42 protein-coding genes, 1 tRNA gene and 1 pseudogene (1 of these 44 only partly in view) are annotated in these 46,509 nt (G+C 73.3%); 27 read left to right on the plus strand and 17 right to left on the minus strand.

What is annotated here, in order from left to right; genetic code table 11:
• Window positions 1-877, minus strand: the 5' portion of a protein-coding gene (locus ACIQ8B_RS29245) for a phytanoyl-CoA dioxygenase family protein (protein WP_403550893.1). 299 nt of this gene lie to the left of the window's left edge; only the first 877 of its 1,176 coding nucleotides appear in the window; it begins with the start codon at window positions 875-877; its stop codon lies off the left edge, out of view.
• 109 nt (window positions 878-986) lie between these two features.
• Here ACIQ8B_RS29245 and ACIQ8B_RS29250 point away from each other — a divergent pair, with 109 nt between their 5' ends.
• Together ACIQ8B_RS29250 and ACIQ8B_RS29255 are read left to right on the plus strand one after the other, a co-directional pair.
• Window positions 987-2,021 carry a LacI family DNA-binding transcriptional regulator gene (locus tag ACIQ8B_RS29250; protein WP_106411309.1) on the plus strand — a complete coding sequence of 345 codons (1,035 nt, stop codon included), beginning with the start codon at window positions 987-989 and terminating at the stop codon, window positions 2,019-2,021.
• A 54-nt stretch (window positions 2,022-2,075) separates the two neighbouring features.
• Window positions 2,076-2,693, plus strand: a complete 618-nt coding sequence (locus ACIQ8B_RS29255; protein WP_403550895.1) for a TMEM175 family protein — start codon at window positions 2,076-2,078, stop codon at window positions 2,691-2,693.
• A gap of 28 nt (window positions 2,694-2,721) precedes the next feature.
• On the opposite strand, the gene ACIQ8B_RS29260 is transcribed toward ACIQ8B_RS29255, so the two are convergent.
• A complete protein-coding gene (locus ACIQ8B_RS29260) occupies window positions 2,722-3,879 on the minus strand; it encodes a Gfo/Idh/MocA family protein (RefSeq protein ID WP_290009516.1) in 1,158 nt (385 codons plus the stop codon).
• A gap of 180 nt (window positions 3,880-4,059) precedes the next feature.
• Here ACIQ8B_RS29260 and ACIQ8B_RS29265 point away from each other — a divergent pair.
• Together ACIQ8B_RS29265 and ACIQ8B_RS29270 are read left to right on the plus strand one after the other, a co-directional pair.
• Window positions 4,060-4,133: transfer RNA gene (locus tag ACIQ8B_RS29265), tRNA-Pro, on the plus strand.
• 91 nt (window positions 4,134-4,224) lie between these two features.
• Window positions 4,225-4,509 (plus strand): pyridoxamine 5'-phosphate oxidase family protein, encoded by a 285-nt coding sequence (locus ACIQ8B_RS29270; protein WP_403550897.1) that lies wholly within the window; start codon window positions 4,225-4,227, stop codon window positions 4,507-4,509.
• Here ACIQ8B_RS29270 and ACIQ8B_RS29275 read toward each other — a convergent pair.
• Window positions 4,487-7,093, minus strand: a complete 2,607-nt coding sequence (locus ACIQ8B_RS29275) for a CHAT domain-containing protein (RefSeq protein WP_403550900.1) — start codon at window positions 7,091-7,093, stop codon at window positions 4,487-4,489. The genes ACIQ8B_RS29270 and ACIQ8B_RS29275 overlap by 23 nt on opposite strands.
• Before the next feature lie 126 nt (window positions 7,094-7,219).
• Here ACIQ8B_RS29275 and ACIQ8B_RS29280 point away from each other — a divergent pair, with 126 nt between their 5' ends.
• From ACIQ8B_RS29280 to ACIQ8B_RS29290, 3 genes are read left to right on the plus strand one after another with little or no spacing between them, the layout of a single operon-like run.
• On the plus strand, window positions 7,220-8,653 hold the full coding sequence (locus ACIQ8B_RS29280; RefSeq protein WP_403550902.1) for a S8/S53 family peptidase: 1,434 nt from the start codon (window positions 7,220-7,222) through the stop codon (window positions 8,651-8,653).
• A gap of 59 nt (window positions 8,654-8,712) precedes the next feature.
• Window positions 8,713-9,288, plus strand: coding sequence for an RNA polymerase sigma factor (locus ACIQ8B_RS29285; RefSeq protein WP_106416139.1), 576 nt, complete (start codon window positions 8,713-8,715; stop codon window positions 9,286-9,288).
• Window positions 9,285-9,779 (plus strand): hypothetical protein, encoded by a 495-nt coding sequence (locus ACIQ8B_RS29290; RefSeq protein ID WP_403550904.1) that lies wholly within the window; start codon window positions 9,285-9,287, stop codon window positions 9,777-9,779. Before ACIQ8B_RS29285 ends, ACIQ8B_RS29290 begins: the two co-directional genes overlap by 4 nt.
• Before the next feature lie 160 nt (window positions 9,780-9,939).
• On the opposite strand, the gene ACIQ8B_RS29295 is transcribed toward ACIQ8B_RS29290, so the two are convergent.
• The 3 genes from ACIQ8B_RS29295 to ACIQ8B_RS29305 form a co-directional block, all read right to left on the minus strand.
• Complete coding sequence (locus ACIQ8B_RS29295; RefSeq protein WP_403550906.1) at window positions 9,940-10,731, minus strand: N-formylglutamate amidohydrolase; 792 nt, start codon at window positions 10,729-10,731, stop codon at window positions 9,940-9,942.
• Window positions 10,732-10,884: 153 nt separating this feature from the next.
• Window positions 10,885-13,104, minus strand: a complete 2,220-nt coding sequence (locus ACIQ8B_RS29300) for an NADP-dependent isocitrate dehydrogenase (RefSeq protein WP_106411300.1) — start codon at window positions 13,102-13,104, stop codon at window positions 10,885-10,887.
• Between the two features lie 172 nt (window positions 13,105-13,276).
• On the minus strand, window positions 13,277-14,374 hold the full coding sequence (locus ACIQ8B_RS29305; protein ID WP_403550908.1) for a mechanosensitive ion channel family protein: 1,098 nt from the start codon (window positions 14,372-14,374) through the stop codon (window positions 13,277-13,279).
• 421 nt (window positions 14,375-14,795) lie between these two features.
• On the opposite strand from ACIQ8B_RS29305, the gene ACIQ8B_RS29310 reads away from it, so the two are divergent.
• The gene (locus ACIQ8B_RS29310) at window positions 14,796-16,670 is read left to right on the plus strand and encodes an ABC transporter ATP-binding protein (RefSeq protein ID WP_403550910.1); all 1,875 of its coding nucleotides are present in this window, start codon (window positions 14,796-14,798) and stop codon (window positions 16,668-16,670) included.
• Window positions 16,671-16,852: 182 nt separating this feature from the next.
• Here ACIQ8B_RS29310 and secD read toward each other — a convergent pair whose 3' ends face one another.
• From secD to ACIQ8B_RS29330, 4 genes are all read right to left on the minus strand, one after another.
• Window positions 16,853-19,171: a protein translocase subunit SecD gene (secD, locus tag ACIQ8B_RS29315; RefSeq protein WP_403550913.1), complete on the minus strand. Its 2,319-nt coding sequence runs from the start codon at window positions 19,169-19,171 to the stop codon at window positions 16,853-16,855.
• Between the two features lie 63 nt (window positions 19,172-19,234).
• Window positions 19,235-19,666 (minus strand): hypothetical protein, encoded by a 432-nt coding sequence (locus tag ACIQ8B_RS29320; protein ID WP_403550915.1) that lies wholly within the window; start codon window positions 19,664-19,666, stop codon window positions 19,235-19,237.
• Entirely contained in the window at window positions 19,663-20,346 is a 684-nt protein-coding gene (locus tag ACIQ8B_RS29325; RefSeq protein ID WP_106411296.1) for a response regulator transcription factor, read from the minus strand. Before ACIQ8B_RS29325 ends, ACIQ8B_RS29320 begins: the two co-directional genes overlap by 4 nt.
• Window positions 20,343-21,320 (minus strand): sensor histidine kinase, encoded by a 978-nt coding sequence (locus ACIQ8B_RS29330; protein WP_106411295.1) that lies wholly within the window; start codon window positions 21,318-21,320, stop codon window positions 20,343-20,345. Before ACIQ8B_RS29330 ends, ACIQ8B_RS29325 begins: the two co-directional genes overlap by 4 nt.
• 271 nt (window positions 21,321-21,591) lie before the next feature.
• Between ACIQ8B_RS29330 and ACIQ8B_RS29335 the strand changes: the two genes are divergently transcribed.
• The 6 genes from ACIQ8B_RS29335 (at window position 21,592) to ACIQ8B_RS29360 (ending at window position 26,155) form a co-directional block, all read left to right on the plus strand.
• On the plus strand, window positions 21,592-21,918 hold the full coding sequence (locus tag ACIQ8B_RS29335) for a TraR/DksA C4-type zinc finger protein (protein ID WP_106411294.1): 327 nt from the start codon (window positions 21,592-21,594) through the stop codon (window positions 21,916-21,918).
• Window positions 21,919-21,963: 45 nt separating this feature from the next.
• Window positions 21,964-22,332, plus strand: coding sequence for a TraR/DksA C4-type zinc finger protein (locus ACIQ8B_RS29340; RefSeq protein ID WP_106411293.1), 369 nt, complete (start codon window positions 21,964-21,966; stop codon window positions 22,330-22,332).
• Window positions 22,329-23,132, plus strand: a complete 804-nt coding sequence (locus ACIQ8B_RS29345; protein WP_403550918.1) for a rod shape-determining protein — start codon at window positions 22,329-22,331, stop codon at window positions 23,130-23,132. Before ACIQ8B_RS29340 ends, ACIQ8B_RS29345 begins: the two co-directional genes overlap by 4 nt.
• Window positions 23,133-23,173: 41 nt before the next feature.
• A complete protein-coding gene (locus ACIQ8B_RS29350; protein WP_403550920.1) occupies window positions 23,174-23,797 on the plus strand; it encodes a hypothetical protein in 624 nt (207 codons plus the stop codon).
• A gap of 326 nt (window positions 23,798-24,123) precedes the next feature.
• Window positions 24,124-25,131 carry a glycoside hydrolase family 11 protein gene (locus ACIQ8B_RS29355; RefSeq protein WP_403550922.1) on the plus strand — a complete coding sequence of 336 codons (1,008 nt, stop codon included), beginning with the start codon at window positions 24,124-24,126 and terminating at the stop codon, window positions 25,129-25,131.
• A gap of 25 nt (window positions 25,132-25,156) precedes the next feature.
• On the plus strand, window positions 25,157-26,155 hold the full coding sequence (locus ACIQ8B_RS29360) for a polysaccharide deacetylase family protein (protein WP_403550924.1): 999 nt from the start codon (window positions 25,157-25,159) through the stop codon (window positions 26,153-26,155).
• A gap of 51 nt (window positions 26,156-26,206) precedes the next feature.
• Here the strand turns inward: ACIQ8B_RS29360 and ACIQ8B_RS29365 are convergent, their stop codons facing one another.
• Window positions 26,207-26,851, minus strand: a complete 645-nt coding sequence (locus tag ACIQ8B_RS29365; protein WP_106411288.1) for a dienelactone hydrolase family protein — start codon at window positions 26,849-26,851, stop codon at window positions 26,207-26,209.
• Window positions 26,852-27,067: 216 nt separating this feature from the next.
• Here ACIQ8B_RS29365 and ACIQ8B_RS29370 point away from each other — a divergent pair, with 216 nt between their 5' ends.
• Window positions 27,068-27,346 (plus strand): DUF6343 family protein, encoded by a 279-nt coding sequence (locus ACIQ8B_RS29370; RefSeq protein ID WP_403550953.1) that lies wholly within the window; start codon window positions 27,068-27,070, stop codon window positions 27,344-27,346.
• Window positions 27,347-27,359: 13 nt separating this feature from the next.
• Here ACIQ8B_RS29370 and ACIQ8B_RS29375 read toward each other — a convergent pair whose 3' ends face one another.
• On the minus strand, window positions 27,360-28,379 hold the full coding sequence (locus tag ACIQ8B_RS29375; RefSeq protein ID WP_290009548.1) for a LacI family DNA-binding transcriptional regulator: 1,020 nt from the start codon (window positions 28,377-28,379) through the stop codon (window positions 27,360-27,362).
• 138 nt (window positions 28,380-28,517) lie between these two features.
• On the opposite strand from ACIQ8B_RS29375, the gene ACIQ8B_RS29380 reads away from it, so the two are divergent.
• The 6 genes from ACIQ8B_RS29380 to ACIQ8B_RS29405 all read left to right on the plus strand — a co-directional run bounded on the left by ACIQ8B_RS29380 (window position 28,518) and on the right by ACIQ8B_RS29405 (window position 35,056).
• A complete protein-coding gene (locus tag ACIQ8B_RS29380) occupies window positions 28,518-29,822 on the plus strand; it encodes an ABC transporter substrate-binding protein (RefSeq protein WP_290009550.1) in 1,305 nt (434 codons plus the stop codon).
• 10 nt (window positions 29,823-29,832) lie between these two features.
• Window positions 29,833-30,792 (plus strand): carbohydrate ABC transporter permease, encoded by a 960-nt coding sequence (locus ACIQ8B_RS29385; protein WP_403550927.1) that lies wholly within the window; start codon window positions 29,833-29,835, stop codon window positions 30,790-30,792.
• Window positions 30,789-31,607, plus strand: coding sequence for a carbohydrate ABC transporter permease (locus ACIQ8B_RS29390; RefSeq protein WP_106411283.1), 819 nt, complete (start codon window positions 30,789-30,791; stop codon window positions 31,605-31,607). The genes ACIQ8B_RS29385 and ACIQ8B_RS29390 overlap by 4 nt, the downstream gene beginning before the upstream one ends.
• Complete coding sequence (locus tag ACIQ8B_RS29395; RefSeq protein ID WP_403550929.1) at window positions 31,604-33,970, plus strand: beta-glucosidase; 2,367 nt, start codon at window positions 31,604-31,606, stop codon at window positions 33,968-33,970. The genes ACIQ8B_RS29390 and ACIQ8B_RS29395 overlap by 4 nt, the downstream gene beginning before the upstream one ends.
• A 537-nt stretch (window positions 33,971-34,507) precedes the next feature.
• Window positions 34,508-34,744 (plus strand): hypothetical protein, encoded by a 237-nt coding sequence (locus ACIQ8B_RS29400; protein ID WP_290009556.1) that lies wholly within the window; start codon window positions 34,508-34,510, stop codon window positions 34,742-34,744.
• Window positions 34,745-34,816: 72 nt separating this feature from the next.
• Window positions 34,817-35,056, plus strand: coding sequence for a hypothetical protein (locus ACIQ8B_RS29405; protein WP_106411280.1), 240 nt, complete (start codon window positions 34,817-34,819; stop codon window positions 35,054-35,056).
• A gap of 79 nt (window positions 35,057-35,135) precedes the next feature.
• Here ACIQ8B_RS29405 and ACIQ8B_RS29410 read toward each other — a convergent pair whose 3' ends face one another.
• Window positions 35,136-35,975 (minus strand): SDR family NAD(P)-dependent oxidoreductase, encoded by an 840-nt coding sequence (locus ACIQ8B_RS29410; RefSeq protein ID WP_403550931.1) that lies wholly within the window; start codon window positions 35,973-35,975, stop codon window positions 35,136-35,138.
• Between the two features lie 157 nt (window positions 35,976-36,132).
• Between ACIQ8B_RS29410 and ACIQ8B_RS29415 the strand changes: the two are divergent.
• From ACIQ8B_RS29415 to ACIQ8B_RS29425, 3 genes and pseudogenes are all read left to right on the plus strand, one after another.
• Window positions 36,133-36,485, plus strand: a pseudogene (locus ACIQ8B_RS29415) (deoxyxylulose-5-phosphate synthase).
• 54 nt (window positions 36,486-36,539) lie between these two features.
• Entirely contained in the window at window positions 36,540-37,442 is a 903-nt protein-coding gene (locus tag ACIQ8B_RS29420) for an oxygenase MpaB family protein (protein WP_403550933.1), read from the plus strand.
• Between the two features lie 248 nt (window positions 37,443-37,690).
• Window positions 37,691-38,926: an oxygenase MpaB family protein gene (locus tag ACIQ8B_RS29425; RefSeq protein WP_403550935.1), complete on the plus strand. Its 1,236-nt coding sequence runs from the start codon at window positions 37,691-37,693 to the stop codon at window positions 38,924-38,926.
• Window positions 38,927-38,989: 63 nt separating this feature from the next.
• Here ACIQ8B_RS29425 and ACIQ8B_RS29430 read toward each other — a convergent pair whose 3' ends face one another.
• The 4 genes from ACIQ8B_RS29430 to ACIQ8B_RS29445 form a co-directional block, all read right to left on the minus strand.
• The gene (locus tag ACIQ8B_RS29430; RefSeq protein WP_403550937.1) at window positions 38,990-40,186 is read right to left on the minus strand and encodes a TetR/AcrR family transcriptional regulator; all 1,197 of its coding nucleotides are present in this window, start codon (window positions 40,184-40,186) and stop codon (window positions 38,990-38,992) included.
• Window positions 40,187-40,368: 182 nt separating this feature from the next.
• Window positions 40,369-41,460 (minus strand): NAD(P)-dependent alcohol dehydrogenase, encoded by a 1,092-nt coding sequence (locus ACIQ8B_RS29435; protein WP_403550939.1) that lies wholly within the window; start codon window positions 41,458-41,460, stop codon window positions 40,369-40,371.
• On the minus strand, window positions 41,457-42,014 hold the full coding sequence (locus ACIQ8B_RS29440) for a DUF4334 domain-containing protein (protein ID WP_403550941.1): 558 nt from the start codon (window positions 42,012-42,014) through the stop codon (window positions 41,457-41,459). The genes ACIQ8B_RS29435 and ACIQ8B_RS29440 overlap by 4 nt, the downstream gene beginning before the upstream one ends.
• Window positions 42,015-42,070: 56 nt before the next feature.
• Window positions 42,071-42,778 (minus strand): TetR/AcrR family transcriptional regulator, encoded by a 708-nt coding sequence (locus tag ACIQ8B_RS29445; protein ID WP_403550943.1) that lies wholly within the window; start codon window positions 42,776-42,778, stop codon window positions 42,071-42,073.
• A gap of 258 nt (window positions 42,779-43,036) precedes the next feature.
• On the opposite strand from ACIQ8B_RS29445, the gene ACIQ8B_RS29450 reads away from it, so the two are divergent.
• From ACIQ8B_RS29450 to ACIQ8B_RS29460, 3 genes are read left to right on the plus strand one after another with little or no spacing between them, the layout of a single operon-like run.
• The gene (locus ACIQ8B_RS29450; protein ID WP_403550945.1) at window positions 43,037-44,191 is read left to right on the plus strand and encodes a CaiB/BaiF CoA transferase family protein; all 1,155 of its coding nucleotides are present in this window, start codon (window positions 43,037-43,039) and stop codon (window positions 44,189-44,191) included.
• Complete coding sequence (locus ACIQ8B_RS29455; protein ID WP_403550947.1) at window positions 44,191-45,216, plus strand: LLM class F420-dependent oxidoreductase; 1,026 nt, start codon at window positions 44,191-44,193, stop codon at window positions 45,214-45,216. Before ACIQ8B_RS29450 ends, ACIQ8B_RS29455 begins: the two co-directional genes overlap by 1 nt.
• A complete protein-coding gene (locus ACIQ8B_RS29460; protein ID WP_403550949.1) occupies window positions 45,213-46,364 on the plus strand; it encodes an acyl-CoA dehydrogenase family protein in 1,152 nt (383 codons plus the stop codon). Before ACIQ8B_RS29455 ends, ACIQ8B_RS29460 begins: the two co-directional genes overlap by 4 nt.
• Window positions 46,365-46,509: the final 145 nt, after the last annotated feature.

The following is a 46,509-nucleotide window of genomic DNA, read 5'->3' on the forward strand; positions in this document are numbered from 1 at the left end:
CCTGGAGCAGGTTGGCCGCGCGCCGGATGTCCGCCGAGCGGTTGGCGCCGGCGGCGTGGAACAGCGCCGGGTTGAAGAACACGGCGTCGCCCTTGGCCAGCGGGAGCTGGACGTGGTGCTCCTCGAAGTACGCGTGGAACTCGGGCCGCCGCCACGCGAGATAGCCGGCCTCGAACTTCTGCGAGTGCGGCAGGTACATCGTCGGCCCGGACTCCACGGGCATGTCGCAGTGCGCGACGGCGCCCTGGAGGGTGAGCACGGGGGAGAGGCGGTGCACGTGCGCCGGGTAGGCGGCCGCGGCCGCGTCGGAGAGGAAGCCCAGGTGGTAGTCGCGGTGCACGGTCTGCGCCGCGCCGCCCGGGTTGACCACGTTGACCTGCGAGGTCACCTGGTAGCCGGGGCCCAGCCAGGCCGTGGACACCAGGGCGATCATGTCGTTCGCGTAGTAGTCGGCGAACGCCTCCGGGTCGTGCAGCGCGGCCTTCTCCAGGGCGTTCCACACCCGGTCGTTGGCGCCCGGCGCGGCGAAGTGGTCGCCCGCGGCGGCGCCCGAGGCCCGCTGCTGGGAGATCAGGGCGTCGAACACGGCGGTGGTCCGGTCCACCACCGACGTGTCGGAGAACGCGCTGCGGATCACCACGATGCCGGGGCCGTCGGCGAGGGCGCGGACCAGCTCGGCCTGAGCGGCGCGGCGGTCGGCGAGCGCCAGCCGCTCGGCGTCGTAGAGCAGCACGTTCCGCTCGACGGCGGAGGCCAGCGGGTAGGAGGAGGCGTCGGTCGACTGCTCGACCAGGGCGCGGAAGGCGTCCAGATCGCAGTCCCGCTCCGACAGCCAGGCGGCCGGCGCGGGGGTCTGCACGGAAGACGATGCGGACATGGAATCGTCCCTTCGGGTCACGGAGCGACGCGGGTGATGTCATTCTTGTCAGAACAAACCCCTCGCACCACCATCAGGAACCCATCAAAAAACCCTCAGGAGCAGTCGCATGGGCCACCCGTTCCCGATCCGGGACATCGCACGTCAGGCCGGATTGAGCGAGGCCACGGTGGACCGGGTGCTCAACGGCCGCGGCGGGGTGCGGGAGAGCACCGCGCGTGAGGTGCACCGGGCCATCGCCGACCTGGACCGGCAGCGCACCCAGGTCCGCCTGGTCGGCCGGACGTTCATGGTGGACATCGTCATGCAGTCGCCGGAGCGCTTCTCCACGGCCGTCCGCACCGCCCTGGAGGCCGAACTGCCCTCCCTGCACCCGGCGGTGGTGCGCTCCCGCTTCCACTTCCGGGAGACCGGCCCGGCGGAGGAACTGGTCGCCGTCCTCGACCGGATCGCCCGCCGCGGCTCCCAGGGCGTCCTCCTCAAGGCCCCCGACGTCCCCGAGGTCACCGCCGCCGTCGGCCGGCTCGCGGCGGCCGGCATCCCCGTCGTGACCCTGGTGACGGACCTGCCGGTCAGCGCCCGCGTCGGCCACGTCGGCAGCGACAACCGCGCGGCCGGCGCCACCGCCGCCTACCTCATGGGCCAGTGGCTCGGCGACCGGCCCGGCAATGTGCTCACCAGCCTCTCCAGCGGCTTCTTCCGCAACGAGGAGGAGCGCGAGATGGGCTTCCGCAGCACCATGCGCGCCCGGCACCCCGGGCGCACCCTCGTCGAGATCGCCGAGGGCCAGGGCCTGGACGCCACCCAGTACGACCTGGTCCGCGCCGCCCTGGAACGCGACCCGGAGATCCGCGCGGTCTACTCGATCGGCGGCGGCAACATCGCCACCCTGCGCGCCTTCGAGGACGCCGGACGCGAGTGCGCCGTGTTCATCGCCCACGACCTCGACCACGACAACACCCGGCTGCTGCGCGAGCACCGGCTCTCCGCCGTCCTCCACCACGACCTGCGGCACGACCTGCGCGAGGCCTGCCACCTGGTGATGCGCGCCCACGGCGCGCTGCCGCCCGCCGGACCCACCCTGCCGTCCGCGATCCAGGTGGTCACCCCCTACAACATGCCCGCCCCCGCCGTGGCCGGGTGACCCGCCGGGCGTGTACCGCCCCGCGCCGGGCCCGCCGTGCCTACCGTCGTGCGCATGAGGAAACCGACCACGGAAGGCGGGCCGGACCGGCTGGTGGCGCTCTCCGACGGCGTGTTCGCCATCGCCATCACCCTGCTGGTCCTCGACCTCCGCGTGCCGCAGGGGCTGGACTCCGAGGGGTTCCACGAGGCGCTCGGCGACCTCCTGCCCAACCTGGGCGCCTACGCGATCACCCTCGCCGTGCTGGCCGGCTTCTGGCGCGACCACCGGGCCCTCTTCCGCCCGGTGCGGCAGGTGGACGCCGACGTGATCTGGCTGACCGTCCTCGGTCTGGGCCTCGCCGCGCTGCTGCCGTTCCCCACCGCCCTGGTCTCCGAGTACGGCGGCGAACGCGCCTCCGTCGTCATCTACTCGGCGGCGGTGGCCTCCCTCGGCGCCGTCCACCTCGCCCTCGCCGCCGTCATCAGCCGCCGGCCCTGGCTGCGCGGCGACGCCGGACCCGTCCGCGACGAGTTCCTCTACGCCCTCGACCTGGGGGCCACCGTGGCGGTGTTCGTGGTGTCCATTCCGCTGGCCCTGCTGGTGGGGCCCGCCGCCATGTGGTGGTGGCTGGTCCTGGTGCCGGTCAAGGTGTGGCTGGGGCGCAAGGAGGACGCACGGGCGGCGGGGTGAGCGTCAGGGCCGGGGGCCGCCGGGCGTGTCACCCGGGCACGTCCACCCACACCCCGTCCTCCGCCGACCGCACCATCGCGTCCAGCACCGTGGCGCTGTGCACCGCGTCCGCGAGGGTGGCGCCGTACGGAACGCCCTCGGCGACCGACCGCAGGAAGCGGTACGCCTCGATCACCTTCAGGTCGTCGTAGCCCATGGCGTTGGCCGCGCCCGGCTGGAACGCGCCGAACTCGCCGTCCCCCGGGCCGACGTACACGGTGCTCACCGGCTGGTCCTGGTAGCCGGTGCCGCGGCTGACGCCCAGTTCGTTCATCCGGCGGAAGTCCCAGAACACCGCCCCCTCGGTGCCGTGCACCTCGAAGCCGTAGTTGTTCTGCTCGCCCACGGAGACCCGGCAGGCCTCCAGCACGCCCCGCGCGCCCGACGCGAACCGCAGCAGGCAGCTCACGTAGTCCTCGTTCTCCACCGGCCCCGGCTCACCGCCGGCCGCACGGGAGTGGCCCGCGGTGGCGGCGGCCGGGCGGGCCCGCTCCGGGAGGAAGATCGCGGTGTCGGCGGTCAGGGACGCGATGTCGCCGAGCAGGAAGCGGGCCAGGTCGGCGCCGTGCGAGGCCAGGTCGCCCAGCACCCCGCTGCCGCCGCGCTCCCGCTCGTAGCGCCAGGTCAGCGCGCCCTCGGGGTGAGCCGCGTAGTCGCTGAACAACCGGACGCGGGCATGCGTCACCGTGCCGATCCCGCCGGAGGCGATCAGCTCGCGGGCGGCCTCCACGGCGGGCGCGTTGCGGTAGTTGAAGCCGACGGCTCCCTGGACACCGGCCTTGGCGACCGCGTCCGCGACCGCCCGGGCGTCCTTGGCCGTCAGCCCGACCGGCTTCTCGATCCAGAGGTGCTTGCCGGCCTCGGCCATGGCGACGCCGATCTCCCGGTGCAGGAAGTTCGGCGCGGTGACGCTGACCGCGCGCACGCGCGGGTCGGCGGCCACGTCACGCCAGTCGCGGGTCGTCGACGCGAACCCGAACTGCGCGGCGGCCTCCTCCGCCCGCCCCGGCACCTCCTCGGCGACGGTGACCAGCTCCGGACGCAGCGGCAGCCCGGGGAAGTGGTGCGCCACCCGCGCGTACGCCTGGGTGTGCACCCGCCCCATCCAGCCGAATCCGACGACGGCGACGCCCAGCGCATCCACCATGACTGCCTCTCTCCGGCCGGGTCCTGTCCTGCCCGCCCACCTTCGGGCCCGCCCGCCTGTCCTGTCAACCATTTGACAGGACATTGGTGAGGGCTGCCTCCGTGGGACCCCGCCCACCCTCCCCTCCGCATACGGTAGGGTTGACCTGCGAGATCACGCGGTTCGCCGCGGGAGCCGCATCGGGACGTGGCGCAGCTTGGTAGCGCACTTGACTGGGGGTCAAGGGGTCGCAGGTTCAAATCCTGTCGTCCCGACGATGCGGGAGCAGGGGGTCCGCCGGGTGTCGGCGGGCCCCCTGACGCACGCCGGGGAAGTGAACGCCGCACCACGGGTGTTCCCCGGGACGTGACCAGACGGCCGGGACCCCGCTCCCTCTGCGACGACGCCCTCTCCCAGATGCTCGCCGGCGGGCTGTTCGGCACGCTCGCCACGGTGAGACACAGCGGCCACCCGCACTTGAGCACGATGGTCCACCACTGGGACCCCGACGCCCGCGTGCTGCGGTTCTCCACGACGGCCGACCGTGTGAAGGCCGCCCACCTGCGCCGCGACCCGCCCGCGACCGAAGAACCCGCCGCCCGGCCTGTCCGTCACGCCACCGCCGTCCTCACGCCGCTCCGAACGCCGTGAAGGCCCACCCCGTGGCCCGGTGCAGGGCGTCCGGGGGGAGGGCCGCCCGGGCGTCGCGGAGGGCCTCCGGGAGGGGGAGGCCCGCGGCCAGGCCCTCGTGCAGGGCGAGCATCAGGGGGACGACCGCCGCGTCGTTGACGGGGGCGCTGCACGCCACCACGCCCGCCGTGCCCAACGGCAGCAACGCCGTGACCAGGCCGAGGAGTTCGTCCGCGCCGACCGTGGCGAAGCGGGCCGTGTCGCAGCAGGACAGGATGATGCGGTACGGACTGCGGCCGAGCCGTTCGAAGTCGTGCACGATCAGCGGGCCGTCCGCCATCCGCAGGGAGGAGAACATCGGGCCGTCCGTGCGGAACGCGCCGTGCGCCGCGATGTGCGCCAGTCCGGCCCCGTCCAGCTCCGCGAGCACCCGCGGCACCGTCGCGTCCCGGTGCTCCAGCACCGTCGCGCCGCCGTAACGGGCGGCCAGCCGGGTCACCTCCGCGCCGCCCGTGGCGAGACCCGGACCGCGCACCAGCACCTGGCGTCCGCCGCGCGGCGGACGTGTCTCCCGCGCCCGCAGCCAACTGCTCGCCGACGGCGACACGCTGACGACCCGTTCCCGCAGCGACGGCAGCAGCGCCCACGGCACCCGGTGCAGCCGCCCCGGCGGCACGATCACCACCGGCCCGTCGCCCAGGTGCGCCGCGGCGGGCCCCAGCAGCAGCTCCTCCAGCCGTCGGCCCGCCGCCTCCACCACCGGAAGCCGCGCCTGAGCCCCCGGATGGGCCAGCCGCCGCAGCCCCGCCTGCACATGCTCGGCCTCCGTCTCGGCCGCCGCCAGCGGCCCCGCCTCGAACCGGCGCACCCGGCCCTGCCCGCACAGCAGCACCTGCACCCGCCCGTCGACCACCGCCAGCTCCACCAGCCGCACGCCGTCGCCCAGACGCTCCAGCAGACGGCCGGCGTCGAAGCGGGTGTCGTCGCCGGACGCCTCGCCCCGCATGTGCAGGGTGCGGGAGCGGATCGCCCGCTCCAGACGCCGCTGCTCCCGCTCCAGGGCCGGCACCGGCCTGCCCTCCATCCGGGCCTCCTCGGCGCGGGCCGCGATCTCCCGGTACGCGGTCATGTGACTCAGCAGCTCCGGGTCGGCGGGCGGCCGCGTCGGCGGCGCGGACAGCGCGGTGGCCCGCCAGCGTTCGCTCCACACCAGCAGCCGCCGCGGCCCGCCCGACCGCAGGGCGGCCTGCTGCGCCAGCGCCGCCAGCTCCGCGCCCTGCGCGGTGGCCCGCGCCCGCAGCTCCGACGCGCCCAGCGTCATCCGGTGGTCGTCCAGCACGTCGAGCCCGCGCCGGCACGCCTCCAGCACGCCCCGCGTGGAACCGGCCGCCCGCGCGCGCAGCGCCTGCGCCGCCCAGCCCGTCATCCGCGCGAGCGGCGGCCCGCCGCGCCGGCTGCGCGCGGCCACCGCCATGTGCCGCTCCGCGTCCGCCGTCCGGCCCAGGTCCAGCGCGATGCGCCCGGCCAGCAGGAACGCCTCCGGGGCGGCCGGCGCGCCGAGTTCCGCCAGCCGCTCCGCCACGGCCGCCGCGTCCGCGACCAGCCTGCCCGACCTCTTCCCGGCCTCGTGCCGGGCCCCGGTCAGCACCAGCCGGGCGTGCGCCTCCCACCAGGTGCGCCGCTGCCCCGCGAACAGCCGCACGGCGAGTCCCGCCCGCGCCATCGCCGTCCCCGGGTCGTCGGCCTGCCGGGCGGCCCGCGCGGCCGCCAGCAGCAGCTCCGCCTTGCGCGTCGACTGCCCGCCGATGGAGTCCAGTTCGGCGATCGCCGTGTCCGCCTCGGCCAGCGCCTCCGCCGCCAGACCGGCGGCCATCAGCACCTCGCAGCGCCGGATGCTCAGCATGAACGTCGGCGTGCCCAGCTTGGCGTACCGCTCCTCCGCCTCGTCCAGCAGCCGCAGCGCCGCCGGGACGTCACCGGAGCGGAAGGCGGCCAGCCCGCGGCTCTCCACCGCGTCCGCCTTGTCGTGCTCCTGGTCCGTGACCGCCCACAGGTCCTCCGCCGACGCGAAGTCGGCCTCCGCCCGCTCCACCGCGCCCAGTGCCAGATGCACCGTCGCCCGCAGCGTCAGCGCCCGCGCCGTCCAGATCACGTCCCCGGCCTGCCGCAGCACCGGAACGGCCCGCCGTACGTCCTCCAGGGCCTCCTTGTGATGGCCCAGCACCCACCACGCGTACGCCCGCCGGAACAGCACCCGGGCACGGGTGTGGCCGGTGCCGCGCCGCACGCCCCGGCCCAGGGCGTCCAGGCCCTGCCGGGTGCGCCCCGAGTGCACCAACGCGACCCCGAGGGTGGCGAGGACGTCCGCCTCCCGGTCCGCCGAGTCCGCCCGCGCCGCCCAGTCCCGCGCCCTGCGCAGATGACGCAGGGCGAGCCGGATGTCCCCGAAGTCCCGCTGCCAGATGCCGATCACCTGGTGGGCGACGGAGGCGTGCAGGGGAGCCGGGCGGTGGCGCAGCACGGACTCGGCCCGGGTCAGCGCCTCGTTCGGGGCGGCGAACACCAGCGGAAGGAGGTCCTGCACCGCGTCGCTTCCCGCTGTCACCTCCCCGATGGTAGTGGTCCGCGCCCACGCCTCACAGGTACGGCGTTGTATCAAGGGACGGCCCGGAGACTCTTCTTCACGACAGCTCCGCGGCTCCGGCCCCCGTCGCCCAGTGGAGGACACGCCATGCCACCCCAGCGCTTCCGTGAGCAGTTCCGGCAGATCCAGCGCTCCATGCCGGACGTCCCGCTGGCCGTGGGACCCGACGACACCGGGGAGTTCCTCTACGAGAAGGGCGTCGTCCTGGCCCGGGAGGGGGAGGAGGCGCAGGTCGTCGAGGACACCGTGCGCGGTCACTTCACCACGTTCGCCGCCGGCGTGCCGGACCGCGTGCGCCGCCTGGGCCCCGCGGCCAACCGCTCGGGCGTCGTCCGCATCCGGGTGTCCGACCCCGGCGAGGGCGACGCCGGCGGCGACCCGGCCGTCCAGGGCGCGTTGCGCGCGCTCGCCGCGGTGGAGGGCCGCGCCGGACGCCGCATGGTCAGCCGCAACCACGTGGTCCACATCGCCGTCAACGCCTGCCCGGGCGACGAGCCGGTGCCCGTGGCGCGCGACGCCCTGCCCAACCCGGGCGTGGCCGGGACCGACGGCGACCCGGCCGGGGACGCCGCGCGGGTCCTGGTCGTCGACACCGGGCTGATGCACGACTACCGCTCCTACCCGCCGCTCGCCCGCACCCGGGGGGACGCCCAGGTCGCCGAGTGCGACGACGACGGGATCCTCCAGCAGTACTGCGGCCACGGCACGTTCATCGCCGGACTGGTCGCCGCTGTCGCCCCGCACACCGACATCACCGTCAGCGGCGCCCTCAACGACGCGGGGGCGGTGCTGGAGCACGAGTTCGGCGAGAAGCTCTTCGACGCCGTCGACGCGGGCGGCTGGCCGGACGTCCTCAGCCTCTCCGCCGGCACGTCGAACGGCCGCACCGACGGCCTCCTCGGCGTCGACGCCTTCATGCGCGAACTGCGCGCACGCCGCACTCTGTTGGTCGCCGCCGCGGGCAACAACGGCAGCGCCACGCCCTTCTGGCCCGCCGCCTACGCGGACCTGCCCGGCTACGAGGACGCCGTGCTGTCGGTCGGCGCGCTGCGCGCGGACGGTGAGTCCGACGCCTGCTTCAGCAACCACGGCGCCTGGGTGAGGGCGTACGCCCCCGGCGAGCGGCTGGTCAGCGCCCTCACCGGCTTCGGGTCGCCCGTGCCGTACGTGTACCAGCACTCCACCTACGACGCCTGCCGCTACGGCTTCGACTACGCCTGCACCTGCCACCACCCGCGCCACACCGGCGTGCTGAGCGAGGACGACGGGTCCGCCAAGCCGGACCAGGTGATGTTCGAGGGGCTCGCCCAGTGGAGCGGCACCTCGTTCGCCACCCCCGTCGCGGTCGGCATGATCGCCTCCCACATGACGGCGCGGGGAGAGCGTGACCCGCGCGCGGCCCGGCGGCAGCTGATGGACTGCGTCGACGCGTTCGTGGACGTGCGCGGGGCGCGCAAGCCCGCGCTGCTGCCGCCCACTTGGCGCCCCGTACGCGTCCCGGCGCCCGCCGCGCGGCCATGACGACCGGAACCATGCCCTCCACGGCGTACCATGACGTGCCGTACACGAGGGGTGGCACCGTGGAGCGTTCGGAAGTCGGCGCGTTGGTCCGGTCCGCTGTCGACGGCGACGCGGCGGCCTGGAAGGCGATTGTGGAAGGGCTCGGCCCGCTGGTCTGGTCCGTGGTGCGCGCGCACCGGCTCTCGGACGCCGACGCCCACGAGGTCTACCAGACCGTGTGGTTCCGCTTCACCCAGCACCTGGACCGCATCCGCGAGCCGGAGAAGGCGGGCTCCTGGCTGGCCAGCACCGCGCGCCACGAGTGCCTGAAGGTGCACCGCGACGCGCGGCGGCTGGTCCTGACGGACGACCCGCGGCTGCTCGACACGGTCAGCGAGGACGGGGAGCCCGAACAGGCGCTGCTGGAGACGGAGGAGGCCGCCGCGCAGGGGGAGCGGGTGCGGCGGCTGTGGCAGGCGTTCGAGGAACTGGGCGAGAGGTGCAGGCAGTTGCTGCGGGTGCTGATCGCGTCGCCGCCGCCCAGTTATCAGGAGGTGTCCGCCGCGCTCGACATCGCGGTGGGCAGCATCGGGCCGATGCGCCAGCGCTGTCTGCGCCGGCTGCGGGCCCGGCTGGAGACACGGGGGACGGCATGAGCGGCATGGGCGACGGCATGGGCTACGACGACGGCGCGGGCTTCGACGACGGCCCCGGCGCCGACGAGGAACTGCTGGAGGAGGAGCTGCGGCAGGCCGCGGCCGTCCTGGACCCGGTGCCGGCGGCGCTGCTGCAGAGCGCCGTCGACGCGTTCGCGCTGCGCGACCTGGACGCGCGGGTCGCCGAGCTGACCTTCGACTCGCTCGTCGACGCGATTCCCGTGCGGGGCGCGGCGGCCGTCCCGCGCATGCTGACGTTCGGCGCGGGCGAGGTGACGCTGGACGTCGAGCTGACCGAGGAGGGTCTCATCGGCCAGGTCCTGCCGCCGGGCCCCGCCCGCATCGAGGTCCTGGACGGCCCCCGCCCGGCCGCCACGGTCACCGCCGACGACATGGGCCGCTTCACCGCGGCCACGACCCCGTCCGGACCGTTCGCCCTCCGTCTGCACACGGCCGACGAGGTCGTCATGACGGAGTGGCTCCGCGCCTGACCGGCCTGCCGACGCGCCCCGGCCGCCTGGACGAGGCCGCCCGCGGCCTCGCGCCGTGCAGCCCGGGTCGACGGCAGCCCGGGTCGACGGGTGGCCCCGGGCGGCGGGTGTCCTCAGGCGTCCCGTCCAGCGGCGTCCCGCCACGCGGCGGGAGGCCGCCTCACACCGCGTCGATCAGTGCCGCCAGCGCCAACGCCAGGCGGGGCAGGCCCTCGTGGGCGGGGCCGCCCGGTTCCGTCATGTAGGTGTCCCGGCGGATCTCCACCATCAGGGCCGACACCTCCGCCCGTGTGCCGTAGAAGTCCAGCGGTACGTAGGTGCCGGCGAACGGGCTGTCCAGGCCCGTCTCCCCGCACGGCGCGAACGCCTCGCGGGCGGCGGTGAGGAGGGCGGGCGGGGTGTGGAAGGAGTCGGTGCCGAGGCACACCGCGGGGCGCGGCCCGTCACCGTGGAGCTCGTACGGCAGCGGGGCGCTCGGGTAGGAGTGGACGTCGACGATCACGCACCGCCCGGTCGCCGCGAGCCGGTCCGCCACCGCCTCCGTCATCGCCCGCGCGTACGGGTGGAAGTACCGCTCGACCAGTGGTTCCGCGTCGAAGCCGCCGGGGCGCAGGACGTCCTTGTGCGTGGTCCGCGTGTAGACCGCGCCCATGCCGACCGCGAGCATCTCCTCCCGCTCGTCGGGGAACCGCTCCGGGTCCACGACCAGCCGCGACAGCCGGTTGACGAACCGCCACGGCGTGACCCCGGCCGCCCGGGCCGCCTCCTCGGCGATCACCGCGGTGTGCGCGTCGGTGATGTGGTCCAGCTCCCGCTCCAGCGCGGGGTCGTCCAGGACGATCCCGGGCCGTACGTCCACCGGTATCTCCCGCGCCGAGTGCGGCACGTGGAGGATCACCGGGGAGGCGGGATCGCCGGGAAGGAGGTCGAACGAGGGTGGCACGACGGTCATGCGCTGCTCCGAAGGTGCTGTCGGTGGTGTACGGCGATCAAGGTGCCACACGCCACTGACAACGGCCCCCGGGCCCGGCCCCGGGGCAGGGGAGACGGCTCCGCCCCGGCCGGGCGGGTCGCCGGCCGGGGCGGAGCGAGGGGGGCGTCCGGGTCAGCTCAGGGACGCCAGCAGCTCGTTCCACGTGGTGGACGGGCGCATGACCGCGGAAGCCTTGGCCGGGTCGGGCTGGTAGTAGCCGCCGATCTCGGCCGGCTTGCCCTGGACGGCGTTCAGCTCCTCGACGATCTTCGCCTCGTTGGCCGCGAGGCTCTCCGCGAGCGGCGCGAACGCCTTCGCCAGGTCCGCGTCCTCGGTCTGCGCGGCCAGCTCCTGCGCCCAGTACAGGGACAGGTAGAAGTGGCTGCCGCGGTTGTCGATGCCGCCGAGACGACGGGTCGGGGACTTGTCCTCGTTGAGGAAGGTCGCCGTGGCGCGGTCGAGGGTGTCGGCGAGCACCTTGGCGCGCGCGTTGCCCGTGGTGGCCGCGTAGTGCTCCAGCGACGGCACCAGCGCGAAGAACTCACCGAGGGAGTCCCAGCGCAGGTAGTTCTCCTTGACCAGCTGCTGCACGTGCTTCGGCGCCGAGCCGCCCGCGCCCGTCTCGAACAGACCGCCGCCCGCCATCAGCGGGACCACCGACAGCATCTTGGCGCTGGTGCCCAGCTCCAGGATCGGGAACAGGTCGGTCAGGTAGTCGCGCAGCACGTTGCCGGTGACCGAGATGGTGTTCTCGCCGCGGCGGATGCGCTCCACCGACAGCTTGGTCGCCTCGACCGGGGCGAGGATCCGGATGTCCAGGCCCTCGGTGTCGTGCTCCGGCAGGTACTGCTCGACCTTGGCGATCAGGTTGGCGTCGTGCGCGCGGGTCTCGTCCAGCCAGAAGACGGCCGGGTCGCCGGTGGCGCGGGCGCGGGTGACGGCCAGCTTCACCCAGTCGCGGATCGGCGCGTCCTTGGTCTGGCAGGCGCGGAAGATGTCACCGGCGGACACGGCCTGCTCGATGAGGACGTCGCCGTTCTGGTCGACCAGGCGGACGGTGCCGGTGACGGGGATCTCGAAGGTCTTGTCGTGGCTGCCGTACTCCTCGGCCTTCTGCGCCATCAGACCGACGTTCGGGACCGAGCCCATGGTGGACGGGTCGTAGGCGCCGTTGGCGCGGCAGTCGTCGATCACGGCCTGGTAGACGCCGGCGTAGGAGGAGTCCGGGAGCACCGCGAGGGTGTCGGCCTCCTGGCCGTCGGGGCCCCACATGTGGCCGGAGGTGCGGATCATGGCCGGCATGGAGGCGTCGACGATGACGTCCGAGGGGACGTGCAGGTTGGTGATGCCCTTGTCGGAGTCGACCATCGCCAGGTCCGGGCCCTCGGCGAGCTCGGCGTCGAAGGACGCCTTGATCTCGGCGCCCTCGGGCAGGCTCTCCAGGCCCTTGTAGATGCCGCCCAGGCCGTCGTTCGGGGTGAGACCGGCGGCGGCGAGCTTGTCGCCGTACTGCGCGAAGGTCTTCGGGAAGAAGGCGCGCACCACGTGGCCGAAGATGATCGGGTCGGAGACCTTCATCATCGTGGCCTTCAGGTGCACGGAGAACAGCACGCCCTCCTGCTTGGCGCGGGCGACCTGCGCGGCGAGGAACTCGCGCAGCGCGGCGACGCGCATCACGGAGGCGTCGACGACCTCGCCCTTGAGGACGGGCACCGACTCGCGCAGCACGGTGGTGGAGCCGTCGTCGCCCTTGAGCTCGATGCGCAGCGCGCCGTCCTCGGCGATCACGACCGACTTCTCGGTGGAGCGGAAGTCGTCCTGGCCCATCGTGGCGACGTTGGTCCTGGACTCGGCCGTCCAGGCGCCCATGCGGTGCGGGTGGGCCTTGGCGTAGTTCTTCACCGAGGCGGGGGCGCGGCGGTCGGAGTTGCCCTCGCGCAGGACCGGGTTCACCGCCGAGCCCTTGACCTTGTCGTAGCGGGCCTGGATCTCCCGCTCCTCGTCGGTCTTCGGGTCGTCCGGGTAGTCGGGCAGCGCGTAGCCCTGGGCCTGCAGCTCGGCGACGGCGGCCTTGAGCTGCGGGATCGACGCCGAGATGTTCGGCAGCTTGATGATGTTGGCCGCGGGCGTCTTCGCCAGCTCACCGAGCTCGGCGAGGGCGTCCGGGATGCGCTGGTCCTCGGTGAGGTACTCCGGGAACACGGCGATGATGCGCCCGGCGAGCGAGATGTCCCGCGTCTCCACGGCGACACCCGCCTGGGAGGCGTACGCCTGGACCACCGGCAGGAAGGAATACGTCGCCAGGGCCGGGGCCTCGTCAGTGTGCGTATAGATGATGGTCGAGTCAGTCACCGGGTGCTCCGCTCCACGTCTGCAACATTGCTCGACATCAAGATATCTTGTGACGGCTTCTGGCTCGACAGGGGTCCGCGCCGAATTCCGCGGGAGCGGCCCGCCGGGCCCGCCTTCGTACCCGCGGGCCCGGCGGGCCGCAGCGCCCTACGTCCGCCGCGGCCCGCCGCCGTCAGACCGGCCGGGCGGTGGTCATGTCGTCCGGGACCGCCGATCCGTCCCGCTGGGACGGGATCAGCACCGTGCCCTGCTGGAGGGCGACCGTCCGGGCGGGGGACGGGATGCGGATGCCCTCCTCGCGGTAGCGGCGGTGCAGCCGCTTGATGAACTCGTGCTTGATCCGGTACTGGTCGCTGAACTCGGCCACGCCCAGGATCACGGTGAACCCGATGCGCGAGTCGCCGAAGGTGTGGAACCGCACCGCCGGCTCGTGCTCCGGCACCGCCCCGGTGATCTCGGTCATCACGTCGGCGACGACCTCCTTCGTCACCCGCTCCACGTGCTCCAGGTCGCTGTCGTAGGACACGCCGGCCTGGACCAGGATGGTGAGCTGCTGCTGGGGCCGCATGAAGTTGGTCATGTTCGTCTTGGCGAGCTGGCCGTTGGGGATGACCACCAGGTTGTTGGACAGCTCGCGGACGGTCGTCTGGCGCCAGTTGATGTCCTCGACGTAGCCCTCCTCGCCGCTGCTCAGGCGGATGTAGTCGCCCGGCTGCACGGTCTTGGAGGCGAGGATGTGGATGCCCGCGAAGAGGTTCGCGAGCGTGTCCTGGAGCGCCAGCGCGACCGCCAGACCGCCCACGCCGAGGGCGGTGAGCAGCGGGGCGATGGAGATGCCCAGCGTCTGCAGCCCGATCAGGAAACCGATCGAGAGGACCAGGATCCGGGTGATGTTCACGAAGATCGTCGCCGACCCGGCCACGCCGGACCGCGACTGGGTGACCGAGCGCACCAGGTCCGCCACGACCCGGGCGGCCGCCACGCTCGCGACGAGGATCACCCCCAGGGTCAGCACCTGGTTGACCGTGTGCTGCACGGCCCGGGTCAGCGGCAGCGCCGCCGCCGCGGAGGCCGCCCCGGCCGCGACGGCCGCCCACGGCGCGACCGTGCGCAGCGCGTCCACCAGGATGTCGTCGCCGCGCCAGGCGGTGCGCTCGGCGTGCCGGGCCAGCCAGCGCAGGACCATGCGGAGCAGGAACGCCGCCAGGAAGCCGGCGGCGAGGGCGATTCCGGCGTGCACCAGATCGTCCACGGTGAGGGAGCGGGTCACCGCTCACCCCCCGCGCACCCCTGGGCCGACGGCCGTGTCTCCTGGGCCGAGGGCCGTATGTGATGTCGTGTCACGTGATGTCACCTGCTCGAGGTATACGGGATCCACTGGTGCCGCACCCGCGTCGACCTGCGGTGGGCACCGTCGCTCATCCTGCCGTATGCAGAAGGGCAGTTCGTACCACGTGGCGGGTCACGAGCGGTCCTGCGGCCGGTCTCACCACCCGTCGGACGGGGTCGTGCCGGCCGGCCCGGACGCGAACCGGACCGCGCCCTCCGGACTCTCCGCCGACACCGCCGACACCGCCGACACCGCCGACGCCGCCGCCCCGTGCCGGAGTCCGGCCGCCGTCCGCGAGCCGGGGCGGCGGGGCGGCCGCGTCCTTGACCTCAATCATGGTTGAGGTTCTAGCGTCGCCGTCATGAGCATGGAGACCACCGCGTGGGCGCAGCTGCGCAGCGTCATGACCGCCGAGGACGAACGCCGGCCCGTCACCCGGGACACCCTGCGCCGGATCGGCGCCTTCGCCCGCCCGCACCGCCGCAAGCTGATCCTCTTCCTGCTGCTGGGCACGGCGACCGCGGCGCTCGCCGTGGCCACCCCCGTGCTCGCCGGGCGCGTGGTCGACACCGTCGTGTCCGGCGGGGACCCGGACACGGTGGTGCGTCTGGCGCTGCTCATCGCGCTGATCGCGGTGGTGGAGGCGGCCCTCGGCGTGCTGGGCCGACGGCTGTCGGCGGCGCTCGGCGAGGACCTCATCCTGGGGCTGCGGACGGCCGTCTTCGACCATGTGCAGCGGATGCCGGTCGCGTTCTTCACCCGTACCCGTACGGGAGCGCTCGTCTCCCGTCTCAACAACGACGTCATCGGCGCCCAGCGGGCGTTCAGCACCACCCTGTCCACCGTGGTCGCCAACGTCGTCACCCTGGTGCTGACCCTCGGCGTGATGCTGACCCTGTCCTGGCAGATCACCCTTCTGGCGCTGGTGCTGCTGCCCGTGTTCGTGGTCCCGGCCCGCCGCATGGGCCGCCGTATGGCCGGCCTCCAACGCGAGGCCGCCGCCCTCAACGCGGCCATGGGGACGCGGATGACGGAGCGGTTCTCCGCGCCCGGCGCCACCCTGGTGAAGCTGTTCGGGCGGCCGGAGGAGGAGTCCGAGGAGTTCGCGGTGCGGGCGCGGCGGGTCCGCGACATCGGCGTACGGACGGCCACCGCCCAGACGGTGTTCATCACCGCGCTCACCCTCGTCTCCGCCCTCGCCCTCGCCCTGGTCTACGGCCTCGGCGGCCGGCTCGCCCTGTCCGGCGCCCTCGACGCGGGCGCGGTGGTGGCGCTGGCGCTGCTGCTGACCCGGCTGTACGCGCCGCTGACCTCGCTGGCCGGGGCGCGGGTGGAGGCGATGAGCGCGCTGGTCAGCTTCGAGCGGGTCTTCGAGGTGCTGGACCTCGACCCGCTCATCCGGGAGAAGCCGGACGCCCGCGAGGTGCCCGAGGGGCCGGTCGCGGTGGAGTTCGACGACGTCCGCTTCGGCTATCCGTCCGCCGACAAGGTCTCCCTGGCCTCCCTGGAGGAGGTCGCCACCCTCGACACGCGCGGCGGCGAGGAGGTGCTGCACGGCATCTCCTTCCGCGCCGAACCCGGGCAGACCGTCGCCCTCGTCGGTTCCTCCGGCGCCGGCAAGTCGACCGTCGCGGCCCTGCTGCCGCGGCTGTACGACGTCGACTCGGGGGCGGTGCGGGTGGGCGGCGTCGACGTCCGCGAGCTGAGCGCGGCGTCGCTGCGGGACACGGTCGGGATGGTGACCCAGGACGGTCACCTCTTCCACGACACCGTCCGCGCCAACCTGCTGCTGGCCCGGCCGGACGCGGACGAGGCCGAGCTGTGGGACGCGTTGCGCCGGGCCCGCCTGGACACGCTGGTGCGGGCGCTGCCCGACGGGCTGGACACGGTCGTGGGCGAGCGGGGGTACCGGCTCTCCGGCGGGGAGCGGCAGCGGATGACGATCGCGCGGCTGCTGCTGGCGCGGCAGCGGGTGGTCGTCCTCGACGAGGCGACCGCTCACCTGGACAACACCTCGGAGGCGGCGGTCCAGGAGGCGCTGGGGGAGGCGCTGGAGGGGAGGACGGCGGTGGTGATCGCCCACCGCCTGTCGACCGTGCGGGCGGCCGATCTCATCCTCGTGGTCGAGGGCGGGCGCGTGGCCGAGCGCGGGACGCACGAGGAGTTGCTGGCCGCGGGTGGGCGGTACGCGGAGCTGTACCGGACGCAGTTCGAGGGGGAGGCGGCGGTTGTGTGAGGTGGCGCGTGGGCGGGAGTGTGCGGGTGGGCGGGGGCCGGTCGCGCAGTTCCCGCGCCCCTTCGGGCGTTCGCGCTGTGGGGATGGTGCGGGTGGGTGGGGGGTTGAGCGCGCAGTTCACCGCGCCCCTGGGGGCGCGGTGCCGCCGCCGGCTTTCCGGTCGGCGGCGGCACCGCGTAGGGCTACAGGCGTTCGCCCGTCGTCGCCGTGCGCTGCGGGCGCTCGGCGGTCCGGGTGGCCGCCTGCTTGCGGGAGCCGCCTGCGCGGCCCCGCTTGCGGCCGTCCTTCCCGCCGCCCGTGCGGGCGTCCAGCTCGATGGCGAGGGGAGACGCGGTCAGGACCGACGAGTACGTGCCGATGACCATGCCGATGAGCAGGGCCAGCGCGAAGTCGGTCAGCGAGTCGCCGCCCAGCAGGGCCAGCGCGGCCAGGATGAAGATCACACCGATACCGGTGTTCACCGTGCGTGGCACCGTCTGCAGGATCGCCTGGTTGGTGACCTGCGCCAGCGGTGCCTTGGCGTCCTTGCGCCACAGCTCCCGGATGCGGTCGAAGACCACCACGGAGTCGTTCACCGAGTAGCCGATCACCGTGAGCAGCGCCGCCAGGAACACGCCGTCGATCGGCTTGCCCAGCCAGGCGAACACACCGGTGAGGATCACCACGTCGTGCGCCAGCGCGGCCACCGCACCCGCGCCGAACATCCACCGGAACCGCACCGCCAGGTACAGCAGCTGCGCGGCGAGCGCGAGGCCGAGCGCGATCAGCGCGTTGCGCCGCAGCTCGTCGCCGAGGCTCGGCCCGATCAGCTCGTCACGGACCTTCTCCGCCCCGCCGCCGATCTCGGCGACGGTCTCCTCGACCTTGACCGCCTCCTCGTTGGTCAGCTCCTCGGTGCGCACCGTCAGGCCGCTGTCACCGGAGGACTGCACGACGGCCTGCGGGAAGCCGGCGTCGGCGAGGGCGGCACGGGCCCGGTCCGGGTCGACGGTCTGCTCGGTCGAGTACTCGATCAGCCGGCCGCCGGTGAACTCCACGCCGAAGTTCAGCCCGCGCACGAAGATGCCCGCGGCGGCGACGGCCAGCACCACGGCGGACATCGCCAGCCAGCGGAGGGGGCGCCGCATCAGCTGCGGGTCGCGCCGGGTGAGGTACGCGCGCACCCGGCCCACGGAGGCCAGACCCGTGATCCGGGGACGCCGGTGCACCCAGCGGCGCGCCACCGCGAACTCGGCGAGCACCCGGGTGATCACCAGGGCGCTGATCATGGACGCCAGCACACCGATGCCGAGCGTGACGCCGAAGCCCTTCACCGGGCCGGACGCCAGCACGAACAGCAGCGCCGCCGCGATCAGCGTGGTCACGTTGGAGTCGGCGATCGCGCTGAAGGCGCCCTTGAAACCGGCGGTCAGGGCCGAGCGGCCGCTGGGCCGGTTCCGTTTGGCGTACTCCTCCCGGGCGCGTTCGAAGACCAGCACGTTCGCGTCCACGGCCATGCCGATGGCCAGCACGAAACCGGCGAGGCCGGGCAGGGTCAGGGTCGCGCCGAGGGCCGCGAGACCGGCGTACGAGATCAGGCCGTAGCAGAGCAGGGCCACGATGGCGAGGAAGCCCATGAGGCGGTAGACGACCAGCACGAACAGGGCCGTGAGGGCGGTGCCGACGACGGCGGCCCAGGCGCTGGCGCGGATGGCCTCGGCGCCCAGCGTCGGGCCGACGGTCCGCTGTTCCACCGTCTCCACCGGCACCGGCAGGGCGCCGCCGTGCACGAGCAGCGCGAGCTCCTTCGCCTCGTCGGGGGTGAAGGAGCCGGTGATCTGCGTGGACCCACCGGTGATGCCCGCACCGCACGCCACCGACGGGTCGACCTGCGGCGAGGAGATGATCTTGTTGTCGAGCACGATGGCCACCCGGCGCTTCGGGTCGCCCGCCGGGTTGCAGGCGGCCTCACCGGTCAGCCGCGCCCAGCCCTTGCCGTCCTCGAAGTCGACGGTGACGTGCCAGCCGGCCCCGCTCTGCGGGTCGAAGCGGGCCTCGGCGCTCTTGACGTCCTGGCCGCTGAGCGCGGCCTTGCCGAGGTGCAGCCGCTCGCCCGCCTCGTCGGACAGCACGCGCTCGCCCTCCGGCAGCTTCTCGCCGCCCTGGACGCCCGGCCCCTCGACGGGATGGACGGAGAGCTGCGCGGTGCGGCCCAGCACCTCGGCCGCCTGCCGCGGGTCCTGCACGCCGGGCAGCTCGACGATGATCCGCTGGTCGCCGGAGCGGACGATGGTCGGTTCGGCGACGCCGAGCGCGTCGACCCGGCCGCGCAGCACCTCCAGGGTGCGGTCGGTGGCCTCGGCGTCGGCCTCGAGGGTCTCGGTGGAACGGGTCTCCAGCACGATCTGGGTGCCGCCCCGCAGGTCCAGTCCCAGACGGACCGGAACGGTGACGGCGACGAACACGGACACGGCGATCACGGCAAGCGCGAACAACGCCCTGATGCGGGCGGGACGTTTCACAGATGCCTCCAGTAAGGCGCGCGTGCCCGTCGGCGGGCACGCGGAAGGGGGGAAGGGGACGGCTCAGACGCTGGAGGCGGCGGGCGGCGCCCGTCCCAGATCCGCCGGGACGTGCGCGGCGGCCGGCGGCGCGTGACCGGCCGCGGGCGCGGGGCGCGCGGGCCGGGGCGGGACCCGCGGCGTGTGCGCGGGCGTGAACAGCAGCGGGCCGGCGGCGACGTTCCGCTCGCCGACGTCCCGTTCCGGCCGGACGAGCACGGTACGGGCGGCGACGTACCCCTCGTCGCTGTGCGGCTGCGTGCCGGAGGAGTACGTCGGCGTGCCGGGGGAAGCCGGGAAGTACGCGGGGGCGGCCGGGGCTCCCGCGACCGCCGACGCGGGGGCCGTGCCGGGGGTGAAACCGAGGGTCAGCAGAACGGCCGCGAACGCGGCCAGGACGGCCGCGGCGGCCTTCAGCGGAAGCCGGGCGGCACGGCCCGGGACGTGGACGGTCAAGGTTCCACGAGCCCCGCGCGGATGGCGTAACGGGTCAGCTCGAGCCGGTCCCGCAGCCCCAGCTTGTGCAGCAGGTTCTCCCGGTGCCGCTGCACCGTCTTGACGCTGATGAACAGCAGCTCCGCGATCTCCTTCGACGAGTGTCCCTCGGCGACCAGCTTCAGCACCTCCTCCTCGCGCGGGGTGAGCACCTGCTCGGGAGCCTCCTCACCGTGCCGTACCCGGTCCAGGTAGTTGCGGATCAGGGCCGTCACCGCCCCCGGGTACAGGAACGGCTCGTCCCGCATCGCCGCCCGGCAGGCGGCGACCAGATCACGGTCGGCGACGGACTTGAGCACGTAGCCGCCCGCTCCGGCCTTCAACGCCTGGAAAAGATACTGCTCGTTGTCGTGCATCGTCAGCATCAGGATGCGCAGGCCCGGCTTCAGCGCGGTCAGCTCCCGCGCCGCCTGCAGACCGGTCAGCCGCGGCATGGCGATGTCCAGCACCGCGAGGTCCACGTCATGGGTGCGGGCCATGGCGATCGCCTCGGCCCCGTCGCCGGCCTCGGCGACCACCTCCAGGTCCGGCTCCCGGTCGAGGATGAGCCGGACGCCGCGGCGCACCAGAGCGTGGTCGTCGGCGAGGAGGATGCGGATCGTGTCCGCGGGGCGGTCGGCGTGGATGTCCTGGTCGTTCATGACTGCTTCCTGACGGCCGGCACGGTCAGCCGGATTCGGGTACCGGTTCCTGTCCGGGAGACCACGTCCGGGCTCCGGACGTCCAGGGTGGCCCCGATCAGCAGGGCGCGTTCACGCATTCCGCGAAGTCCCGCGCCCTCCCGGGCGGCGCCGATGCCGCGCCCGTCGTCGGCCACCTCCAGCACGACACCCTCCTCGGTGCCGTGCAGCGTCACCTCCACGGACCGGGCCTCGGCGTGCCGGGCGGCGTTGGTCAGACTCTCCTGCGCCACCCGGTAGAGCACCAGCTCCGTCTCGTGGTCCAGGGCGGGCAGGTCCGGATCGAAGCGGCGCACCACGCGCAGCCCGGTGTGGGTGGAGAACTCCGTGGCCAGCGAGGTCACCGCGCTCACCAGGCCGAGATCGTCCAGCACCCCCGGGCGCAGCCGGCGCACCAGCCGCCGCACCTCGTCCAGGCTGCCGCGGGTGATCTCCTGCGCCTGCTGCAGCTCCTCGCGCAGCGGCTCCGACGCCTCGTCGGACGCCCGCTTCAGCGCCAGCAGCACGGCCGTCATGCTCTGCCCCACCTCGTCGTGCAGCTCCTGGGCGATACGGCGACGCTCACCCTCCTGGGCCAGGATGGCACGGGCGCTGCTCGCGGCGCGTTCCCCCTCGAGGCGCTCCAGCATCGCGTTGAAGGCGCTCACCAGCTCGGCCACCTCGCCGCCGCCGCGCACGGGCAGCCGCTGGCCGGGGCGCAGCAGGTCGACGGTGGTCATCAGCCGGGTCACGCGGTCCAGCGGGGCCAGACCGATGCGCAGCAGCGCCGCGTTGGCGACGAGCATCACGCCCAGACCGCCGACGAGGATCACCGCCTCCGTCAGCAGCACCGGCACGGACACGGTCACCGGAGCCCACAACAGCAGCGCCGTGGCGCTGCCGAGCACCACGGCGTTGAGACCGAAGATCCGCCAGTACAGGGACACGGAGGTCACGCCTTCCTCTTTCTCGTCTGCCTCTACTGTCGGTCACCGCGTCCCCTGATGCGGCAGCGACCCCCTGGTCCCGGCGGACACCGGCCAGCCTGCCCGGGGACCCCGGCCCGGTCGATGGGCCGCGCGCCCCATTTTCCGCCGGCCGCCGGGCCCATGCCGTACGGGGTGGGTCCTCGGACCCCGCACAGATGGGTCCCGCGCCCGATGGGAAGGCACGACGGCTCAGGTCATGGTGGAAGCGTCACCCCGTACATCCCCCAGGAGGAAACACGTGTCGCTCGACCTGCCCCGCACCGAACCCCGCACCGCGAACCCCGCCGCGGACGAGGTCCGCCGGCGTCTGGAGCACGCGCGGACCACCAGGCTCGCGCAGCTCAAGGCGCTCGACGAAACCGGGGACAGCCCCGGCGACCACCTGATGTCGAACCAGAAGGACGCGATCAAGGGGGTCCTCAAGGAGATCGACGAGGCCTTCGCGCGCGTCGAGGACGGCACCTACGGCACCTGCCTGGGCTGCTCGAAGCCGGTGCCGCCGGAGCGGCTGGAGATCCTGCCGCACACCCGGTACTGCGTCGGCTGCCAGCGCCGCGCGGCCTGAGACGCCCCCGTCCGTCCGTCCATCCCGCTCTGCCCGAGGGGTGCAGTGGTGACCCACCAGACCATCGGCGAGCACGACGAGATCCTCAGCGCCGAGGACCTCGCCGCGCTCCGTGAGAACCTGCACGAGCAGCGGCTGTTCCGCGAGGAGCAACTGCGGCAGTTCGCCACGACGAGCCGTGCCGACGACCGCCGCGTGCGCGAGGACGCCGCGCAGGTCGAGGTCGGCGTCAAGCTCGCCGCCTCGGCCCGCATGGTGCTCGCCGACGTCGAGGAGGCGCTGGCCCGGATGGACTCCGGGAGCTACGGCGTCTGTCACCTCTGCCGCCGCCCGGTCGAGCGCCACCGCCTGCTGATCGTCCCCCAGGCCCGCTACTGCGGGCGCTGCCAGCAGGTGCGGGAGGCCGGCCGGTGACCGTGGTCCGGCACCCCCGGCCGGCTCCCGTACGGCACCGGCACCGGCCGCTGTGCGGGCGCTGCCCAGGTCTCGCTCTCGACCTGGGCAGCGCCCGCACGCGCGCGTTCATCGCCGGACGGGGCACGGTCCTGGACGTGCCCACCGTGACGTTCCCCGGCTCGGGGGCCGTCCACCCCATCCAGCGCGGCACCATCGTCGACACCCCCGGCACCGCCCGCATGCTGGACCGGCTGCTCGGCCACCGGGTGCCGAGGACCGGCCGCCCGCTGGTCGTCGTCACCTCCCCGGTGTTCGACGGGCCGGCGTTCCGCACCGCGGCCCGCACGGCCGTGGAGGTGCTCCGCCCGCGCGCCGTCCTGACGGTCCCCGGCGCGCGGGCGGTCGCGCTGGCCGCGGGCGCCGACCACGTCCGGCCGCTGCTGGTGGTGGACATCGGCGCGCACCTCACCGAGGTGGTGCTGCTCGCCGACGGCGCGGTCACCGACGCCCGGCGCACCGCGCTGGGCACCGCCGACCTGTCCGACGGCACACCGCCGGAACTGATCACCGAGGCGGTGGTCGGCATGGTGACGGCGATGCTGCGGCAGGACCGCACCTCGCTGACCCGCACCGCGCTGCGCCGCGGCGTGCTGCTGGCCGGCGGGGGAGCGCTGCGCCCCGAGATCACCGGCGGTCTGCCGAGCGGCCTGAACTGCCCGGTGCAGCCCGTGCCGTCCCCGCACACCGCCGCCGTCCGCGGCGCCGCCGGCCTGCTGGCCGCCGCGCACCACCATCCGCCGGCCGACGGCGCCCTCTGACCCGACCTCTGCCTGCGACCGCTACCGGAAGGAGCCGTGACGTGGCGGGTGGGACACCCGTGGCACAGCCGCCCCCCGGTCCGCCCCCGCGCCCCCTGTTCTGGCGCTGGCGGTCCAACCCGCTGCGCCGCCGCACCGACAGGGTGCAGGCCTGGCTGGGCCTCGGGGTGCTGATCGCCGTACTGGCCGTGGCCCCCGTGGCCGCCGCCCTGGTGGGCGACGCCGCCCACCGGCACTACCAGGACCTGGCGCGCCACCAGCAGCAGACGCGCCACCTGACCGACGCGACCCTCGTCGCGGACGCCCCCCGGCACCCGGAGCCGGGCTCGGACGAGGAGAAGAAGACCCGCTACCCGGTCGAGGTCCGGGTCGTCACCCGAGAGGGACGGACCCGCGTCACCCGGGCGGAGGTCACGCCGGGGCTGACCGCCGGCAGCACCGTCCGTATCTGGATCACCGCCGAGGGCGAGGCGACCGGCGCGCCGCTGACCGGCAAGGAGGTCCGCAGCCGCACCGCGGGCTGGGCGCTGCTCGCCGCGATCGGCGTCACCCTCGCGGGGACCGCCGTGCACGCCGTGTCCAGGTTCGTGCTGCGCCGCCGCAACCTCGCCCGCTGGGACGCCGCATGGGCGGAGACGGCCCCGCGCTGGACGACGCCCACCTGACGCCGTCCCCCGGCCGTGAGCCGCCGGCACCGTCCCCGTGCCGACGGCTCACTTGTGTGCGCACGTGCTCCACGTCCACGGAAAAGTCCTACGAAAGTTTCGATCTGAAGCGGTCGGTCTTCGGAGGCGTGCCGAGCGATCATTCACTGCTTCACGGCCCGAGTGTCCGCGCTGGCGTAATGAGCTGGTTGTATGCCTCTGTGTCGCGATCCTCGGGCACTCGAAGTTTTCGAAACTATTACCGAAACTGTTGACGGTTGACGCGCTCAGATCAACACTGTCACGGCATCGACCTCCCCATCGAGCCGTAACAGGAGGCGTCACCCATGCATGTGTCCGCACCCCCCGGCGGCCGCAGACGCGGCCGACTGATCATGAGCGTGAGGAGTGCCTGGACGATCGCTCTCGCCGCGCTCACCGCGCTGCTCCTCGCCGGCACCGCGACCGCCGCCCCCGTCATCACCACCAACCAGACCGGCACCAACAACGGCTGGTGGTACTCCTTCTGGACCGACACCCAGGGCACGGTCTCCATGGACCTGGGCTCCGGGGGCAGTTACAGCACCCGGTGGAGCAACACCGGCAACTTCGTGGCCGGCAAGGGCTGGAGCACCGGCGGCCGGAAGACCGTCAACTACTCCGGCACCTTCAACCCGTCGGGCAACGCGTACCTGACGCTGTACGGCTGGACCACCGGCCCGCTGATCGAGTACTACATCGTCGACAACTGGGGCACCTACCGGCCCACCGGCGAGTACAAGGGCACCGTCACCAGCGACGGCGGCACGTACGACATCTACAAGACCACCCGGTACAACGCCCCCTCCATCGAAGGCACCCGCACCTTCGACCAGTACTGGAGCGTCCGGCAGCAGAAGCGCACCGGCGGCACCATCACCAGCGGCAACCACTTCGACGCCTGGGCGAGCAAGGGCATGAACCTGGGCAACCACAACTACATGATCATGGCCACCGAGGGCTACCAGAGCAGCGGCAGCTCCAACATCACCGTGAGCGAGGGCTCCGGCGGTGGAGGCGGTGGAGGCGGCGGCGGTGGCGGCGGCAACGGCGGCTGCACCGCCACCCTGTCGGCCGGCCAGCAGTGGGGCGACCGCTACAACCTCAACGTCTCGGTGAGCGGCTCCAGCAACTGGACCGTCACCATGCGGGTCCCGTCCCCCGCCAAGGTCTCCGCCACCTGGAACGTGACCGCTTCCTACCCCGACGGCCAGACCCTCGTCGCACGGCCCAACGGCAACGGCAACAACTGGGGCGCGACGATCCAGACCAACGGCAACTGGACCTGGCCGTCGGTGTCCTGCAGCGCAGGCTGACCCGGCACGAGGAGGACCCCCACACATGAGCACCCGAAAGCGACAGCCCGTCTCCCGGTACCTGGTCCCGGGCGTGGCCGCCGCCGCACTGACGGTGGCGGCCACCGTGAGCACGGGCGTCGGCGCCGCCCCCGCCCAGGCGGCCGCCTGCAACGGGTACGTCGCGCTCACCTTCGACGACGGCCCGTCGACCGGCAGCACCGTGAACCTGCTCAACGCGCTGAAGCAGAACGGCCTGCGGGCCACCATGTTCAACCAGGGCCAGTACGCCGCCGCCAACCCCGGTCTGGTCAAGGCCCAGGTGGACGCGGGCATGTGGGTCGCCAACCACAGCTACACCCACCCGCACATGACCCAGCTGAGCCAGGCCCAGATGGAGTCGGAGATCTCCCGCACCCAGCAGGCGATCGCGAGCGCCGGGGGCGGGACGCCGAAGCTGTTCCGCCCGCCGTACGGCGAGACCAACTCCACCCTGAGGTCGGTGGCCGCCAGGCACGGGCTCACCGAGGTCATCTGGGACGTCGACTCGCAGGACTGGAACAACGCGAGCACCGACGCGATCGTGCAGGCCGCCTCCCGGCTGAACGACGGGCAGGTCATCCTGATGCACGACTGGCCGGCGAACACCATCGCCGCCATCCCGCGCATCGCGCAGAACCTGGCCTCCCGGGGACTGTGCGCCGGCATGATCTCCCCGCAGACCGGTCGCGCGGTGGCCCCCGACGGCTCCGGCGGCGGGGGAGGGGGCGGCGGCAACGGCTCCTGCACCGCGACGCTGTCCGCCGGCAGCAGATGGGGCGACCGGTACAACCTCAACGTCTCGGTCGGCGGCTCCGCCGACTGGACCGTGACGATGAACGTGCCGTCCCCGGCGAAGGTGCTGAGCACCTGGAACGTCAGCGCCTCCTACCCCAACAGCCAGACGCTCGTCGCCCGGCCCAACGGCAGCGGGAACAACTGGGGGGTGACGATCCAGACCAACGGCAACTGGAACTGGCCGACGGTCTCCTGCACCACGAGCTGAGAACAGCGGCGAGCCGCGGAGCGTTCCGCGCCGCGGCTCGCCGCCCCGCGTTCACCCCAGATGCTCGCCGAACCACCCGGCGGCCAGCTCCGCGACCCGCTCCAGCGCGCCCGGCTCGCCGAACAGATGCCCGGCGCCGGGCACCACGTCCAGCCGGTGCGGTGCGGACAGCCGCCGCGCGGCCCCGCGGTTGAGATCCAGCACCTCCGGATCCGCGCCGCCCACCACCAGCAGCACCGGACACGCCACCAGGCCCAGCACGTCGCCCGCCAGATCCGGCCGCCCGCCCCGCGAGACGACCGCCGCCACCCGCCGCGGCCGCTCCGTCGCCGCGACCAGCGCCGCCGCCGCTCCCGTGCTGGCCCCGAACAGCCCCACCGGCAGGTCCGCCGCGTCCGGGCGGTCCTCCAGCCAGTCCACGGCGTGCGCCAGCCGGCCCGCCAGCAGACCGATGTCGAAACGGTGCCGGCCCGTCGCCGCGTCCTCGTCCTCCTCCGCACCGGTCAGCAGGTCCAGCAGCAGCGTGCCGAACCCCGCTCTCCGCAGCACCCCGGCGACGGCCCGGTTGCGCGGGCTGAGCCGTGAACTGCCGCTGCCGTGCGCGAACAGCACCACCCCGCGCGCCCCCACGGGGAGCTCCAGATCACCGCGCAGGGCCGCCGCTCCCGACGGAACCGTCACCGACGCGCTCACCATGCCCGGCCACCTCCTCCGGCCGTCTCGGTCCGGTCCCGGGTATCCGGGCGGGCGGGATCGAGACGGCGGCGGTTTGCCGCCCGCCACGGGGGCTACCCGATGCGGACCACGAGGTGAAGGAGGTGCGTGGCCGTGCCCGACAGCCGTGCCGGTTCCTCTCCCCACGAGCCCCGTACGGGCTCCGGCCGGGAGCCGGTCTCCCGTGCCCGCTCGGGGATGATCGGCAGCAGGTACCCGCGGTCCGGCACCGAGCCGGTCACCGCGCGCAGCCCGCTGAAGCTGCGGCTGCTGCTGTCCTCCGTCTTCCTGCCGCTCTTCGTCGCGGGCACGGTGCTGTTCGCGGTGTGGGCGGCGGGCTCCGACGCCGGGGACAGCCCCGGACGCGGCCCGCTGACGCTCCTCGCCGTGGTGTGCGGCGTCCTCGCCCTGACGGCCGCGCTGGACCTCGGTGTCGTTCTGCGCCGCCTGCGCCGGGAGCGCGGCTCCACGCACTGACGCCCGGGTCGCCCTAGCTGTCGAGCGGGGCCGTGCTCTGCCGTACCACCAGGTGCGTCGCCAGCTCGATGCGCTGGGCCGCCGCGCCCGGGTCGTCCGGGCGCAGCAGCATGCGGGCCGCCTCCTCGGCCATGTGCCGCAGCGGCTGGTGGACCGTGGTGAGCGGCGGGCTGGACCACTGGGCGAGCGGCACGTCGTCGTAGCCGACCACCGAGAGGTCCTCCGGGACCCGCAGCCCTTTGACGCGGGCCGCCTCCAGTACGCCGAGCGCCTGCAGATCGCTGCCCGCGAAGACCGCCGTGGGCCGGTCGGGGCCCTGAAGCAGCTCCATGGCGTGCTCGAAGCCGCCCTGCACGTGGAAGTCGCCGAAGCGGGTGAGCCGGGGGTCCGCCTCCAGGCCCGCCATCGCCATGGCCGAGCGGTAGCCGTCGAGGCGGGCCAGTGAGCAGAGCATGTCGCCCGGGCCGGTGATGATGGCGATCCGCCGGTGGTTCCGCTCGGTGAGGTGCCGGGTGGCGGCGAGACCGCCGGCCCAGTTGGCGGAGCCCACCGACGGCACGTCCGGGTCGGGGTCGCCGGCCGGGTCGATGACGACGAACGGGATGGCCGCCGCCCGCAGTTGACGCTTGATGTCCTGCGGCAGGCTGGAGAACACCAGCACCACGCCCAGCGGCCGACGCTGCAGCACGCCCGGCAGCCAGTCCGGGGCGGGGGTGTGCCGGGTGCCGCTCTCGGTGAGCACCACCGTCGCGCGGTTCTCCTTCGCGACGTTCTCCACGCCCCGGATCAGTTCCATCGCCCACACGCTCTCCAGTTCGTGGAACACGATCTCGACGAGCGGGTAGCGGGTCGCGGGCTGCACGCGCCGGCGGTAGCCGTGCAGGTCCAGCAGCTTCTCCACCTTGGCGCGCGTCGCGCGTGAGACATCCGAACGGCCGTTGAGCACCTTCGAAACTGTCGGCATCGACACCCCGGCCTCTTTCGCTACCGCAGCCAGGGTGACACGCCCGCTCGCCTCGTCGTCTTCACGCATACCCGCAGGATAGAGCACCGCCTCTCGATAACGGTTTGGCCGAGTCGTGACCCGACCGTTGACCCCAACTCCCGTCTGACCTACTGTCCCTCGGCATGGACTTTCGGCGATGACGCCGAAACTTTCGAAAGGCGAACGATGAAGACACGTGCGCGCTTGCCCAGACTGATCGCCACCGGTGCGACGCTCGCCCTCGCCCTGAGTCTGTCGGCCTGCGGTGGCGGCGACGGCGGGGCGTCGGCGGACGACGGCAAGATCCATATCCTTGTCTACGGGGACGCCACCAACAAGATCGAGAAGCAGATCGTCGACAAGTTCAACGAGACGTCCGACGTCAAGGCGGTCCTCGACACCATCCCCGGTGCCGACTACCAGAAGAAGCTTCAGACGATCATCAGCACCCCGCAGGCTCCGGACGTCTTCTTCAACTGGGGCGGCGGCAGCATCAAGCCGTTCGTCAAGGCCGACCTGCTCCTCCCGCTGGACGACTTCATCAAGAAGAACCCGGACCTGGAGAGCAAGTTCCTCCCCTCCGTCTTCAACAACGCGGTCGTCGACGGCAAGCCGTACGGCATCCCCATGCGCGGCACGCAGCCGGTCCTGCTCTTCCACAACAAGAACGTCCTCAAGAAGGCGGGCGTCCAGCCGCCGAAGACCTGGGACGAGCTGCTCGACGCCGTGGAGAAGCTGAAGGACGAGGGCGTCACCCCGATCGCGCTCGGCGGCGGCGACGTCTGGCCCACCCAGATGTGGTTCCAGTACCTGTACGACCGCATAGCCGGCCCGGAGCTCTTCCAGAAAGCCCTCGACGGCGACAAGAGCGCCTGGGAGGCCCCGGAGAGCAAGAAGGCCCTGAAGATGATCAGGGAGCTCGTCGACGCGGGCGCCTTCGGCAAGAACTACGACTCCGTCAAGTACACCAACGGCGGCTCCGTCGCGCTGGTCGCCCAGGACAAGGCCGGCTTCGAGCTGATGGGCTCCTGGTACTACTCCCAGCAGCTCACCGACCACCCGGACTTCGCCGAGAAGGGCCTCGGCTACTCCGCCTTCCCGGCCGTCGAGGGCGGCAAGGGCGACCCGAAGAACGTCGCCGGCAACACCAACAACTACTACTCGGTGCTGAAGAAGACCAAGCACCCCGAGGCCGTCGCCGAGTTCCTCGAGCTCATGTACTCCGACGAGTTCGTCAAGGCGCAGCTCGACGTCGGCAACCTCACCACCACCACCAACACCGACCAGTTCATCGAGACCTCCGCGACGCCCGAGTACTCGCGCTTCCAGTACGACCTGGTCGCCGACGCGCCGTCGTTCCAGCTCTCCTGGGACCAGGCGTTCCCGCAGTCGGCGGCCTCGGACATGCACAAGGCCATCCAGCAGTTCTTCAACGGACAGCTCGACGCGGACGGCTTCATCAAGGCCATGCAGGCCCTCCCGACCGAGTGACGAACGGCTCATGACCACAAAGATCACGAGCGCTCCGCCCGCCGCCGGACCCCGCAAGGGGTCCCGGCGGCGGCCGGCCGCCTCCCCGTCCGTGTCCAAGGTGGGCCGCCCGGGCTTCGCCTGGGCGCTGCCCGCCGCGGTGTTCTTCGCCCTCTTCGCGATCGTCCCGCTCGTCATGGTCGCGGTGCTGTCCTTCATGAGCTGGAACGGGCTCGGCTCGCCCCAGTGGGTCGGCACCGACAACTGGTCGCGCCTGATGGACGACCCGGTGATGCTCAAGAGCGTCTGGCTCACCCTGCTGCTGACCGTGCTCGGCGTGGTCATCCAGACCCCGCTGAGCATCATGCTCGGCGTCTGGGCGGCGGGCCACCAGCGCAACCGCGCGGTGCTGTCGGTCATCTACTTCATCCCGCTGCTGCTGTCCGCCACGGCCGTCTCCGTGCTGTGGCGCGCCCTGCTCGACCCGAACTTCGGCATTCCCGCCGACGCCGGCTGGCTCTTCGGCGACGGCAACCTGTTCGGCGAACAGGCCACCGCCATCGGTGTGCTGGCGTTCGTGAGCACCTGGCAGTTCACCCCGTTCCACACGCTGATCTACCAGGGCGCCGCGCGCTCCATCCCGCAGGTGCTGTACCAGGCCGCGGAGATCGACGGCGCGGGCCGCTACCGGCAGTTCTTCCACATCACGCTGCCGCAGCTCCGCAACTCCATGATCACGTCGATGATCCTGATGATCGTCGGTGGCCTCACCACCTTCGAGACCGTCCTCATCCTCACCCAGGGCGGCCCCGGCACCGATACGACCATCAGCGCCTACTACATGTACGACAAGGCCTTCAAGGGCTTCGACTTCGGCGCCGGCTCCGCCATCGCCCTCGCCCTGGTCGTCGCCGCCACCATCATCTCCCTGGTCGTGGTGAAGGTCTCCGGCTACGACAAGATGCGCAGCTCCATGGAAGGTGTGTCATGAGGCGCCGCCCCAACTACCTGGCCGGCGCCGGCTCGCTCGTCTGGCTGTTCCTGGTCGGCCTGCCGCTGTACGTGATGCTCGCGGCGACCCTGCGCACCCGCCAGGACTACGCCCAGAACGGCCCGGTGTCCGTCCCGGACACCTTCACCCTGGACAACTACACCGGCGCCTTCGACTCGGGCTTCGGCCGGTACTTCCTCAACACGCTCGTCGTCACCGCCTGCGTGATCGGCATCGTGCTGCTGCTGGTCCCGCCGCTCGCCTACGCCATCGTGCGCAGCCGGGCCCGGACCACGTCGGCGATCTTCCGGCTGTTCCTGCTCGGCCTGGCGATCCCCGCCCAGGCCGTGATCGTGCCGATGTTCTACCTGATCAGCGAGGCCGGGCTGTACGACAACCTGCTCGGCGTCATCCTGCCCACGGCCGCCTTCTGCCTGCCGATGTCCGCGCTCATCCTCAGCGGCGCCATGCGCGACATCTCCCCGGAACTGTACGAGGCCATGGCCATGGACGGTGCCACCCCGCGGCGCATGTTCTTCCAGCTCGTGCTGCCGCTGTCCCGGGGCGGACTGTCCACCATCGTGGTCTTCTCCGCGCTCCAGGCATGGAACGGCTTCCTGTTCCCGCTCGTGCTGACCCAGTCCGACTCCACCAAGGTCGTCACCCTGGGCCTGTACGACTTCCAGACCGAACACGGCATCGACATCCCCGGGCTGCTGGGAGCCGTGGTGCTGTCCATGGTGCCCATCCTGCTCGTCTACCTGTTCGCCCGTCGCGCCCTGGTCCAGGGTCTGATGGGTGTCGGAGGAAAGTGACCGCGAACGTGGCCGTAGAGACCACCCCCGAAATCCCCCTCTGGAACGATCCCTCCCACCCCGTCTCCGCCCGGGTCGACGCGCTGATCGGCGCCATGACCCTCCAGGAGAAGATCGCCCAGCTGTACGGCGTGTGGGTCGGCGCCTCCGCCAACGGCGGCGAGGTCGCCCCGCACCAGCACGACATGGAGGAGGCCGTCGACCTCGACGCGCTCCTGCCGTCCGGCCTGGGCCAGCTCACCCGCCCCTTCGGCACCGCCCCCGTCGACCCGGCGCTCGGCGCGCTCTCCCTGCTGCGCACCCAGACCCGCATCACCTCCGCGAACCGCTTCGGCATTCCCGCCGTCGTGCACGAGGAGTGCCTGGCCGGCTTCGCCGCCTGGGGCGCCACCGCCTACCCCGTGCCGCTGTCCTGGGGCGCCACCTTCGACCCGGACGTGATCCGCCGGATGGCCGCCGCCATCGGACGCGACATGCGCGCCGTCGGCGTCCACCAGGGCCTCGCGCCCGTCCTCGACGTCGTCCGCGACCCCCGCTGGGGCCGCGTCGAGGAGACCATCGGCGAGGACCCGTACCTCGTCGGCACCATCGGCACCGCCTACGTCCAGGGCCTGGAGTCCACGGGCGTCGTCGCCACCCTCAAGCACTTCGTCGGCTACTCGGCCTCCCGCGCCGGACGGAACCTCGCCCCCTCCTCCGTGGGGCCGCGCGAGCGCGCCGACGTGCTGCTGCCGCCGTTCGAGATGGCGATCCGCGAGGGCGGCGCACGCTCCGTCATGCACGCCTACACCGACATCGACGGCATCCCCGCGGCGGCCGACGAGAGCTTGCTCACCGGGCTGCTCCGCGACACCTGGGGCTTCGACGGCACGGTGGTGGCCGACTACTTCGGCATCGCGTTCCTCAAGACGCTGCACGGCATCGCCGGCGACTTCGCCGACGCGGCCGGCGCCGCGCTCGAGGCGGGCGTCGACATCGAGCTGCCCACGGTCAAGGCGTTCGGCGCGCCGCTCGCCGAGGCCGTCGCCGAGGGCCGGGTGCCGGAGGCCCTGATCGACCGTGCCCTGCGCCGCGTCCTCACCCAGAAGGCGGAGCTCGGCCTGCTCGACCGCGACTGGAGCCCGGTGCCGCCCGCCTTCGACGGCGCCGACCTGGACGACCCGGAGGCCCTGCGCGGCAAGATCGACCTCGACGGACCCGGGAACCGCGAGCTGGCCCGGGAGATCGCCGAGAAGGCGGTCGTCCTGCTCAGCAACGACGGCACGCTGCCGCTCGGCCGTCCCCGCCGCATCGCGCTCGTCGGCCCCAACGCCACCGAGCCCGCAGCCGTCCTCGGCTGCTACTCCTTCCCGCAGCACGTCGGCGTGCAGTACCCGGACGTCCCCGTCGGCATCGAACTGCCCAGCCTGGGCGAGAGCCTGGCCGCCGAGTTCCCCGACGCCGAGATCACGGTCGTCCGCGGCACCGGCGTCGACGACGGCGACCTCTCCGGCATCGCCGAGGCGGTCGCCACGGCGCGTGACGCCGACATCGTCGTCGTCGCTCTCGGTGACCGCGCCGGTCTGTTCGGCCGCGGCACCAGCGGCGAGGGCTGCGACGCGGAGTCCCTCGCCCTGCCCGGCGCCCAGCAGCAGCTCCTCGACGCGCTGCTCGACTCCGGCACGCCGGTGGTGACCGTCCTGCTCGCGGGCCGTCCCTACGCGCTCGGCCGCGCGGTGGAGGACTCCGCGGCGATCGTGCAGTCCTTCTTCCCCGGCGTCGCGGGCACCCGGGCGATCGCCGGCGTGCTCAGCGGACGCACCGGTCCGTCCGGACGCCTGCCGGTCAGCATCCCGCGCGGCCCCGGCTCCCAGCCGACCACGTACCTCGGCGCCCGGCTCGCCCAGGCCAGCGAGGTGTCCAACATCGACCCGACGCCGGCGTTCGGCTTCGGACACGGCCTGACGTACACGACGTTCGCCTGGAGCGACCTCACCGTGGACGCCGCGGAGGCCCCGACGGACGGCGAGTTCACCGCGTCCCTCACCGTGCGCAACACGGGGGAGCGGACCGGCACCGAGGTCGTCCAGCTCTACCTGCACGACCCGGTCGCCTCCGTGGTCCAGCCGGTGCAGCGCCTCGTCGGTTACACCCGGCTGGAGCTGGAACCGGGCGAGGAGCGCAGGGTGCGCGTCACGGTCCCGGCGGACGTGGCGTCCTTCACCGGCCGCGACGGCCGCCGCATCGTCGAACCGGGCGAGCTGGAACTGCGCCTGGCCGCGTCCAGCACGGACGCCCGCCTGACGGGGACGGTCACCCTGACGGGGCCGGTGCAGGAGGTCGACCACACGCGGCGGTTCCACGCGGAGTTCTCGGTGGAGTAGGCGCGGGGTCCCTCGCGGAACGGCGGCGCGGCCCCGGGCTTCGGGGCCGCACCGCCGTCCTTTCGCTTCCCTCCGTCACTTCGTAGGGGCCGTCCGCCCTTGTAAGCGGCTTGCAGGAGCGGGCGGCTCCGACGGTGGTGGCGGGGCTCCGGCGCCAGTGGGACGCGTGGGTGAGCCCGGCGCGTTCACGGAAGAGGCGGACGAGCCTGCCGTAGGCGCTCCAGGCCGCCGGACGCTCCCTGTCCGGCCCGCGCCGGCCTGCCGTACCCATTCCCGCTGGGTCGTCCTGCCCGTCGCACCCCCTGCTGCTCCACCGCACAGTGATCCGTCGCGGAGCACAACGAGCGCGCCGCCGCTCCGGCCACGCGCGCGGACCCGTACAGCGGCCGTACGCATCCGTACGCCCTGCCGACGATCGCGGCAGCCGGGCAGGGGCACGGCCCCGCCCGCCACTCCCGTCCGACGCGCCCCACGGTCCGCGCGCATGACGTCGGCCCCGGCGCGGTACTCGGCCCGTACTGCGGAAGGGAGCGGATCATGGCGGTCTGTGAAGTGTGCGGGAACGACTACGCCCTCTCCTTCGAGGTGCACACGGTCGGTGGTTCGGTACACACGTTCGACAGCATCGAGTGCGCCGCCCACAAACTGGCGCCCATCTGCGACAACTGCGGGTGCAAGGTCCTCGGCCACGGTCATCAGGCCGCCGGCCAGTTCTTCTGCTGCGCCCACTGCGCCCGCGCGCAGGGGCACGCGGAGCTGGCCGACAGCGCGTGACCGTGAGCGAAGAGCGACGACGAGAAGCGCGCGGGATCCTGCGCCACCGACCGACTCACCGGAGTGTGACGAATGATCGACGAGAGCCATGTCAGGGACCTCTGTGACGCCGCGAACGACGATGCCGCGCTCGTCCTGCTGGAAGGCAGGGCACGCGTGGTCGACCAGCCGTCGGGAGAGGAGTCCCGGGGAGCGCTGCTCGTGATCACCAAACGCGACCTGGTCGAGCGACTGGGTCCGGACCCGAGCGACCAGGCCCTGCACGACGTGGCGGGGACCCTGACCGACACGGTCGGCAAACTGGGCGCCTGACGCGGCTCCCACGCGGTGACCGCCCGCTCCGGTACGGGCTCCGGCACGGACGTGGGCGGTCACCGCCTGTCGGGCACGGTCACTCCGCACGCACCTCGGCCCGCCCGTAGCGCGGTGCCATACGGCGGCCCGATCCGGCGCGCAGGTCCAGTTCCGCCGCCGCCAGCCGGGACACGGCCTCCGCGTCCGTCAGGCCGGGCACGCACACCACCTCGCCGGCCTCCAGACCGGCGAGGGACGCGGTCACCACGTCCGCCGCGGGCATGCCGCCCTCGCCGTGGACGCGGCGCTCACCGCTCACCGGGGTGTCCCCGGCGCCGAGGTGGAACTCGGTCGCCGTGAGCCCCGGGCACACCACCTGCACCCGCACCGGGGTGCGGGCCAGCTCGGCGGCCAGGGTCCGGGTGAAGGTCACCGCGTAGCCCTTGGACCCGGCGTAGACGGCCCGCTGGGGGAGCGGGTCCGGCGGGAGGTCGCCGGCGAAGGCGAGGAGTGACGCCACGTTGATCACGGCGCCCCGGCCGCGCGCCAGCATGCCGGGCACGGCGGCCCGCGTCAGCGCCGTGAGGGCCACGACGTTCACGTCGAGCACCCGGGTGAGGAGGCCGGCGTCGACCTCGGTGAACGGGCCGTAGCCGTTGATGCCGGCGTTGTTGACCAGCAGGTCCACGTCGTCGGCGGACGCCCGTTCCGCGACGCGGGCCACGTCCTCCGGGCGGCCCAGGTCCGCCACCAGCGTCTCGACGCCGGCCCCGCCCTCCTTCAGCACCTCCTCGGCGAGGGCGTCCAGCCGCTCCGCCCGCCGGGCGACCAGCACCAGCCCCCAGCCGCGTGCGGCCAGCCGGGTCGCGTACTCCCACCCGATGCCGGAGGAGGCCCCGGTGACGAGGGCCGTGCCGGGTGCGTCGTGCGAGGTCATGTGCGTGATCCCTCCGTCGCCGGGTGGTGCCGTGCCGGACCGCCGTCCGACCTGCGCCGGGTGTCCCGGCGGGGCGCGGGCGAAACGCGGCGGCAGCCGTCCTGCGGGCGTCGAAAAGGCGTGGGGCGGCGTCGTGCCTCCCTCTACCCTCGTCCCCGTGCCTCCCTCCCGGACCTCCTTCGTCTGCCTGCCGTGCCGGGCCTCCTACAAGCAGCCGCATCCGGCGCGGACGCGGGACGGCGAGGCCGACGGGCGGGTCTGCCCGCGCTGTGCCGGCGCGCTGATCCACGCCGGCGCCGCCTTCGCCGCGCCGCCGCATCGGGACACCGGGGGGGGGGGGGGGGGGTGCTGTCGGTGCTGCTGCACGCCGGCGTCCGTTTCCACAGGAGCTGCTGCGGCGGGCCCGGATATCGGCCGCGCACGCTGCGGGAGGTGCGCGAGCGGATGGCGTACGCCGAGCGCACCGGCGAGCCGATCGCCAGGGCGCTGGTGCGTCCCGAGCTGCCCTGACGTCCGGCCGGACGTGGCCGCACCGCTACGGGAGGGGCGTGGGAGGCTGGAGGTATGGACACGGGACGGGCGGCGCACTCCGCCGACGGGGCGACACCGGCACCGGTACCGGGTGGTGACCGTGCGTCCCGTACCGACCCCGTGCCGTTCACCCCCGACACCCTCCTCTGGGACATGGCCGGCGACATCCGCGTCCTGCTCCATCTCCCCGCCGCCCTCGTCCTCCAGGTCGCGCACCCGGCCGTGGGCGCCGGGGTCGACGAGCACAGCGTCTTCCGCACCGACCCCTGGGGCCGCGCCCGTCGCTCCCTGGACTCGCTGCAGCTGTGGATCTACGGTGGTGACCGCGCCGTAGAGGAGGGACGCAGGCTGCGTCGGCTGCACCGGGACATCAAGGGCACCGACACGCGTGGGCGTCCGTACCACGCGCTGACGCCCGCCCCCTACGCCTGGGTGCACGCCACCGGCTTCCCCGTCCTCCTGCGGGCCGCCGAGTATCTGTTCCGGCCGTTCGACGAGGCGGGGGAGCGGCGGCTGCACGAGGAGGCGCGGCAGCTCGGGCGCATCCTCGGCATCCGGGAGCGCGACATGCCAGGCTCCGTCGAGGAGTTCTGGACCTACTTCGACGCGGTGGTCCGGGACGAGCTGGAACGGACCGCCGTCGTCGAGGAGTTGCTCGATCCGCGTCGGTCCGTGCCGCCGCCGCACGGGGCGGGGGCGGCGCTGCGGCTGCTCTGGCCCGTACTGCGTCCCGCCTTGCTGCGGCTTCAAGTCTTCGCCACCAAGGGGCTGTTGCCGCCCGTCGCCCGCGAGCGTCTGGACATTGACTGGTCGCGGGGTGATGAGCGGCGGCTGCGGCTGCTCGGCCGCGTCGTCCGCACCGTGGTGCCGCGCCTGCCGGAACGGCTTCGCTACCTGCCGGCCGCGTACGCCGCACGTCGCGCTGCCCGCGCCTGACCGCCCCGGTACGGCCGTACCGAGCCACCTTCGAGCGCGGCGCCCGCCCCGACCGCAGGCCCGCCCCGGGGCGGGCCCCACCTCCCGTCACCCACCTCTGTCATGCCCATTGCCCCGCCCCCCGGCCCTCGCTATGTTAATTGAAAATCACATCCGTGCGACGAGGTTCCATACGCATCTGTCGCGCAAATGGCAAGTCTGCGAAGGCATCCGGAAGCGTCCGGTCCCCTAGGGAAGCAGGTAAGTCAATGGAGAACCTCAGCAGGAGAAAGGCTCTGACCCTCGGAGTCGCGCTGGGTATCGTCGGCGCCGCGGCGCCCGTGCCCGCGTGGGCGTCGGCCGGCTCGGCCGCCGGGACCGCGACCGGAGCCGGAACCCTCACCGGGGCCGGGGCCGCCGCGGGTCCGGGCCCCGAGTGGATCTGGGACGACGCGGCGGACCCGCTGATGGCCCGGATGCTCGACAACGGCCACGTCCCGGCGATCAACCGGGCGTGGGAGAAGTGGGTGCACAACAACGACCCGATCCCCGGCGGCCTCCCCTCCGACTTCGCCGCCTACCTGGCGCAGGCCAACCGGCTGCCCTCCTGGGCCGACCAGGCCAAACTCGCCCGCGCCGCCGACTTCAACCGGCGCCGCGACACGTACCTGTTCATGCTGTACGGCCTCGGCAGCGGCATCATGAGCACCGTCATCCCCCGCGAGGCCAAGAGCGTCTACTGGTCCGCGGGCGGCGCCGACATGCAGGACCGCGCGGCCAAGACGTTCACCTTCGGCTACGACCTCTCGCAGCTCGGCGCGTTCAAGCCGACCGGGCAGTTCGTCGTCACCGCCAACAAGACCCGCGTGGTGCACGCCGCCGTGCGCCACCTGCTGCCGCAGTCGCCGCACTGGAAGGCGGTCGCCGACGAGACCATCCCGATCAGCGCCGCCGACATCCTCGTCACCTTCCACAGCCTCGGCACCTACGTGCACCAGAAGCTGCTCGAGTGGAGGATCCCGTACCCGGCCGCCGACCAGGAGGCCTTCCTGCACATGTGGCAGGTGGCCGTCCACCTGCTCGGCGTGCCCCACGAGCACATCCCCAAGACCTGGGGGGAGGCCATCGCTCAGTCGCGGCAGGTGCTCACCCCGATCCTCACCCCCTCGCCCGAGGGCATCGCGCTCGCGGAGAACCTGCTCGGCCTGACCGCGCAGATCGACCTCGGCGTCACCCGCGGCTTCCTCAACGAGTTCGTGCGCTACGTCCTCAGCGACGAGGTCGGCGACTGGCTCGGCCTCCGGCGTGACTACGCGGCCGCCGCGCTGGTCCGCACGGCGTGGCCGGCGTTCATCCTCTTCCGTGAGGGGCTGTCGCCCGTCATGCCCGGCGCCTTCTACCTGCTCGACCAGTTCGTGCGGGCCCTGGCCATGCTGTTCCTCAACAAGGGATCCTCGGCGTTCACCACGCCCATCACCATCCCCACCGGCAACCGGCCCACTTGAGCGGAGGGGCCGCGGTGACACCCGTCCGACCCCGCCTCGCGGCACCAGGGCCGAGGGGCGGGGTCACAGACCCAGGGCGCCCAACACCAGCGCGGTCACGGCCTCGCGGTTCTCCGGGGTGTCCCGCCACCGCAGGGCCCGCCCCGCCTCGACCACCACACCGAAACCCGCGTGCACCAGCACCCTGGCCTGCCGGGGGTCCAGCTCCGGGCGCACCAGCCGCAGCTGCTGCTCCCACACGGCGATGTGCTCCCGCTGCGCCTGGACCACCGGGCGCCGCAAGTCGTCGCGCAGTCCCGCCAGTTCGGCCTCGGCCACGCTGTTCAGCTCGGTGTGCTCGAAGCTGTAGGCCACGTACGTCGCCGCCAGCGCGACCACCGCCTCGCGCGGGCCGGCCACTCCCTGCAGGTTCCGCTCCACCCCCTGGGACAGCAGTGCCGCCGCCTGGAGGCAGGCCGCCGCCAGGATGTCGATCTTCCCGGGGTAGTGGCGGTACAGCGCGGACGGGGTCAGGCCGACCGCCTGCGCGATCTGCCCGTTGGTGACGTTGGCGAAGCCGTTCCGGGCGAACAGCGGCACGGACGCGGCGAGGATCTCTCCACGCCGGGTGCGCGGGACGGGCCGGGCGGGCAGTTCCACCGGGTGCGCGCCGGGCGGGACCGCCACGGGGTCGCTCGCGGCCACCCCGAGCGCGGCGGCCGACAGCAGCTCCTCCGCGCGCCGTTGGGCGATGGAGGTGTGGTGCATCGTGACCGACCCGATCGTGCCGAGGGCCGCCACCGCCCGCAGCCGCTCGTCGGGCAGCGGATGCTCGCGCTGCACCGCTTCGTCGACCCGCTCGACCAGACGCCCGAACTTCACCCGCAGGCGCCGGCGGTCCTCACGGTTGAGGTAGCGCGCCTCCCAGCGGTACACGCCGCCCGACGCGCGGTGCGCCACCGTGATCCGGGTGAGCGCCGTGAGGACGTCCGTGAGGCTCGCTCCGGGCGGCACCTCGTCCAGCGCCGCGACCAGCCCGTCCACCATGACGTCCGCGCACTCCGCGAACAGCGCGTACTTGTTGGGGAAGTGCCGGTACAGCGCGGCCGCCGAGATGTCGACCTGGGCGGCGACCTCCTCCATGGAGGCCGTGTGATAGCCGCGCTCGCTGAACACCCGCCCGGCCGCCTCGACGATCAGCTGTCTGCGGTTGCGGGGCCGCGTGGCCGGAGCCGGCTCGGCGGGCGTGGCCGAACGGGCGGACGGGGAAGCGGGGGCCATGGCGATCAGTCAATCACACGGGGTGAGGCGGCCGGGCTCCCTCCGTTTTCCGGTACAGGCACGGCACGGCACAGGCGGGGGACCGCACAGGCACGGCACAGGCAAGGCACCGCACAGGCAAGGCACCGCACAGGCGGGAGACCGCAGGCCCTCCGCGTGCGCGTGCGCCGGACGCCCCCAGCTCAGTCGAACAGGAGCACCGGTTTCACCACCCTGCCCGTCTCCATGGCCGTCACCGCCGCTCCGATCTCCTCGAACGGGAAGGTCGTCACCAGCGTCTCCAGCGGGAACAGTCCGCGGCGCCACAGCCCGATCAGGTCCGGCAGGAAGCGGCCGGGGTGTGAGTCGCCCTCGATGATCCCGTGCACCCGCACTCCCTTCCCGAGCAGGGACATCACGTCGAACGTCACCTCGCCGCCCAGGCCGAGCAGGGCCAGCTCGCCGCGCGGGCGCAGCGCGGCGACGGCCTGCCGGGCCACCTCCGGGCGTCCCGTGGTCTCCACGACGTGGCGGGCCCCGCCGCCCGTGAGGTCCCGCAGCGCCGCCACCAGGCCGTCCCCCGGCGGCAGGGCCGCCTTCGCCCCGAGTTCGACGGCCAGGGCGCGGCGGGCGGGGACGGGATCGACCGCCACCACCGGGTCGCAGCCCACGGCCACCGCCGCCATCACCGCGCTCAGCCCGACCCCGCCCGCCCCCATGACGGCCAGCGACGCGCCGGGCTCGGGCCGCAGCCGGTTGAGCACGGTGCCCGCACCCGTCTGCCCGCTGCAGCCGAGCGGCGCGGCGACCTCGTCGGGCAGGTCCGCCGGCACCTTCACCACACCCCGCTCCCGCACGACGGCGTACGTGGCGAAGCTGGACTGGCCGAAGAAGCCGCCGTGCACCGGCGCGCCGTCGCGAGAGAGGGGGGTGGTGCCGTCGGCGCGCCCGCCGGAGAAGTTCAGCGACCGCGCGTGGAGGCAGTAGGCGGGGTGGCCCGTCGCGCACTGTCCGCACGCGCCGCAGCTCGCGAAGGTGAGGCAGACCCGGTCGCCGGGCGCCACGCCCCTCACCCGCGCGCCGACCGCCTCGACCCGCCCCGCGCCCTCATGGCCGAAGACCATCGGGGTGAGCCGGCGGGGCCAGGCGTCCCGCATGCCCAGGTCGGTGTGGCAGACGCCGGCCGCGGTCACCCGCACCAGCACCTCGTCCGGCCGTGGCTCCTCGAGGTCCAGCTCCCGCAGGGTGAACGGGGCGCCCGGCGCCGCGGCGACCGCCGCGCGGATCCGCCTCACGCGCCCTCTCCGGCGCCGGTCCGGGACGCGCTGCCGCCGTCCGCCTCAGCGCCGCCGCCGTCCGCCTCGGCGCCGCTTCCGGGCGCGGAGGCGCGCTCGAGGAAGAAGTAGTGGAACGGCCCCTCGGCCGGCACGCCCTTCCCGTTCATGATCCCCAGCAGCGTGCTGTCGTCCACCCGCTTGAAGTGGTCGAACACCGGCCGCCCGTCGTACACCATGGTCGCCGTCGACTCACCCCGGAACTCCACCGTCCACAGGCTCGCCTCACCCTGGCCCAGCTCGGTGTCGGAGTACAGCTCGCCCGCCTCGTTCCGGCACATCAGCGGCTTGGCGTCGTGCACGGAGTGGAACGTCTTGCCGTACCAGCCCGCCTTGGCCAGCACGCCGTTGAGCGGGTGGCCGGTGTCGAACTCGCCGCCCTTCCACGCGCCGAGGATCTCCTCGGGCCGGACCGTCGGCAGCGCGGCCCAGACCGCGTCGAGTTCGCCGGGGTCCACCCGGCCGTCCCGCTGCCGGAGCTCGCGGAACAGGGTGCGCGCCTCGTGCACGTCCATCACACGTGTCCTCTCGTCGTCGGTGCGGGCCGGCGCGGTCGAAGGCCCGGTGCGCCTCACCTCGACGCCCGGGGCGCCGCGCCGCGCGCCGCCGGGGTCCGCCCCGGGAACGGCAGCACGACGTCCCCGGCGACCGCGGCCGGGTGGCCCACCGTGCCGAGGCTCAGCAGCACGTGCCGTTCCGCGACCTCCTCGGCGGTGAGCGGGCCGTCCTCGCGGAACCAGTTGGCGACGCCCTGGCACATCACGAGCACCGAACGCACCGCGTCGGCCGGGATCGGGGTGGTGAACACGCCCTGGGCGCGCCCCTCCTCGACCGTGTCCAGCAGCATGTGCTCCAGATAGTCGCGAAGGGCGACGTAGCGGGCCCGGTTCTGCGGCTCCAGGCTGCGCATCTCCGTGTCCAGGAACGCCAGTTGGCGGCGGTGGGTCATGTACAGCACGATCGACTCGACCATGCCGCAGAAGCGGGCCAGCGGATCGTCCCCGGCCTCCCGGGCCGCCGCCCGGCAGCGGTCCAGGACGTCCTTGACGGACGTCTCCAGCAGCGTCGCCAGCAGCGCCTGCTTGTTCTCGTAGTGGTAGTACAGCGCGGGCACGGTGACCCCCACCCGGCTCGCTATGTCCCGGACCGACGTGCCGTGGTAGCCCTGCTCGTTGAAGGCCCGCATGGCGTGCATCAGGATCGGGTGCAGATCGAGCGGGGCGTAGGAGCGCCAGTGTCCCGCCGACGGGGTGGTCTCCTGGCCGGGCGCGGTGTTCAACGGCTCTCCTCCGGGGCTGCGGCGGTCGGCGGCATCGTACGGCGGTGCGTCCGGCCCGCCTCCCTCCCGAACTTAGCGATCGTTCAGGAGATCGCGGCGCACGACGGCCGACCCGCAGTCACTTTCCTCCTCCTCGCCGACAAAAACAAGTGAGGCACGGGGAGTTGACCGTCTCGCCTCCCGCTCCTACGTTGAGCGAACGCTCAGTAAGTCCCCGGTCGCGAGCGGCGGGTCCGCCGCGCACCGAGAGAGGAACCCATGAGCCCCACCTCCACCCACCCTCCCGGCCGCACCGTCGCGGGCCCGCTGGACGGGGTGCGCGTGGTCGAACTGGCCGGCATCGGACCCGGACCGTTCGCCGCGATGCTCCTCGCCGATCTGGGCGCCGACGTGGTGCGGGTGGACCGCCCCGGCCGCACCCCGCTCGGCGGCGACCCCGCCCGCGACCTGACCAACCGCAACAAGCGGTCCGTCGTCGTCGACCTCAAGGCGCCCGGAGGTCCCGCTGCGGTACGGGCGTTGGCGGCGCGTGCCGACATCCTGCTGGAGGGGTGCCGGCCCGGCGTCGCGGAGCGGCTCGGCGTCGGCCCCGACCGGTGCATGGCCGACAACCCCGCCCTGGTGTACGGCCGGATGACCGGCTGGGGGCAGGACGGCCCGCTGGCCCCCCTGGCCGGGCACGACATCGGATACATCGCCACCGCCGGCGCCCTGTCCATGATCGGGGCCTCGGACGGCCCGCCCGTCCTCCCCGCCAACCTGCTCGGCGACTACGCGGGCGGCTCCCTCTACCTCACCACCGGCGTCCTCGCCGCCCTGCTCACCGCCCGCACCACCGGCCAGGGCCAGGTCGTGGACGCGGCCATCGTGGACGGCACCGCCCATCTCACCAGCCTCTTCTGGGGCATGCTCGCCGAGGGCGCCTGGCGCGACGCGCGCGGACGCAACCTCCTCGACGGCGGCTGCCCCTACTACGCCGTCTACGAGACCTCCGACGGCGGCTGGATGACGGTCGGCGCCCTGGAACCGCACTTCTACGCCGTGTTCGTCTCCCTGCTCGGCCTGGACGCCGACGAGCTGCCCGACCGCACCGACCCGCGCAACTGGCCCGCCCTGCGCGCCGCGTTCACCGCCCGCTTCGCGTCCGCCCCCCGCGCCCGCTGGACGGCCGTCTTCGAAGGCACCGACGCCTGCGTCGCCCCCGTGCTCTCCCTCCGGGAGGCGGCCGGGCACCCGCACCTGACCGCGCGGGGCACGTACACCGAGGCGCACGGCGTGACCCAGCCCGCCCCCGCGCCCCGCTTCTCCGGCACACCCGGCACGCTCCGGCGCCCGCCGGCCGTCCCCGGCGCCCACACCTTTGACGTGGCCCGCGACTGGGACGTGCCCGACCTGCTGAAGGACCCCACCTGATGGAACTGTCCTCACCCCTGGCCTACGCGGAGGACCCGCGCACCGCCGCCGACCGGGCCGCCGCCCTGGAGTCCGCCGGGCTCGACGCCGTGTGGGTCGCCGAGGCGTACGGCTTCGACTCCCCGACGATCATGGGCTACCTCGCCGCGAGGACGCGGCGCATGCGCATCGGCTCCGCGATCCTCAACGTCTACTCCCGCACCCCCGCCCTGATCGCCCAGACCGCCGCGGGACTCGACGCCGTGAGCGGCGGGCGCGCCGTCCTCGGCATCGGCGCCTCGGGGCCGCAGGTCGTCGAGGGCTGGCACGGCCGCGTCTACGACCGCCCGCTGGGCCGCGCCCGTGAGGTCATCGAGCTGTCCCGGCGGATCTGGCGGCGCGAGGTGATCGAGCACCACGGCATCACCGACCTGCCCGTCCCGCCCGAGAAGGGCGGCACCCTCGGCAAACCCCTGAAGCTCCTCAACCACCCCGTCCGCGACACCGTCCCGGTGTACCTCGCCGCCCTGGGTCCGGCCGGCGCCCGCACGGCCGCCGAGATCGCCGACGGATGGCTGCCGTTCCTCTACGCCCCCGAACACGCGGCGAAGGTCTGGGGCCCGTCCCTCGCCGAGGGCGCCGCCCGGCGCGACCCCGCGCTCGGCCCGCTCCAGGTCGTCGCGGGCGGCCTGCTCGCCATCGGCGACGACGCCGAAGCCGTACGCGACCTCATGCGTCCCACCGTCGCCCTCTACGTCGGCGGCATGGGCGCGCCCGGCCGCAACTTCTACTTCGACCTCGTCTGCTCCTACGGCCACGAGGCCGCCGCGACCGCCATCCAGGAGCACTACCTCGCCGGACGCAAGAAGGACGCGGAGGCCGCCGTGCCGGCCGAACTGCTGGAGCAGCTCTGCCTGGCCGGCCCCGAGGACTACGTCCGCGACCGCGTCGAGGTCTTCCGTGAGGCGGGCGTGACCATGCTCAACGTCACCCCCGTCGGCCCCGACCCCGCCCGACTGATCGAGCACGTGAGGAGCTGGCTGTGACGACCCCGGAGCGCACCCTGTACGGACCCGAGCACGAGGCCTTCCGCGAGACGGTGCGGACCTTCCTGACGAAGGAGGTGCTGCCGCACCACGAACGCTGGGAGCGGGACGGGGCGGTGGACCGCGGGGTGTGGCGCTCGGCCGGCCGCCAGGGCCTGCTGGGCATGGCGGTCGACGAGGAGTACGGGGGCGGCGGGACCGACGACTTCCGCTACAGCGCCGTCCTCATCGAGGAGTTCGCCCGCGCCGGCGCCTCCGGGCCGGCGCTGAGCCTGCACAACGACATCGTCGGCCCGTACCTCACCCGCCTGGCGAACGAGGAGCAGAAGCGCCGCTGGCTGCCCGGCTTCACCTCCGGCGACCAGGTCACCGCCATCGCCATGACCGAACCCGGCGCCGGCTCCGACCTCCAGGGCATCCGCACCACCGCCACCGACCAGGGCGACCACTACCTGCTCAACGGCGCCAAGACGTTCATCTCCAACGGCATCCTCGCCGACCTCGTCGTCGTGGTCGCCCGCACCACCCCCGAGGGCGGCAGCGGCGGGCAGAGCCTGCTCGTCGTCGAGCGCGGCACGGACGGCTTCGAACGCGGGCGCAACCTCGACAAGATCGGCCAGAAGGCGCAGGACACCGCCGAGCTGTTCTTCACCGACGTGCGCGTGCCCAAGGGGAACCTGCTGGGGGAGGAGAACCAGGCCTTCGCGTACCTCATGGGCAACCTGGCCCAGGAACGGCTGGCCATCGCCGTCGGCGCCGCCGCCGCGGCCGAGGAGATCCTCGACGTCACCACCCGCTACGTGAGGGAACGCGAGGCGTTCGGCAGGCCGCTCGCCAGGCTCCAGCACATCCGGTTCGAGATCGCCGAGATGGCCACCGAGAACGCGGTCACCCGCGCCTTCGTGGACCGCTGCGTCGCCGACCACAGCGCGGGCCGGCTCGACGCCGTGCACGCCTCGATGGCCAAGTGGTGGGCGACCGAACTGAACAAGCGCGTGGTCGACCGCTGTCTGCAACTCCACGGCGGCTACGGCTACATGAGCGAGTACAAGGTCGCCAGGGCCTTCCTCGACAGTCGCGTCCAGACCATCTACGGCGGCACCACCGAAATCATGAAGGAGATCATCGGCCGCTCCTTGCTGCGCTGAGCACCGGCCGGCTCCGCACCCCCTCCGACCCGACCCGGAAGGCACCCGAGGTGAGCACCGAAGCGTATGTGTACGACGCGATCCGCACCCCGCGCGGGCGCGGCAAGGCGAACGGCGCCCTGCACGGCACCAAGCCCGTCGACCT

Origin of the sequence: Streptomyces sp. NPDC096105, assembly GCF_044763335.1 — a bacterium.
Lineage (GTDB): Bacteria > Actinomycetota > Actinomycetes > Streptomycetales > Streptomycetaceae > Streptomyces.

Coding starts and splice junctions, on each gene's coding strand:
- ACIQ8B_RS29250 (WP_106411309.1), top strand. CDS start 987: ATGGGCCACCCGTTCCCGATCCGGGACATCGCACGTCAGGCCGGATTG.
- ACIQ8B_RS29255 (WP_403550895.1), top strand. CDS start 2,076: ATGAGGAAACCGACCACGGAAGGCGGGCCGGACCGGCTGGTGGCGCTC.
- ACIQ8B_RS29260 (WP_290009516.1), bottom strand. CDS start 3,879: ATGGTGGATGCGCTGGGCGTCGCCGTCGTCGGATTCGGCTGGATGGGG.
- ACIQ8B_RS29280 (WP_403550902.1), top strand. CDS start 7,220: ATGCCACCCCAGCGCTTCCGTGAGCAGTTCCGGCAGATCCAGCGCTCC.
- ACIQ8B_RS29290 (WP_403550904.1), top strand. CDS start 9,285: ATGAGCGGCATGGGCGACGGCATGGGCTACGACGACGGCGCGGGCTTC.
- ACIQ8B_RS29295 (WP_403550906.1), bottom strand. CDS start 10,731: ATGACCGTCGTGCCACCCTCGTTCGACCTCCTTCCCGGCGATCCCGCC.
- ACIQ8B_RS29310 (WP_403550910.1), top strand. CDS start 14,796: ATGAGCATGGAGACCACCGCGTGGGCGCAGCTGCGCAGCGTCATGACC.
- ACIQ8B_RS29325 (WP_106411296.1), bottom strand. CDS start 20,346: ATGAACGACCAGGACATCCACGCCGACCGCCCCGCGGACACGATCCGC.
- ACIQ8B_RS29355 (WP_403550922.1), top strand. CDS start 24,124: ATGCATGTGTCCGCACCCCCCGGCGGCCGCAGACGCGGCCGACTGATC.
- ACIQ8B_RS29360 (WP_403550924.1), top strand. CDS start 25,157: ATGAGCACCCGAAAGCGACAGCCCGTCTCCCGGTACCTGGTCCCGGGC.
- ACIQ8B_RS29365 (WP_106411288.1), bottom strand. CDS start 26,851: ATGGTGAGCGCGTCGGTGACGGTTCCGTCGGGAGCGGCGGCCCTGCGC.
- ACIQ8B_RS29370 (WP_403550953.1), top strand. CDS start 27,068: ATGATCGGCAGCAGGTACCCGCGGTCCGGCACCGAGCCGGTCACCGCG.
- ACIQ8B_RS29375 (WP_290009548.1), bottom strand. CDS start 28,379: ATGCGTGAAGACGACGAGGCGAGCGGGCGTGTCACCCTGGCTGCGGTA.
- ACIQ8B_RS29380 (WP_290009550.1), top strand. CDS start 28,518: ATGAAGACACGTGCGCGCTTGCCCAGACTGATCGCCACCGGTGCGACG.
- ACIQ8B_RS29385 (WP_403550927.1), top strand. CDS start 29,833: ATGACCACAAAGATCACGAGCGCTCCGCCCGCCGCCGGACCCCGCAAG.
- ACIQ8B_RS29390 (WP_106411283.1), top strand. CDS start 30,789: ATGAGGCGCCGCCCCAACTACCTGGCCGGCGCCGGCTCGCTCGTCTGG.
- ACIQ8B_RS29400 (WP_290009556.1), top strand. CDS start 34,508: ATGGCGGTCTGTGAAGTGTGCGGGAACGACTACGCCCTCTCCTTCGAG.
- ACIQ8B_RS29405 (WP_106411280.1), top strand. CDS start 34,817: ATGATCGACGAGAGCCATGTCAGGGACCTCTGTGACGCCGCGAACGAC.
- ACIQ8B_RS29410 (WP_403550931.1), bottom strand. CDS start 35,975: ATGACCTCGCACGACGCACCCGGCACGGCCCTCGTCACCGGGGCCTCC.
- ACIQ8B_RS29420 (WP_403550933.1), top strand. CDS start 36,540: ATGGACACGGGACGGGCGGCGCACTCCGCCGACGGGGCGACACCGGCA.
- ACIQ8B_RS29425 (WP_403550935.1), top strand. CDS start 37,691: ATGGAGAACCTCAGCAGGAGAAAGGCTCTGACCCTCGGAGTCGCGCTG.
- ACIQ8B_RS29430 (WP_403550937.1), bottom strand. CDS start 40,186: ATGGCCCCCGCTTCCCCGTCCGCCCGTTCGGCCACGCCCGCCGAGCCG.
- ACIQ8B_RS29440 (WP_403550941.1), bottom strand. CDS start 42,014: ATGGACGTGCACGAGGCGCGCACCCTGTTCCGCGAGCTCCGGCAGCGG.
- ACIQ8B_RS29450 (WP_403550945.1), top strand. CDS start 43,037: ATGAGCCCCACCTCCACCCACCCTCCCGGCCGCACCGTCGCGGGCCCG.
- ACIQ8B_RS29455 (WP_403550947.1), top strand. CDS start 44,191: ATGGAACTGTCCTCACCCCTGGCCTACGCGGAGGACCCGCGCACCGCC.